General features: G+C 65.8%; 50 protein-coding genes (2 of these 50 cut by a window edge). 15 read left to right on the forward strand and 35 right to left on the reverse strand.

Translation table 11 applies throughout. The features are described 5' to 3' along the window. Positions 1-190 carry the 5' end (the start) of an EAL and HDOD domain-containing protein gene (locus tag DAES_RS01010; RefSeq protein WP_013513170.1) on the reverse strand. 1070 nt of this gene lie to the left of the window's left edge, so only the first 190 of its 1260 coding nucleotides appear in the window; it begins with the start codon at positions 188-190; the stop codon falls past the left edge of the window. Between the two features lie 312 nt (positions 191-502). Here DAES_RS01010 and DAES_RS01015 point away from each other — a divergent pair, with 312 nt between their 5' ends. Next, positions 503-1306 carry a 2-amino-3,7-dideoxy-D-threo-hept-6-ulosonate synthase gene (locus DAES_RS01015; protein ID WP_013513171.1) on the forward strand — a complete coding sequence of 268 codons (804 nt, stop codon included), beginning with the start codon at positions 503-505 and terminating at the stop codon, positions 1304-1306. Positions 1307-2034: 728 nt separating this feature from the next. Here the strand turns inward: DAES_RS01015 and DAES_RS01020 are convergent. Genes DAES_RS01020 through DAES_RS01030 form a run of 3 tightly spaced genes read right to left on the reverse strand, consistent with a single transcriptional unit; the run spans position 2035 to position 4181 of the window. Further along, positions 2035-2439, reverse strand: coding sequence for a hypothetical protein (locus DAES_RS01020; RefSeq protein WP_013513173.1), 405 nt, complete (start codon positions 2437-2439; stop codon positions 2035-2037). A gap of 13 nt (positions 2440-2452) precedes the next feature. After that, positions 2453-3415, reverse strand: coding sequence for a HEAT repeat domain-containing protein (locus DAES_RS01025; RefSeq protein WP_013513174.1), 963 nt, complete (start codon positions 3413-3415; stop codon positions 2453-2455). A 22-nt stretch (positions 3416-3437) separates the two neighbouring features. After that, complete coding sequence (locus tag DAES_RS01030; RefSeq protein ID WP_013513175.1) at positions 3438-4181, reverse strand: S24 family peptidase; 744 nt, start codon at positions 4179-4181, stop codon at positions 3438-3440. Positions 4182-4338: 157 nt separating this feature from the next. Between DAES_RS01030 and DAES_RS01035 the strand changes: the two genes are divergently transcribed. Together DAES_RS01035 and DAES_RS01040 are read left to right on the forward strand one after the other, a co-directional pair. Beyond that, a complete protein-coding gene (locus tag DAES_RS01035; protein ID WP_013513176.1) occupies positions 4339-4752 on the forward strand; it encodes a DUF5675 family protein in 414 nt (137 codons plus the stop codon). A 2-nt stretch (positions 4753-4754) separates the two neighbouring features. Beyond that, positions 4755-4985 (forward strand): hypothetical protein, encoded by a 231-nt coding sequence (locus DAES_RS01040; protein ID WP_013513177.1) that lies wholly within the window; start codon positions 4755-4757, stop codon positions 4983-4985. Between the two features lie 45 nt (positions 4986-5030). Here the strand turns inward: DAES_RS01040 and DAES_RS01045 are convergent, their stop codons facing one another. The 6 genes from DAES_RS01045 to DAES_RS01070 all read right to left on the reverse strand — a co-directional run bounded on the left by DAES_RS01045 (position 5031) and on the right by DAES_RS01070 (position 12602). Further along, positions 5031-5867, reverse strand: coding sequence for a hypothetical protein (locus DAES_RS01045; RefSeq protein ID WP_013513178.1), 837 nt, complete (start codon positions 5865-5867; stop codon positions 5031-5033). A 134-nt stretch (positions 5868-6001) separates the two neighbouring features. Then, the gene (locus DAES_RS01050) at positions 6002-7435 is read right to left on the reverse strand and encodes an SH3 domain-containing protein (RefSeq protein WP_013513179.1); all 1434 of its coding nucleotides are present in this window, start codon (positions 7433-7435) and stop codon (positions 6002-6004) included. Positions 7436-7502: 67 nt separating this feature from the next. Further along, a complete protein-coding gene (locus DAES_RS01055; protein ID WP_013513180.1) occupies positions 7503-8075 on the reverse strand; it encodes a flavin reductase family protein in 573 nt (190 codons plus the stop codon). 103 nt (positions 8076-8178) lie between these two features. Then, on the reverse strand, positions 8179-8883 hold the full coding sequence (locus tag DAES_RS01060) for a hypothetical protein (RefSeq protein ID WP_013513181.1): 705 nt from the start codon (positions 8881-8883) through the stop codon (positions 8179-8181). A gap of 108 nt (positions 8884-8991) precedes the next feature. After that, positions 8992-10989, reverse strand: coding sequence for a methyl-accepting chemotaxis protein (locus DAES_RS01065; protein WP_236608439.1), 1998 nt, complete (start codon positions 10987-10989; stop codon positions 8992-8994). Positions 10990-11363: 374 nt separating this feature from the next. Next, complete coding sequence (locus DAES_RS01070) at positions 11364-12602, reverse strand: HD-GYP domain-containing protein (protein ID WP_013513183.1); 1239 nt, start codon at positions 12600-12602, stop codon at positions 11364-11366. A gap of 362 nt (positions 12603-12964) precedes the next feature. Between DAES_RS01070 and DAES_RS01075 the strand changes: the two genes are divergently transcribed. Continuing rightward, a complete protein-coding gene (locus tag DAES_RS01075) occupies positions 12965-13549 on the forward strand; it encodes a hypothetical protein (protein ID WP_013513184.1) in 585 nt (194 codons plus the stop codon). A 20-nt stretch (positions 13550-13569) separates the two neighbouring features. Here the strand turns inward: DAES_RS01075 and DAES_RS01080 are convergent, their stop codons facing one another. Together DAES_RS01080 and DAES_RS01085 are read right to left on the reverse strand one after the other, a co-directional pair. Beyond that, on the reverse strand, positions 13570-14952 hold the full coding sequence (locus DAES_RS01080; protein WP_013513185.1) for a protein kinase domain-containing protein: 1383 nt from the start codon (positions 14950-14952) through the stop codon (positions 13570-13572). A gap of 56 nt (positions 14953-15008) precedes the next feature. Then, a complete protein-coding gene (locus tag DAES_RS01085; protein ID WP_041271300.1) occupies positions 15009-15770 on the reverse strand; it encodes a TrmH family RNA methyltransferase in 762 nt (253 codons plus the stop codon). A 204-nt stretch (positions 15771-15974) separates the two neighbouring features. On the opposite strand from DAES_RS01085, the gene DAES_RS01090 reads away from it, so the two are divergent. Next, positions 15975-17588, forward strand: a complete 1614-nt coding sequence (locus DAES_RS01090; RefSeq protein ID WP_013513187.1) for a lytic transglycosylase domain-containing protein — start codon at positions 15975-15977, stop codon at positions 17586-17588. Positions 17589-17676: 88 nt separating this feature from the next. Here DAES_RS01090 and DAES_RS01095 read toward each other — a convergent pair whose 3' ends face one another. Both DAES_RS01095 and DAES_RS01100 read right to left on the reverse strand, forming a co-directional pair. Beyond that, the gene (locus DAES_RS01095) at positions 17677-18495 is read right to left on the reverse strand and encodes a TatD family hydrolase (RefSeq protein WP_013513188.1); all 819 of its coding nucleotides are present in this window, start codon (positions 18493-18495) and stop codon (positions 17677-17679) included. Positions 18496-18524: 29 nt separating this feature from the next. Beyond that, a complete protein-coding gene (locus DAES_RS01100) occupies positions 18525-19508 on the reverse strand; it encodes a glycosyltransferase (RefSeq protein ID WP_041271301.1) in 984 nt (327 codons plus the stop codon). 270 nt (positions 19509-19778) lie between these two features. Here DAES_RS01100 and DAES_RS01105 point away from each other — a divergent pair, with 270 nt between their 5' ends. The 4 genes from DAES_RS01105 (at position 19779) to rlmN (ending at position 24437) form a co-directional block, all read left to right on the forward strand. Next, positions 19779-20687: a DMT family transporter gene (locus DAES_RS01105; RefSeq protein ID WP_013513190.1), complete on the forward strand. Its 909-nt coding sequence runs from the start codon at positions 19779-19781 to the stop codon at positions 20685-20687. Positions 20688-20819: 132 nt separating this feature from the next. Beyond that, positions 20820-22193 (forward strand): protoporphyrinogen/coproporphyrinogen oxidase, encoded by a 1374-nt coding sequence (locus DAES_RS01110; protein WP_013513191.1) that lies wholly within the window; start codon positions 20820-20822, stop codon positions 22191-22193. Between the two features lie 7 nt (positions 22194-22200). Then, on the forward strand, positions 22201-23271 hold the full coding sequence (locus DAES_RS01115; protein WP_013513192.1) for a M24 family metallopeptidase: 1071 nt from the start codon (positions 22201-22203) through the stop codon (positions 23269-23271). Between the two features lie 131 nt (positions 23272-23402). Next, positions 23403-24437, forward strand: coding sequence for a 23S rRNA (adenine(2503)-C(2))-methyltransferase RlmN (gene rlmN, locus DAES_RS01120; RefSeq protein WP_013513193.1), 1035 nt, complete (start codon positions 23403-23405; stop codon positions 24435-24437). A 36-nt stretch (positions 24438-24473) separates the two neighbouring features. On the opposite strand, the gene recQ is transcribed toward rlmN, so the two are convergent. The 7 genes from recQ to hisS form a co-directional block, all read right to left on the reverse strand. After that, a complete protein-coding gene (recQ, locus tag DAES_RS01125; RefSeq protein ID WP_013513194.1) occupies positions 24474-26678 on the reverse strand; it encodes a DNA helicase RecQ in 2205 nt (734 codons plus the stop codon). Between the two features lie 65 nt (positions 26679-26743). Continuing rightward, a complete protein-coding gene (locus tag DAES_RS01130) occupies positions 26744-27580 on the reverse strand; it encodes a DUF116 domain-containing protein (RefSeq protein ID WP_013513195.1) in 837 nt (278 codons plus the stop codon). Positions 27581-27663: 83 nt separating this feature from the next. Next, a complete protein-coding gene (locus DAES_RS01135) occupies positions 27664-28629 on the reverse strand; it encodes a glycosyltransferase family 9 protein (protein ID WP_013513196.1) in 966 nt (321 codons plus the stop codon). 10 nt (positions 28630-28639) lie between these two features. Continuing rightward, entirely contained in the window at positions 28640-29608 is a 969-nt protein-coding gene (fmt, locus tag DAES_RS01140; RefSeq protein ID WP_013513197.1) for a methionyl-tRNA formyltransferase, read from the reverse strand. Next, complete coding sequence (def, locus tag DAES_RS01145; protein ID WP_013513198.1) at positions 29596-30093, reverse strand: peptide deformylase; 498 nt, start codon at positions 30091-30093, stop codon at positions 29596-29598. The genes fmt and def overlap by 13 nt, the downstream gene beginning before the upstream one ends. Before the next feature lie 394 nt (positions 30094-30487). Then, the gene (gene aspS / locus DAES_RS01150; RefSeq protein ID WP_013513199.1) at positions 30488-32311 is read right to left on the reverse strand and encodes an aspartate--tRNA ligase; all 1824 of its coding nucleotides are present in this window, start codon (positions 32309-32311) and stop codon (positions 30488-30490) included. A 45-nt stretch (positions 32312-32356) separates the two neighbouring features. Then, positions 32357-33613, reverse strand: coding sequence for a histidine--tRNA ligase (gene hisS, locus DAES_RS01155; RefSeq protein ID WP_013513200.1), 1257 nt, complete (start codon positions 33611-33613; stop codon positions 32357-32359). 185 nt (positions 33614-33798) lie between these two features. On the opposite strand from hisS, the gene DAES_RS01160 reads away from it, so the two are divergent. Next, on the forward strand, positions 33799-35700 hold the full coding sequence (locus DAES_RS01160; RefSeq protein ID WP_013513201.1) for a molybdopterin-dependent oxidoreductase: 1902 nt from the start codon (positions 33799-33801) through the stop codon (positions 35698-35700). A gap of 562 nt (positions 35701-36262) precedes the next feature. On the opposite strand, the gene DAES_RS01165 is transcribed toward DAES_RS01160, so the two are convergent. From DAES_RS01165 to DAES_RS01190, 6 genes are all read right to left on the reverse strand, one after another. After that, positions 36263-37204 carry an ABC transporter permease gene (locus DAES_RS01165; protein ID WP_013513202.1) on the reverse strand — a complete coding sequence of 314 codons (942 nt, stop codon included), beginning with the start codon at positions 37202-37204 and terminating at the stop codon, positions 36263-36265. Between the two features lies 1 nt (position 37205). Beyond that, entirely contained in the window at positions 37206-38255 is a 1050-nt protein-coding gene (locus tag DAES_RS01170) for an ABC transporter permease (RefSeq protein ID WP_013513203.1), read from the reverse strand. Next, positions 38252-39805, reverse strand: a complete 1554-nt coding sequence (locus DAES_RS01175; RefSeq protein WP_013513204.1) for an ABC transporter ATP-binding protein — start codon at positions 39803-39805, stop codon at positions 38252-38254. The genes DAES_RS01170 and DAES_RS01175 overlap by 4 nt, the downstream gene beginning before the upstream one ends. Positions 39806-39867: 62 nt before the next feature. Continuing rightward, complete coding sequence (locus tag DAES_RS01180; protein WP_013513205.1) at positions 39868-40860, reverse strand: BMP family protein; 993 nt, start codon at positions 40858-40860, stop codon at positions 39868-39870. 297 nt (positions 40861-41157) lie between these two features. After that, on the reverse strand, positions 41158-43083 hold the full coding sequence (gene htpG / locus DAES_RS01185) for a molecular chaperone HtpG (RefSeq protein ID WP_013513206.1): 1926 nt from the start codon (positions 43081-43083) through the stop codon (positions 41158-41160). Between the two features lie 115 nt (positions 43084-43198). Then, the gene (locus DAES_RS01190) at positions 43199-43819 is read right to left on the reverse strand and encodes a MerR family transcriptional regulator (RefSeq protein ID WP_013513207.1); all 621 of its coding nucleotides are present in this window, start codon (positions 43817-43819) and stop codon (positions 43199-43201) included. 395 nt (positions 43820-44214) lie between these two features. Here DAES_RS01190 and DAES_RS01195 point away from each other — a divergent pair, with 395 nt between their 5' ends. Next, the gene (locus DAES_RS01195) at positions 44215-44700 is read left to right on the forward strand and encodes a DoxX family protein (RefSeq protein WP_013513208.1); all 486 of its coding nucleotides are present in this window, start codon (positions 44215-44217) and stop codon (positions 44698-44700) included. 145 nt (positions 44701-44845) lie between these two features. On the opposite strand, the gene DAES_RS01200 is transcribed toward DAES_RS01195, so the two are convergent. The 5 genes from DAES_RS01200 to waaF form a co-directional block, all read right to left on the reverse strand. Continuing rightward, positions 44846-46180: a histone deacetylase family protein gene (locus DAES_RS01200; RefSeq protein WP_013513209.1), complete on the reverse strand. Its 1335-nt coding sequence runs from the start codon at positions 46178-46180 to the stop codon at positions 44846-44848. Positions 46181-46182: 2 nt separating this feature from the next. Beyond that, a complete protein-coding gene (locus DAES_RS01205) occupies positions 46183-47889 on the reverse strand; it encodes a hydantoinase/oxoprolinase family protein (protein WP_013513210.1) in 1707 nt (568 codons plus the stop codon). Between the two features lie 133 nt (positions 47890-48022). Next, a complete protein-coding gene (locus tag DAES_RS01210; protein WP_013513211.1) occupies positions 48023-48274 on the reverse strand; it encodes a hypothetical protein in 252 nt (83 codons plus the stop codon). 121 nt (positions 48275-48395) lie between these two features. After that, a complete protein-coding gene (locus tag DAES_RS01215) occupies positions 48396-48818 on the reverse strand; it encodes a DUF4079 family protein (protein WP_013513212.1) in 423 nt (140 codons plus the stop codon). Positions 48819-48909: 91 nt separating this feature from the next. Continuing rightward, on the reverse strand, positions 48910-49962 hold the full coding sequence (waaF, locus tag DAES_RS01220; protein ID WP_013513213.1) for a lipopolysaccharide heptosyltransferase II: 1053 nt from the start codon (positions 49960-49962) through the stop codon (positions 48910-48912). 148 nt (positions 49963-50110) lie between these two features. On the opposite strand from waaF, the gene DAES_RS01225 reads away from it, so the two are divergent. Further along, positions 50111-50350, forward strand: a complete 240-nt coding sequence (locus DAES_RS01225) for a hypothetical protein (RefSeq protein WP_013513214.1) — start codon at positions 50111-50113, stop codon at positions 50348-50350. A gap of 29 nt (positions 50351-50379) precedes the next feature. Then, positions 50380-50721 carry a DsrE family protein gene (locus DAES_RS01230; RefSeq protein WP_013513215.1) on the forward strand — a complete coding sequence of 114 codons (342 nt, stop codon included), beginning with the start codon at positions 50380-50382 and terminating at the stop codon, positions 50719-50721. A gap of 97 nt (positions 50722-50818) precedes the next feature. Here the strand turns inward: DAES_RS01230 and DAES_RS01235 are convergent, their stop codons facing one another. The 3 genes from DAES_RS01235 to DAES_RS01245 all read right to left on the reverse strand — a co-directional run bounded on the left by DAES_RS01235 (position 50819) and on the right by DAES_RS01245 (position 56275). After that, the gene (locus tag DAES_RS01235) at positions 50819-51838 is read right to left on the reverse strand and encodes a DUF362 domain-containing protein (RefSeq protein WP_013513216.1); all 1020 of its coding nucleotides are present in this window, start codon (positions 51836-51838) and stop codon (positions 50819-50821) included. A 163-nt stretch (positions 51839-52001) separates the two neighbouring features. Next, on the reverse strand, positions 52002-54467 hold the full coding sequence (topA, locus tag DAES_RS01240; RefSeq protein ID WP_013513217.1) for a type I DNA topoisomerase: 2466 nt from the start codon (positions 54465-54467) through the stop codon (positions 52002-52004). A gap of 164 nt (positions 54468-54631) precedes the next feature. After that, the gene (locus DAES_RS01245; protein ID WP_013513218.1) at positions 54632-56275 is read right to left on the reverse strand and encodes a glycosyltransferase; all 1644 of its coding nucleotides are present in this window, start codon (positions 56273-56275) and stop codon (positions 54632-54634) included. Between the two features lie 332 nt (positions 56276-56607). Here DAES_RS01245 and DAES_RS01250 point away from each other — a divergent pair, with 332 nt between their 5' ends. After that, on the forward strand, positions 56608-57315 hold the full coding sequence (locus DAES_RS01250) for a YggS family pyridoxal phosphate-dependent enzyme (RefSeq protein ID WP_013513219.1): 708 nt from the start codon (positions 56608-56610) through the stop codon (positions 57313-57315). Between the two features lie 22 nt (positions 57316-57337). Next, on the forward strand, positions 57338-57671 hold the beginning of the coding sequence (locus DAES_RS01255) for a motility protein A (RefSeq protein WP_013513220.1). The gene runs 428 nt beyond the window's last position; 334 of the gene's 762 nt are visible here — the first part of the coding sequence; it begins with the start codon at positions 57338-57340; its stop codon lies off the right edge, out of view.

A 57671-nucleotide genomic window follows, 5' to 3' on the forward strand; every position in this document is an offset into this window, starting at 1 on the left:
CGCCCAACCCGCCATAGAGGGGGAGGTTGGCCACGAGATTCATGGTCGCCTCGGAGTTGTCCGAGATCACGGCCCGGTCAGCGTCCTGGCTGTCCCTGAAAAGCATCAGGTAGCCCCAGGTCTCGCTGTGCGTGTTGAAGACGGGCTGTCGGGCGATGAAGATGGTTTCGTAGGTGGTGGTCTCGTCCATTGTCCCTCTCTCTCGAGTGTCCCTCGCATCCTGGCCGTGATCGACACGTCCGGATAGTGGTCATTATTCTCGCCGCAGTCAATAAAATGAATGGCCTGGCCGGTCAAGTGGGAACCCCGTGAAAAAGGCTGGTGCCGCTGTTCCTCCGCGATGGCCCCCCCCGCGGCCCAGGGCGTGGACTGCTTCCCGGTGCATGCGATGCAGGAGCCGGGCCATGATAGTCCTTTCCTCTTCCTGACGAGTGTATTATGTCAACCACAATGTCGCAGAAATGCGCACGGCAACGCGAACCCATCATGCGAGAGGTGCAGGATGCACATAGGCAAGGCAATTCGACTGGAGAGGATATTCAACCGCGACACCCGTCGCACCATCATCGTGCCCATGGACCACGGGGTGACTGTCGGCCCCATCCCCGGTCTTGAGAAGATGCGCGACACCGTCACCAGCCTCGTGGCTGGCGGAGCCAATGCTGGGCTGGTCCACAAGGGCCAGGTCAAGCTCGGCCACCGCATGCAGGGGCGCGATTTCGGGCTCATCGTCCATCTGTCGGCAGGCACGGTCCTGTCGCCGTTTCCCAACGTCAAACGGCTGGTGACCACGGTTGAGGAGGCCATCCGCCTGGGCGCGGACGGCGTCAGCGTCCATGTCAACCTGGGCGACGAGACCGAGGGGCAGATGCTCGCCGATCTCGGCGCGGTGGCCGCCTCGGCTGCCGAGTGGGGCATGCCGCTCTTGGCCATGGTCTACGCGCGTGGTCCCAAGGTGCGCGACGAGTACGCCCCGCAGATGGTGGCCCACTGCGCCAGGGTCGGGGCCGAGCTGGGCGCGGACGTGGTCAAGGTCAACTACACCGGCGATGCCGAGAGCTTTGCCCGCGTGGTCGAGTGCGCCTGCGTGCCTGTGGTCATCGCGGGCGGTCCCAAGCTCGATTCGACCAGGGACTTCCTGAGCATGGTCCGGGTTTCCATCGACGCGGGCGGCTCCGGGCTGTCTGTGGGCCGCAACGTGTTCCAGCACCGCGACCCCACGCGGCTGGTCCAGGTGCTCAACCGGGTGGTTCACGAGGGAATGAGCGTGGACGAGGCGTTGGACGGCTTCGAGGACGTGCAGTAGCTTTTCCTGGGCCGGGCCGCCTCCCTTTCCTGGTCGGTGCAGGGCGTGTCCGGCCTTCTGCCCTTGTCCGGGCCAGACAGCTGGCCCGTGGTCCCTGGCCGGACGCCCATCGGGCCATCCGGCGTTTCTGTCCGCCGCCCGCCGCCCCTTTCCGGCCCTGGCAGCGCATCCGGCTGTGATCGCCTGCCCACGGCGTCCGAGACCGCGAATCCGGCCCGCCTGAAGTCCTCAGCCTTGGGTAGGGCCTTTTCCCCTTCCGGAAGAATCAAGACAGCAATCCGCATCACCCACCTCGCTGCATCCTGCCGCCCCGCGCCTGCCCGGCAATATAGGGTGGCATGATATTATAGACAACATGGGCGCACCCTAGGAGTTGTCTTGGCGAATGTCCAGCAAAAACTGACAAATTTCGTACATAATGGCCTATTTTACTTTGAAAAAAAGGTCAAATAACATTATAAGTTTTGGGCGTCGCAGTGCGCATTGATTCAACGTGACGCCTGTGGCGTGCAAACAAGAAGCAATGCTAGGGCAAGAATTGGTTGTTGCAATGATTATGTGTGACGCTGCAATGCACGATGCATCGAGTAAGACATTGGTTGTGTCTTTGGCGAATGTTTCACCTCCCCGGACACTCAAAGCAGGAAGGGCCGGTTTCGACAGCACCTGTCGAAACCGGCCCTTGTGCAGCGCATTTCAGGCATGGTCCGGGCTGGTCCGGCTTCGCGTCAGGCCTTGTCCGCAGCCTTGAAGACGAACAGGGGCAGTCTGGCCAGGGTTTTCCATCCATCCTCGGTCTTGATGGCGGCGGATATGGTGTGGCGGCCTTCGGCGGCCACCTTGAGGCCGGGCAGCTGGAAGTTCATCTTGTGCAGCATGGTCGCGCCCGGTGTGAGCTCCTGCACGCCGAGGATGGTGCCCTTGCCCTGGGGCGGGGTCAGGCGCAGGGAGACGGTGAAGGGGCGGTTCTCGTTGCCCTCCAGGTCCCACAGGCTGGCGAAAAACACGGGCGGGAGCACGGCGGGGAGCGAGGGGACCACGGCGTGTTCCACGGTGCGGATGAAGGAGGTGCTGCTGGAGTCGCGGTCGATGATCAGATCGGCGCAGACCAGGGCGTAGACGAGTTTTGGCATGGAGTCTCCCTTTCTATTGGTCATGTCTGGCCCCGGACAGGGACAGACGCAGGTCGTCGGGCAGGGTCAGGACCGAGTCCGGGTCTATGTCGGACAGGAGCAGGGCCGCGCCGGTGCGCTGGCTGGGCGTGCCTGTCTCCACGGCGCGGTACAGGGCCGGGGCCGCATCCGGCCCGATTGCCAGCAGGGCGCGGAAGGCGATCTGGGCCAGGGGCGTACCGGGGCGGTCCAGGAGCTGGACCAGCACGGGCGCGGCGCCAGAGCCCATCCGGGCCAGGGGAAAGCCGGTGGGCCGGGCGCCCAGGAGCATGAGGTGGTGCCAGACCAGGGCGGGCGGCGGCCCGATGAGGTCGATGGCCTCGGCCACCACATGGACCACGCGCGGGTCGTCAATGTCCAGGGCGCGGATCAGGGCCGGGACGGCGGGCTGGGCCGCATCCCCCATGTGGCCCAACATCCAGGCCGCCTTGGACCGGGCAAAGGGATCGGCGGCGGTCAGTCCGTCGGCCAGGGCCGGAACGGCCCGCGCGCCCATGAGGCTCAAAGCGTAGGCTGCGGCGTCGCGTGTCCGGGCATCGGGGTCGCTCAACAGGTCCACGAGCCTGGGAGCCAGGGGCGGCCCGGCCACGGCAGCGGAATGGGCACCCATGCTGCGCACGGCCATATCCGGGTCGGCCAGGGCAGCGAGGATGGCATCCCCGGCCAGTTCCGGCGCGGGCAGCAGCCCAAGGCCCAGGGCCGCGCCGCGCCGCTCGGCAGCGGAGCCGGTGCGCACCGTATCGGTCAGCCCGGCCATGGCGGCCAGTCCCATGGCCCTGATCCGGGCTGCGGCCTCGTTGCGCGCGGCAGGGTCCGTGCCGCCCAGGGCCACAGCCAGGGGTCGTATCGGGTCTGATGCCGGGGCCGCGAGGCCGGGCGCGGCCAGGATCAGCAGGCACAGGGCGCAGAGCGAAATATGTCGAATGGCAAACTGCATGATTGTCTCCGAAGCCTGACGGCTATTTCCTGGTCATGTCGCTCCACGCCCAGACCACGTTGCCGCCGATGGCGCGGGTGATGTCGTCGTCGTAGTCGCGCCCCAGCCGGTAGGTGACAGGGGGGAAGTCGCGGCTGTTGTCCGAGTAGAAGATCAGTTCGAGGTCGCCGTCGAGCCGCTTGGTGTTGACCCGCTTGACCATGGTGCCGCCCTCGGGGCCGGGTTCGCAGACGAGCATGATCTTGCCCGCCGGGCTTGGATCGCGGTCGTTGCGGTCCACCAGGACGATGTCGCCGGGGTGCAGGGTGGGGACCATGGACAGCTCGTTCTTGCCGATCTCGACAGCCACCAGGTTGGACCGGAAGCGGATGGACTCCTGGTGCCGCCAGACGAGCACCCAGCCCTCCACCTTGTCTTCGGGAATCAGGCCCGGCCCGGCGGCCACGGGCGAGCTGGCCAGGGGCACGGCCAGATAGTCGTCCGGCTGCGGATCGGGCGCGCCAATGGCCTGGGTCTTTTCCGGCAGGCGGAAGCAGACCTCCCTGGCCGCGTCCGCAGGCTCGTCGCCAAAGACCAGCGACACGCCGATGCGGTCCAGGATGTGGCCCAGCGAATCCGCGTTGAGCCCACGCTCCTGCTTGAGGAATCGGTTGAGCTGCGACGGGTCGATGCCCAGTTCGTCGGCCATGCGCTTGTTGTTCGGGTACCGCTTGCCCCGGCCTATCCGGCTGAGGAGCGCCTCCCGCACGTCTTCGGTGAATCCCATGAGCATCCCCTTTGAATGATGCGAAGTTACGCATACATATACACGAAATTTGATAAATGTCTAAAGCTGTCTGGCAAAAAATGTTGACTTGAATGTTGTCAGTTGTCTACATTGCTTCTGTTCATGCCTGAGGGGAAACCCGCAAACGGAGGACTATGTGACTGACAAATTTGAACTTATACGATTGGAAAGCAACGAGGCCGGAACCTTTGGCGCGCTCTGCCATGGCGGCCAGGTTTTCTGCCTGACCCTGGAACCGCCGGATCGGAACAATGCACCGGACATCTCCTGCATCCCGGCCGGGCGGTACAATTGCCGCCGGGTGCGTTCGCCGCGCTTTGGCCCCACCTTTGAGGTGACTGGCGTGCCAGGGCGCACGCACATCCTCTTTCACCAGGGCAACGTGGCCGCCGACACCAACGGCTGCGTGTTGCTTGGCTCGCGCTACGGCGCACTGGGCCGGGTGCGCGGCGTGCTCGATTCCGGGGCGGCCTTCGGGGCCTTCATGGCCCGGTGCGACGGCCTTGACGGATTCGAACTGACCATCAGCAGAACGCAGGGGGAGGGGTGAGCATGGACTTCATCTGTCTGAAAGGGGCCAAGGACATCTGTCTGGCCGTGGGCGAAAACCCAAAGAACATGCACCTCCTGGTCCGGGTCCATGGCCTGCCTGCCTGGAAGCGGGGTATCAAGGGCACCTGGCGCGCCCTGCCCGAGGATCTGCGGGCGTGGATGCGCGAGCAGCGGGACCGCCATCTGGAGCGGCCCCCCCTGGCCCCTGGGCCGGACTGCGTGGAACACTGAGACTCATGACCGCTGCCGGGCGGCGCGGCTCGGCTTGTGGCCGGATCAGGCCGCAGGCTGGATGGCGTCGCCCGCAGCCATGGGCAGCGGGCCGAACGTGCCGGGCAGGGGCTGCATGACCGGGTGGCGGATGGCCCACGCGCCGCTGACGCCCGCGCCTCGCTCCTGTCCGTCACGCCCGTTGGCGGCTGGCCCGGCTTCCCAGGCCGAGGCGGCGTAGCGCACGCCCTGGTCCGGTTCGCGCAGGGACATCTGCTCGGCCTGGGCCAGGGCGGATTCCATCCGGTCGAGCCGGGCGGCCAGGGGATCGGGCACATGGCCCGGCCTGACGGCGGCGACCATGGCAGGCGGCATGGCCGGGACAGAGCGAGTGGTTGCTTCTGGCCGGGCAGGTCTGTCCGCACGTCTGTCGGCAGGTCTGTCGGCAGGTCTGGCCAGGGGCATAACCATGGGATCGGGTGATGGAGCGTTCGCCGCCAGGACCACGGCTGCATCAGGCAAGGGCATGGCCGTTGTCCGCGACACAGGGGGTGTCAAGGCGGCCTGCACTGCCGGGGCGTCTGTGGAATCAGGCGGTCCGGCCTGTGCCAGCATGATTTCGGTGTCGGGCTGCCCCGGTTCAGCGGCGTCGTCGCCCATGAGCCAGGCGAACTTGTCGCCCAGCACCTCGTCCGGGGTCTTGTCGTTGACCGCGTACTGGTAGGTGTATTCGCCCACGGTATAGGCCGTGCCTGCGTACTGGATCGGGCCGGGCGCGACCAGTCCGAGCACGCCGAACATGGCGTTGACGGCCAGACAGCCGCTCAGGGCTCCGGGCAGGGCCGCGCACAGCAGGGCCAGGGGGGCTGCCCGCAGGACGAATCGGCAGAGTGCGTGTGTCATGCCCAGGCCATGCATTCCCCGTACCGTGGAGAAATTAACATGGAAAATTGACCGATTGCAGCCGCGTCAGGCCGGGGCGGCACACATTGCCCGGCACAAAGGCCGAAAAACGGGTGCCGGAAAACGGGCGCGGGTTATTTGCCGTCCGTGGAGGCCGGGGCGCACAGGGTGTTGATGGAGGTGACCGTCTCCAGAATGATGCCTTCTGGCCGGGCGAGGGTGGGCAATTCCAGCCCCGGCTCCAGGGTGGTGATGACCGCGCCGCCGATGATCTTGCGTCCGGGCTTGTCGCCGGTCATGGTCTTGAGCCCCCAGACCGCGTGAAAGACCACGGGCTCGCCGTCCAGCTGGCCGAGGTAGAGCATGATGTGGCCCGGCTTGCCCACCAGGGTCAGGAATGGCGTGGCCCGGTCCATGATGACCTGTTTTTTGGACTGCCGGTCGAGCCCGGCCAGAGTGACCACCTCGCCCACCTTGGCCTGCGGGCTCGAATTGCGCGGCAGCATGATGCCAAAGGCGGCCATCAGGTCCATGACCGCCTGGGAGCAGTCGCGCCCCTCGTAGAGGCCGCCCCAGCCGTAGGGCCTGCCGAGCATGGCGTTGATCAGCCGGGTAAAGTTGGCGGGCGTGGCCGGAACAGGCGCGTTTTGGGCCACGGATTCGGGCAGGAAGGCCACCTGGGCCACGGCCTCGCCGCGCTGGCCGCGCACCGGGATGACAAAGGCGATGCCGTTGTTGCCAAAGCCGCCTTCAAGCATGGGCAGGATGGCGCCGATGTGGGTGGTGAAGCGGTAGTTGCCGTCGCAGTCGAGCACGGGCACGTCGTCGCGGGTGATTGTCCCGTAGCTGCCGGTGCGGAAGAATTTCTCGAACCCGTCGTCCACCCAGGCGATGTCCGTGGCCCTGACCCAGCCGAAGGTGAACCGGCTCTCGACCAGCACCCAGGCCCGGTCCGCGCTGGTGTGGGTGGCCAGGAGCGGGGTTCCGGCCAGGAGCAGCGAATTCTGCATGATGTCAAAGGGGAAGCCCTCGCCCGCCCGCGACGGGTCGTGGAACGAGGGGGGGGACGTGGGCAGCACGCGCATGTTGGCGTTGGTCACGGCAATGGCCCGGCGGCTCATGGACGGGTACTGGTCCTGGCGGGCGTATTCGCGCATGTTTTCCAGCCATTCCGGGGCGCGGGGCAGGGTGTTCTCGCCGTATATCCGGGCGTTGCCGTAGGCGGCAAAACCCCAGTACGCCTCGTCCGCTGTGATCAACGCCTTGGTTCTGCCCCAGGGGGCGAAGTGGGCGTCGAGAAAGCTGGTGTAGCTCGCGGCCTGTGCTTCCTGCGAGACGAGGAGGGTATCCGGATCAAGCCCATGATAGGCCCCGGCATCCTGGTGCAGGGTGAGCAGATCGGCCACAGGGCCGTCCTTGAGGCGCGGCGAACAGGCACCCAGGGCCAGGAGCAGCGTCAGGAGTATTGTCAGTCCACAGGCCAGGGAGCGCGCCGGAAGGCAGGCGCCGCGCCAGACGGAGCGCACAGGGTGGAGGCAGGAGACACCGGAGAACGGGATTTTGATCATAATTGCAGTCGATCCGGTTTTGGGAGAAAAGTCAACAGCCTGCCTCATCCGCCCTGGCCCTGTGCCGTCATTTCATGAACTTCTTGCCCGCGCTGAATCCCTTGGCCAGGGCCGGGCCGACGCCGTGGTAGGTGCCTGCGCCCGGCGCATAGATCAGGGGCAGCACCTTGGTCAGGTCCGGATGCTTGTCCTCCAGGAGCTTGTCGTGGTCGCACTTCACGTCCTTGATCTCGCCCACCATCATGGTGTGCGCGCCCAGCTCATAGGTGTGGATCAGCGCGCACTCGATCACCAGCGGGAATTCGTCGATATAGGGCGCGTCCACCAGCTCGCTGCGCACCGGGGTCAACCCCGTGGCCGCGAACTTGTCGGTCTTGCGGCCCGAGACGATGCCCAGGTAGTCGGCCTCGGCCACCAGCCACTGCGGGCAGACGCTGACTGTGAACGCCTTGTGGTGCATGATGCCCGCAAAGGTGTGGCGGCCAGGGCGCACGGACACGGTCAGGCAGGGCGGCTGGGAGGAGCAGATGCCGCCCCAGGCCGCGATCATGGCGTTTGGCTTGCCGTCGGTGTCGTAGGAGCCCACGGCCCAGGTCGGGGTGGGTTGGGCCAGGGTGGCGGCTCCAAGGGATTTTTTCATGATGCGTCTCCTTTTTTGTCAAGGATACGCAAGTCGGCATCAAAAGAAAACACGGTCTTTGCCCAAACTCGCGCTGTGGGCGCGGGGCGTCGCGGGTGGCGGTTTATTGCTCGTCCCTGGCCCAGCGGGCCACTGGAATGATCCACTCGGGCAGGGGCTGGTAAAACAGCCCGTGCCCCTTGCTCGATCTGATGCGGGTTTCCTGGAAGACCAGTCCGCCGCCCGTGGCCTGCTCGACCGCACCCTGGCACGACCCGGCCTCCATGTCGTTGGCCGCGAAGACGGAGAGCATCCGCCCCTTGAGGCGCGCCCCCCGCTTCTTGGCCAGGAACTGCTCGAAGGCGAAGCCGTTGCGGCCTGTGCCGCACCCGGCCATGATCACGTAGCCCACCCTTGGGTCGCCCAGGCCTGACGAGACCAGCAGGGCCACAAAGCCGCCCTTGGAGTACCCGGCCACGGTGATGTTGCCTGGCGCGACGCCTGCGGCCATGAGGACGCGCATCCGCCTGATTACCTCGGCTGCGCTCCGGTTGGCGTTGTCCTGCATGGGGATGTCGTCGATGACGGTGAGCCCGCGGTCCTCGAAATGGGCCACGATGTCGCTGGTCTGGTATGCGCCGTACCGTGGGCTGACCGCGGGCGGCTCCCCGGCCTTGTGCGCGGGCTGGCCGTGCAGGTAGAAGAGATAGCGCGCCTGGGGATCGACCCCGGCCATGGCCTGGTCAAAGGTGATGGCCCGGACCGGATGGGGGGCGAGCAGCACGGCCAGGGACAGGACAAGGGCGAAGAACGGGACACGGCACGGCATGGCGGCTCCGGGGTTGCTAAGTGGAAGATCAGCCTAGCCGCCAGCCCGGCAAAAAGCAAAGGGGGCGTCGGATGACGCCCCCGTGCTTGTGGTGTCTGGTGGAGCGGCCTAGAAGCGCTCGTAGTCGTCCCTGTCCATGTCCAGGTCGACGCCGGCGGCCAGGGCGGGCGGTGCGCCCCGTCTGGCCTTGGCCGCCTTGGCAGCGTCCGAGCCGGATGAGGCGGGCAGGGCGGTCCGCTGCCCGCGGCTGGCAGTCACTGTGGCCTTGCGGGTCTGGGGTCCACTGCCGTCCACCTTGAAGAAGGTCATGGCGTGGGCCAGGGCCTGGGCCTGGGCGGACAATTCTTCAGAGGTGGAGGCCATTTCCTCCGAGGCCGAGGCATTGCCCTGGATGACCTTGTCGAGCTGGCCGATGGCAAGGCTGATCTCGTTGACGCCCTTGTCCTGCTCCATGCAACTGGCTGTGATCTCCTGGATCAGTTCGGCGGTCCGGCTGATCTGTGGGACGAGCTCCTGGAGCATGCGCCCGGCCTTGTCGGCCACGCCCATGGAGGTGTCCGAGAGCTCGCCGATCTCCTCGGCGGCGTGCCCGCTGCGCTCGGCCAGTTGGCGCACCTCGGCGGCGACCACGGCAAAGCCCTTGCCGTGCTCACCCGCCCTGGCCGCCTCGATGGCCGCGTTGAGGGCCAGCAGGTTGGTCTGACGGGCGATGTCCTGGATGATGGTGATGCGCTCGGCAATGCTCTTCAGGGCGCTCACGGCCTCGGTCACGGCCAGGCCGCTCTCGCTGGCTCCCTGGGCGGCCTTGTTGGCAATGGTCTCGGTCTGCCGGGCGTTGTCCGTGTTGGAGCGCACGCCTGCGCTCATTTCTTCCATGGAGGCGGATATCTCCTCGATGGAGGAGGCCTGCTCGGTGACGGACTGGGACAGGGACTGGGCTGCGGCGGAAAGCTCCTCGCTGCCTGCGGACACGCCTTCGGCCACGGAGTTGACATCGCCCACCACCCGGTTGAGGTGGTTGGCCATGTCCGTCAGGGAGGAGGCAAGCTGGCCCACCTCGTCGTCCTGGCTGATGTCCACGGTGGCGCGCAGGTCGCCGGTGGCCACGGTCTGGGCGAATTCCATGCCCTTGCGCAGCGGGCCGATGATGCCTCTGGCGATGATCCAGGCCAGGAACACGCCCAGGACCACGGCCACGGCGTTGAAGATGACCACGCCGGACTCTGTTTCCGAAGCGTGTTTCAGCATCACCTCGTCGGTCATGATGTCCCTGGAGATGACGGTCATGCTCTCGTTGAGCAGTCGCTGGACCTGGTTCAGCTCCGGGATGGTCACGGCGGCGAACACCTGTTTGGCCTCGTCATATCCCTTCTGGCGGCTGTCGAGCAGGCCGATCATGCCGTCGATGGCGGCCAGGGTCTCCTGGGCCAGGGGCGCGGTGGTGTCCATGAAATAACGCAGGGCGGCGGTCCTGTCCCCCTCTTCCAGCAGCTCGTTGATCTCGATGGCGGACTCGTGCAGGGCGGCATGGGGGTCAAAGATGGCCTGCACCCGCGTCCCGAACTCCGGGTCCGCGCGCATCTGCCTTTCGGTTTCGGGCGCGTAGAGCCACACGCCCAGGTTGCACTTGTGCGGATCGGTCTGCACCGTGGCAGCCTGCCCGGACTGGCTGAGGAAGGTGTCGCGGATGACGGCCATCCAGTTGAGGTGGTCGAGTTTCTTCTCGCGCAGATAGGAGCCGAGCTGCACGTCAGCCGGGGCATACTTGCTCCCGATCTCCACTGCAGAGGCGTGGAGCGCGTTGTGGTGGGCCTCGATCTCGGCCAGGAGCGGCTTGATGCCCGGCACCATCTGCTCGGCCTTGATTCTGGCGTCGCTGTAGTACCATTTGCCAAAGGCGCACTGGCGGGGGTCGGTCTGCACGTCCAGAGTGTGGACGTCGGTGTTGGTCAGCAGTTCATTGACCTTTTCAGCCCATTTGAGGTGATCGACCACCTTTTCGGTGAAATTGCCGCGTAGGGCGTTGCCGCCGATCACCTCCTCGGCATCGCCCACGATGCTGGTGATGCCGAAGAAGGCCCAGCCGCCAAGGGCGACAATCAGCAAAAGAAGTGTCCCGAAACCAATGCCGAATTTGACGCAAAGTTTGCAATCTCTCCAACGCATGGAACCCCCCTCAAGTGTGATCGACGTTTCCCTCGGCTTTTGCCGTATCAGCTTGGACAGCTTTTCCCCAGGTCAGGACAGTATGATCGGGTCTATGGCATCGATTCTGGCTGATAGATATTATATTGTTTTTATAATGCGGCGATGCCACGGCGGTTGTCGAAGTCGGGCATTGCCAAGGGGTGGTTCGGGCTGTCTGGAAAGGGGCTGGCAGGGGGCGCGGCTGCTGGGGGTATGCGGGGTATGGTGACGCTTATCGGTCGCTTTATTTTTCAGTGATTTCTGTCCGGAATAACATTTTTTTTAATAAAAAATCAAGCTGCCCGGAACTGTTCGAACCGGGCGAGGGCTGCCTCTTGAACTGCGTGGCGCACCTCGGCCATGGTCTTGAAGTTGTCGAGCAGCAGGGTGACGAGGTCCGCGTCCAGGGAGCCGGTTCGGGCCATGTCGCGCAGCACTGCCGTGGACTGGGCCGGGGTCATGCCCTGCCTATAGGGTCGGTCCTCGGTGATGGCCGTGAAGACATCGGCCACGCCCATCACGCGGCTGCCCAGGGAGAGCTGGTCGCGGCTCAGGCCGCGGGGATAGCCGGAGCCGTCTGTCCGCTCATGGTGCTGGCTGGCCCAGTCGGCAATGTCCTCAAGGCCCGGTACGGTGTGCAGAATGGTTTCGCAGACCGAGGCGTGGTGGCGCACGGTGGCAAATTCGTCTGGGGTCAGGGTGCTTGGCTTGTCCAGCAGCACGACCGGCACGGCCAGCTTGCCTATGTCGTGCAGGTTTGCCGCCAGCCGGATGCGTTCCTGGTCCTGGCCGGTCATGCCCGTCAGCCTGGCCAGAGTGGCAGCGGTTTCGGCCACGCCCTGGGAGTGGGTGGCCGTGTGGCGGCTCCTGAAGTCGATGATCAGGGAGAAGAACCTGGAAAACTGGATCAGTTGATCGTGGGGGATGACATCATCGGCCAGAGGGGTGTCGATGCCCTCGCGTACGTGGTCCCAGGGGGCGGACATGCGGTCCCAGAATGCGGCGCTGGCCGAGAGGTCGAGAAAGGCGGTCACGGCCTCGGGCGCGAAGATGGCGCCCGCGTTGGCCCTGATGGTTTCGCGGATGCGCTGTCTGTCGATTCGTCTCGGTCCCTTGTGGTTGAGCACATCCACCCGGTCCACCAGATTGACGATGTTGGCCAGCAGGGGAACCATGGGGTCGCGGTATGCGGGCAGGCGGCGCCAGGGGGTGTGGTGGAGCAGGACCAGCTCGGCCACGCGGTCCAGGATCGGGTGCAGCTTGAGCAGCCGGTATCCGGCGCGGGCGTGGTCCGTGTGGTCGGTGTCGAAATCAAGCCCGTCGAGCCGCAGATCGAGGGAGAACGCGCCGATGTCGTGGAGCAGCGAGGCGTTCAGCAGGTCCGTGGTGTCGCGCAGGCCAAGGCCCATGGCCCCGCCGACCGCTACGGCCCCGACGCCCACCCGCCGGTGGTGGCCCGTGACCGTGGAACTGACATAGTCCAGGGCACCCGAGGCCCCGTTGATCAGGTCGAGCAGGTGAATGTCTTTCATGAGATTTTGGTTCCGTGGCCGGATGCCCGACCATGAGTCAGGGTGTTCACGGTGCCTTCCCGGCCGGTGTGCGCCTGCGCCTCTCCGTGTGACGATGCCATGCGGCAGCGCCCGTGTCTGTCAAGAATCCGCAAGGTGCGCCGGACAGGGCAAGATACCCTGGCAGGTATCGGCGGATGACCAAGATTTAGTGCGTCCCCTGGAAGCTGTCAACCCCGCCATATGTGTCATTTTCACCTTGTTGTGCCCCTCCTGCACCCGTTTTCGGCTGATGGCCCAAGGGGGTGCTACGCTTGTCCGGTCCGGGAGAATCCCTCTTCTGGCCCGCGCGATGGTGCGCCAAACTGCGACAAGGAGGAGTTATGGCCAACAGTGTCATTGAAATCTGCAACAACGCCCTGCTGGACCTGGGGGAGGACGCGATCATGTCCCTTGGCGACGAGAGCAAGGCCGCCGGGCTGTGCAACCACCGCTGGCCCGCGGTGCGCGACGCCGTGCTGCGTGCCCACCCGTGGAACTGCGCCACGGCCCAGGCCGAGCTGGCCGCCGGGGCGGCCACACCCCTGTGGAAGTGGGAGTGCCGTTACATGCTGCCCGTGGACTTTCTGCGCATCGTCAGGATCGTGGGCGGCGGCGGCAGCCAGATCCAGGACTGGGAGATCCAGGGCGGCGTGGTCCTGTGCAACGAGGAGGCACCCATCTACATCGCCTATGTGCGCCGCGAGACTGATCCCAGGAGATACGACGCCCTGCTCGACGAGACCCTGGCCGCACGGCTGGCCGCCACCCTGGCCTATCCGCTGACCGGCTCCACTGCGCTGGCCCAGTCCTGCTGGAACCTCTACCAGGACAAGCTCAATGAGGCGCGCGGCGTGGACGCCCGCGAGGGGGTGCCGGAATCCATCACGCCCACCAACTGGCTCGGAGCCAAGATGGGCAGCCGCTGACCGGCTGGGGCTGTCTGCGGCTACTCCGGGCAGACAGCCCTGGCAAAGAAGCGGCAGGTGCGGTCCTGCCACCAGATGAAGCCGAGCTCGGCGTCCGCGTACCATGCGGCGGTGAACGCCTTGGTGTCGCCGCTCCACAGCCGCGCCTTGCGCGGGTCGAACACGGGCGACTGGCAGGAGTGGCCCGGCTGCCCGGCCTGGCTGAACAAGGTAGCCAGCTCGGCCACCGTGGGCAGCCGCCAGCCGGTGCGCCCGCCGTAGGCGCGCTCGTTGAGCCGGGCAGCGTGGGCATGGGCGCGCTCCCAGGTCAGGGGATAGCGCGAGCCGTGCTTTTCCCAGGCCAGTCCGGTCCTGCCGTCCGGCCCGGCCTCGCGCACTGTGCCGTCGCCGTTGTCGATGAACCGCCCGCCCCCGGCCTGTCTGGGCCGCCAGAGCTCGTCCAGGTCAAAGCAGGTCCGCGCGTCACGCTGGCCGCATTTGAGCGGCTGGCCGCGTACAGTTCCGCTGGTGCGGGGCGGCGGCTCGTCCAGCAGGTCTGCGCCGGAGCAGGCCGCGTCGCGGGCGGCGCGCCAGGTGTGCTCCATTTCGTCCAGCCCGTGGAGCATGGCCTGGGCGTCGGCAAAGCGGTCGAGGGGGTTTTTGGCCAGGGCGCGGGCAAAGAAGCCGTCCCAGTCCGGGCCGAGGAGGTCGGGGTCGGTCAGGTGCGGGTCGGTCCCGCCCTGGCCGGGTTCGGGCAGTTGCCCGGTGAGCATCCGGTGCAGGGTCACGCCCACGGAGAAAAGGTCGGCAGGCACGCCCGCGCTGTCCGGGTCCGCCTCCTGCTCGGGCGCGGCGTACCAGGGGGAGCCCACCACCATGCCCGGATGGCGTGGAGGACGCTCGCCGCGCAACCGGCTTAAGCCGAAGTCGATGAGCTTGACCGTGCCCGGCCCGCCCTCGTCCTGGGCCAGCATGACGTTGAACGGCTTGATGTCGCGGTGGATGATGCCCTCGTAGTGGAGCCGGTCCAGCCCCTCAAGCATCTGCCGGGCCAGGTGCAGGGCCGGGGCCGCGCCCAGCCTGCGCGAGGCGCGTTCGGTCTCGTAGGTCTCGCCCATGAGCGCGCCGAGGTTGCCGCAGTAGTATTCCATGGTGAAATGGGGCGGGAGGGCATCGGTCCCGCCGCCCTCGTGCACGTCGAGGATTGAGGCCACATTGGTGTGGCTGATGCTGGCCATGGTGGCGGCCTCGGCCAGGAACATGGCGCTCAGGGTCTCGCGGCCCATGAGGTCGAGCAGGATGTCGGCGGGCCTCAATGCCTTGAGGGCGACCATGCGCCCGGTCACGGGCATGGCCGCCTTGTAGACCGCGCCCATGCCGCCCCGGCCCAGCAGGCCGCGAATGTCGTACCGCCCTATGCGCATGGATTGACGTTACCCCAAAGCCGGGCCGGAGAAAAGCCGGGGTTTTGCAGCCGCGATCAACCCATTCTTCTGGAGAACTCCGAGACGAGCACGGCCCCGGCCTGGGCCACGTTGAGGGAGTCGAACTCGCGCCTGAAGGGGATGGACAGGCTGTGGTGGCAGAGCTTGGCCACGCCTGGGCGCACGCCCTTTTCCTCGTTGCCGAGCACCAGCACCGCCGGGGTCTTCAGCTCGGCCTCGTAGGCGTTGAGGGAACCCTCGCCCGTCTGGGCGTAGTAGAGGGTGTAGTCGTAGTTGGCGCAGTCCTTGAGGGCGGCGGCGAGGTTGCCCGCCTTGGCCACGGGCAGCTTGTTGAGCGCGCCCGCGCTGGAGCGGACCGCTCCGGCCCCGAGATATGCGCCTTGGTGCTGGCAGACGATGAGCCCGGCTCCGCCCAGGGCGTATAGGGTGCGGGCCAGCACGCCCACGTTGCCCGTGTCCTGGACCTGATCCAGGGCGATGATCAGGGGCAGGGGCGCGTCCGGCGCGGTTTCGAGCATGGTCAGGAGCGGGACATAGGACAGGGCGGCGCACCGGGCGGCCACGCCCTGGTGATTGCCCCGGTACATGAAGTCCAGATCCTTGGCCGAGACCGACCGGTAGGGCACCTTGGCCACGCGGCACAATTCGAGAATCTCCTCGACCCCCTTGTCGTGGCGGCCCACGCGAAAAGCCACGAAATCGACCCGGGCCGGGTCGTCCAGGAGCAGCTCCCTGACCGGCTTGTTGCCGACCACGTAAATCTTTCCGTCCTTCTTGTCCTGATCGCTGTTCTGCATCATGCTCCCTGTGGGCTGTGGTGTGACAAAGAATTGCACATGCTTGCGCTCCTCATGGCGACTATGTAGGGCTTTTGGCGTACTATTGCAATCCGGGCCTGGGTGGGGTAGCACAATCCCATCTGTTTCGCGCACGTATGACTTTTTCTAGACTTCCCAACCGCCCGTTTTCATGGTAAAGGGCGCAGGAAGCCGGAGGAAAACTTGGAAGCATTCAAATCTCTGCGCCAGCTTCTGGCGGCGCTGCTCGTTGGCGGGTCCTTGGTCGGGCTCATGGGCGGTTGTGCCGTCAAAAGCCCCGCAGAAGGCCAGCTGGCCGACAAACCCGTGAGCGCAGTGCCGGAAGATGCCGAGGCGCTCGACCCGGAGATCGTTGCCGCGCCGGTCACGGAGGGCGACCTGACCCAGGCGGAGCAGGCGGTTTTCAATGCCCGCTTCGGGCTGCTCTTCGACCTTGAGGATCATGACAACACGGACGTGGAGCGCTACTTCAACTACTTCAACCACAAGGCGCGCAAGACCATGGAGCGGTGGCTGGAACGTTCCCAGCCCCATCTGCCCTATGTGCGCCGCATCTTCACCAAATACGGCCTGCCCCAGGACCTCGTGCTGCTGCCTTTCACCGAGTCCGGCTACAATGTCCGTGCCTATTCCTGGGCCGGGGCGGGTGGCATGTGGCAGTTCATGAAGGGCACGGGCCGACTCTACGGCCTCAGGTCCGACTGGTGGATCGATGAACGCCGCGATCCCTACAAGTCCACCGACGCCGCCGCGCGCCACCTGCGCGACCTCTACAACACCTTTGGCGACTGGTATCTGGCCCTGGCGGCCTACAATGCGGGCGAGGGCAAGATATCCCGCGCCCTCAAGCTGACCGATTGCGACGACTTTTTCGAGCTGACCGCCAAGAACAACAGGCTCTCGGGCCGGGCCAAGCTGAAGCCTGAGACCAAGCACTACGTTCCCAAGTTCATCGCCATCTCCAAGATATTCCAGAACCTTGACACCCTGGGCTACCAGCCGGTCTCCTGGGACATGGAACCGGAAGTGGTGCCGGTGCAGGTGCCCGGCGGCACCGACCTGCTGGCCCTGGCCAAGGCGGGCGGGATGACCTGGAATGAGTTCCACGAGCTCAATCCGGCCTATCGCCGTCAGGTCAGTCCGCCGCACATGGAGACCACCGCCTACCTGCCAGCGGCCAAGTCCGACAGGATGATCGCCCATCTGGCCAAGCCCGCCTCGCGTCCCTACACCGGATACGCCCAGCACACGGTGCGCAGCGGCGACTCCTGGTGGCGCATCTCCAACCGCTTCCACGTGCCCGTGGCCGTGCTCAAGAAGGTCAACAACACCAGCTCGGACACGTTGCGCCCAGGCCAGATGATCATGGTGCCGGCTGGCAGTTCCGGCCACGGCGTGGCCGCGGCCAGCGCGGCTGACGCCCCTTCGTCCACCAAGGCCATCGCCTCGCGGCGGGGCAACTACGTGGTCCGCAGCGGCGACACCCTGTGGTCCATCTCGCGCAAGTTCGGGACCACGGTGTCCACCCTCCAGAAATCCAACGGACTGCGCTCCAAGTCGCTCAAGGTAGGGCAGAAGCTCTACATCCCCGACAATTCTGGAAAAGCCACCCGTCAGGCGGCCAAGGAAGCGGAAACGACCAAGACCCAGCTGGTCCGTTACAAGGTCCGCAACGGCGACAACCTGACCGCCATCGCCCGCAAGTTCGGAGTGACTGTGACCGAGCTGCGCAAGTGGAATTCCCTCAGTTCAAACAACATCTTCGCCGGACAGCAGCTCAAGGTCTACGTCCAGTAGGCTCCATCCACGAAATAGAAAACCCCCGTCGGCCCAGGCCGGCGGGGGTTTTGTCTTGGCTGACGAACTGGCGTGAGGGAAATGGCGGCTAGAGATTGAAGAACCGGCGCGCGTTGTCGCCGGTGATCTGCCAGATGTCTTCAAGGGAGCGGCCCCGGATCTCGGCCACGCGCTTGGCGGTGAAGGCCATGAGCGCCGGGTGGTTGCGCTTGCCGCGCCACGGCTCGGGCGCGAGAAAGGGGCAGTCGGTCTCAAGGAGCATCCGTTCAAGCGGGATGCGGGCCACGGCGGCCTGGAGGTCGTCGGTCTTCTTGTAGGTGACCGGGCCGGGGATGGAGACGTGCCAGCCGTTGTCGATGACGGACCGGGCCAGTTCAAGCCCCTGGCCGAAGCAGTGCCACAGCACGGGATAGTCGCAAAAGCCGTTGGCCGTGAGCAGGTCCAGGGTGTCGGCGTCGGCGTCGCGCGAGTGGATGACCACGGGCAGGGCCAGCTCCCGGGCCAGCGCAAGCTGCCGGACAAAGGCGGTCTTCTGGGTGGCGTGGTCCACCCGCTCCCAGTAGTAGTCGAGCCCGATCTCGCCCACGCCCTTGAGTCTCGGGTCGGCCTTGAAAAAGGTGCGCATGCGCGCAAGGGATTCGCCGGTGAGCTGGTCTGCGCTGTTGGGATGCACGCCGAGCAGGAACGAGACCTCGGGATGGGCGGTAAAGAGCGGGTGCCCGCGTTCATAGGCGTCCGGCCCGAGAAAGACGTTGATCAGGTGGGAGATGCCGGTCTTGCGGGCGCGTTCAAGGATCGCCTCGCGGTCCCCGTCGAAATCCTCAAGGTCGAGATGGGCGTGGGATTCCACGCCAACGGGCGGCAGCTCCAGTTCCTCGGGCTCCGGGCGGGTTTTCTTCTTTGCCATGGCTGGTTCTTTGTCGTGGGGATGAAGGCTCACAAGGCGTCCCAGGCGGCCAGGACCGATTTCCTCTGCTCGTCCGTGGAGTACGCGTCGGCTGTTTCCTGCCCTGCGGCGAGGACGGCGTCAAGTTCCGGGCCGCCCTGGCGGATGAGGCCCACGGCTTGCTCCAGACACAGGGCCGCATCGAGCACGTCGCCGTCGGCGCACCACAGGCCGTTGCCGGACCACCCCACCTCGCGCAGGGGCCACCAGGGGGTGAACCGGGGGCAGGGCTGGGCCTGGCGCATGTAGTCCCACCCGCCAAGGCCGGTGAAGCCCACGGGCAGGCAGCCGCAGGCCATGGCCTCCAGCGGCGGCAGGGGACACCCTTCTGGGAATCCGGTCATCAGGAAGAGGTGCGAGGAGCGCAGGGCCTGGGCCACGCCGAACGCGTCCAGCCCTTCCAGAGGACGCCAGCGCACCGCATCCGGCCCGTTGCGATGCTCGAACACGGCCCTGATCTGGGCGGCCAGCCCCTTGTTCTTGCGCGGCATGAAGGCCACTGTCACGGTTCCGGATTTGCTCTTGCCCGGGTGGAAGATGGCGCGGTCGATGCCGGGGCGCAGGATCGGGGCGTTCTGGCCCGTGGACTCCTTGATGAAGTGGGCCACGGGATCGGACACGGCCATGAGCGAGACCGGCAGCTGGTGCCAGCTCACGCCCGGCGGCAGGGCCGAGAAGAGATAGGCCCAGTTCTGGACATAGCTGACGCACCGGGCGCGCGCCTCCAGGCCGGGGGCCAGGGCGTTGGGCCACCCCTCGGGCACCAGCCAGAGATCGTCCGGTGTCAGACGCATGGCGTCCCAGCCGATGACCGGGGCCGCGTCGGCCAGGCCGCCGGGCCGCCAGCCCGCGCTCTCGCGCTCCACCAGATACGTTTCGCGTCCGGCCTGATGCAGGATGTCCGCCATCTGGCGCAGGACCGTGATGCCGCCTGTGGGCTTGCTGGCCGGGGGCAGGAAGATGAACGTTTTCATAAGACCCATGTGAAACCACACTCGACGGGATTTGGCAAGAGAGCGTGGGCATGGCCGGGTGGCCGCACCTGCGGCCCCGGGGCGCGGGGTGGGATCGAATCGGGGGAATCCCACCCCGCTGACAGAGGGAAGGAGTGCGGTGTTCCGTAAGCCTCTTTTCAATAGTCCTGCCGCGGGGAACGCGCTTCTCGATGGCGTGCCGATCTGGTGACAAGTGGGCGTCGCGATTTCCCCTTGTCAGGGATTCGGGCCGCGCCTAGTGTGCGGCCCATGCGCACCATCCTGACCCTCGGCATGCGGCATATGCTCATGGGCACCTTCCTCTTCTCCATCGGCTCATTGCTGATCAAGCTCGCGGGAGAGCGCATACCGACTCTGGAGATGCTCTTTGTCCGAGGTCTGGTGGGCATTGGCTTTGTCTGGTGGCTGCTGCGCAGGACCGGGGTGGGCATGCTCGGCACGCGCCGGGTGTTGCTGACCATCCGCGGGGTGGTGGGGTTTGCGGCCCTGTTTGCCGAGTTCTACGCCATCATCCATCTGCCCCTGGCCGATGCCACGGTCATCCTCTTCACCCATCCGGCGGTGGTGGCCCTGCTGGCCTGGGCGGTGCTGGGCGAGCGCCTCGGCCTGCGCGGGCTCCTGGCCGTGGGCATCAGCCTGACCGGAGTGGCCGTGGTCTGCCGCCCGGCCTTTCTTTTTGGCGGCGGGCCGTCGCTGCTCGACCCGCTGGCCGTGACTGTGGCCCTGTGCGGGGTGGGAGTCACCTCCCTGGCCATCCTCTCGGTGCGCGCCCTGGCCAAGACCGAGCATCCGGCGGTGGTCATGCTCTACCCGCCGCTGATCATGACCATTGTCTCGCCGCTACTGGCCCAGGGCTGGCTCTGGCCCACCCCCCTCGAATGGGGCTACATGCTCGGCATCGCCGCGTTCATGAACGCGGGCCAGTACTACATGACGCGCGGCTACGCCATCGAGTCTGCGGCGCGCATCAGCGCCGTGACCTGCCTTGAGATCGTATTCGCCGCCTTCTGGGGTGCGTCCATCCTGGGCGAGATCCCGGACGGCTGGACCGTGGCCGGCGGCCTGCTCATCGTGGCCGGGACCATTGCCCTGGGCCGTGGCGAGGAATCCGGCCACACGGATGGGCAGCCCACGCCCGGCACGCCCACGGGCGTGTGACCGTCCTGTTTTCGTCCCTTTGCGCTGTTTTTTTGCTCCAGGGCCGCCCGGCCCGACCGGGTTGGCACCAAACTTGATTATCATCGCGGAATTGGAAATAAATTCCCCATGGCAACAACACAGGGAGCACCCGTGAAGAAGCGATACCTGATCATCGGCGCAGGCCCCACCGGGCTCGGCGCGGCCCACCGGCTCCGGGAGCTGGGCATGGACGACTTCATCGTGCTGGAGCGGCACGGCCACGCAGGCGGGCTGGCCGCCAGCTTCAAGGACGACAACGGCTTTACCTGGGACATCGGCGGGCATGTGGTCTTCTCCCACTACGCCTATTTCGACGCCCTGCTCGATTCGCTGCTGGGCGACGAGCGGCTGGAGCACGAGCGCGAGTCGTGGGTGCGCTCCTGCGCCACCTGGGTGCCCTATCCCTTTCAGAACAACATCCGCCACCTGCCGCACGAGCCCCGTTGGGAGTGCGTGGAGGGGCTTCTGCCCGGCAACCGGTTTGATGGCGAGCCTGCCAACTTCGGCCAGTGGATCGAGCGCGTGTTCGGGGCGGGCATCGCCAAGCATTTCATGAATCCCTACAATTTCAAGGTCTGGGCCACCCCGCCCGAGCTGATGCAGTACGGCTGGATCGGCGAGCGGGTCAGCGTGGTGGACCTGAAGCGCGTGCTCAAGAACATCATCCTTGAGCGAGACGACATCTCCTGGGGGCCGAACAACACCTTCAAGTTCCCCCTGCACGGCGGCACGGGCGAGATCTTCCGGCGGCTGGCCGCGCGGCTCGACGGGTTCATCGAGTACAATCAGGAAGTGGCCGCCATCGACGCGGACAGCAAGACCGTCACCACCAGCGCCGGGCTGACCGTGCAGTACGAGGCCATCCTGAACACCGCGCCCGTGGACATCCTGGTCTCGCGCTGGCTGCGGGGCGGGGACAGGGGTGGGGACGCGACCATGATCGAGGCCGCAGGCCGTCTGACCCACAACTCGGTCCATGTGGCCGGTGTCGGGCTCGACATCAGGGCCGAGGACGAACGCAACCCGCGCTGCTGGATGTATTTTCCCGAATCAGACTCCCCCTTCTACCGGGTGACCAACTTCCACAACTATTCGCCCAACAACGTGGCCCGGCCCGGCCAGCAGCTCGCCTTCATGTGCGAGACCTCCTACTCGGCCCACAAGCGGGAAAGGCTCGACGAACTGATGGACCGCACCATTGAGGGTCTGGTAAACACCTCCATGCTGGACGCGGCCAGGGTGGCCGATGTCCACACCAGATGGGAGACGACCGTGGACTACGGCTATCCCGTGCCCTGCCTGGAGCGCGACGATGCGCTCAAGGTCATCCAGCCCAGGCTCGAAGCGAAAGACATCTATTCGCGGGGCCGGTTCGGCGGCTGGAAGTACGAGGTGGGCAACATGGACCACTCGGTCATGCAGGGCGTGGAATGGGCGGACCGGATGCTCTCCGGCGCTCCCGAAACCACCTATCGCTGGGAATAGAACACGCATGAACACAGACATTTTCGCCACTCGGCGCGAACGGCTCCGCAGCGCACTGCGCGAGCAGGGGCTGGACGCGCTGCTCGTCTCGCACGCGGCCAACCGCTATTATCTGAGCGGCTTCGAGCTGCACGACGCCCAGTGCAACGAATCCTCGGGCTGGCTGGTGGTCTCGGCTGACGGCGACGACCATCTCTTCACCGATCCCCGCTATGTGGATGCGGCCCGGCGGGTCTGGGACGATGCCCGCATCCACGTCTACGCCCGCGACAAGTTCGATCTGGTCTGCGGCACGCTCCAGGGCCGGGGGATCAAGACCCTTGGCTTCGAGCCCAAGGCGCTGCACCTCTTCGACTACGACAGGCTGGCCTCCAGGATCACCCTGACCCAGGCGGACAATCTGGTGGAGGAACTGCGCATCATCAAGGACGAGGACGAGCTGCGCCGGATGGACGCCTCCATTGAGTTGAACCACCGCCTCTTCGAGTACATTGAGACCCGGCTCGAACCGGGCCGCACCGAAGAGGAGATATCCTGGGACGTGGAAAAATTCTTTCGCGAGAACGGGGCCGAGAAGCTGGCCTTCTCCACCATCGTCGGGGTCGGCCCCAATGCGGCCCTGCCCCACGCCAATCCCGGCAAGACCGTGATCCGCGACAACGAGCTGGTGCTCATCGACACCGGCTGCCGGCTCATGGGCTACAACTCGGACCAGACCCGGACCTTCTGGGTGGGCGCCGCGCCGTCGGACCGCTTCAAGCGGACCATGGACCTGGTGCGTGGAGCGCAGCAGGCGGCCATCGACATCATCCGGCCCGGCCTGACCTGCGTCGAGGCCTACGAGGCCGCCTACGCCGTGTTCGACAAGGCCGGGGTGGCCCACCAGTTCACCCACGGCCTGGGCCATGGCGTGGGCCTTGAGACCCACGAGCCGCCGAGCCTGAGCAGGGCGGCGGGCGGCATCCTGCGGCCCGGCATGGTCGTCACCGTGGAGCCGGGCCTCTATGACCCGGCCTGGGGCGGCATCCGCTGGGAATATCAGGTGGTCGTCACCCAGGACGGCTGCCGGGTCATGTGATCCGGCCTGTTGTCCGTGCCGAAAAAAGACATTGGGCCGCTCTCCGACGGGGAGTGGCCCGGTTTTCTTTTCTCCGGGTGGAGCCGCACCGTGCTTGACACGGCGCAAGGTTGCATTAGTGTCTGGCTCGCATGCACAACCTCATCGAATTGACCAAGAGTGATCTCGAAGCCTTTGTGGCCGACGAGCTGAAGGAGCCGCGTTTTCGCGCGGAGCAGATCTGGCAGTGGCTGTGGCAGAAGCGCGTGCGCGGCGTGGAGGGGATGACCAACCTGTCCAAGCCGTTGCGCGAGAAGCTGGCGGCCATGGCCGTCATCACCTGGCCCGAGGTGGCCAGGGTGCAGCAGAGCGAGGATGGCACCATCAAGTTCCTGCTGCGCCTGGGCGACGGCAAGCTGGTGGAGACCGTGCTTATCCCCATGCAGGACCGCTACTCCCAGTGTCTGTCCACCCAGGTGGGCTGCGCCATGGGCTGCACCTTTTGCAGCACCGGCCAGCTCGGCTTTGAGCGCAACATGACCTATGGCGAGATCCTGGGCCAGGTGCTGGTGGGTCGGCAATACCTGGAGGACCGGGGCATGAACCCGCTCAAGAACCTCGTGTTCATGGGCATGGGCGAGCCGCTGCTCAACCTCGACACCCTGCTCAAGGTCTTGAACGACCTGCCGTGCGAGCGCGGGCTTTCCCTGTCATGGCGGCGGTCCATGGTCTCCACCGTGGGCTTTCCCGAACAACTGCGGATTCTCGGCGAGATGGAGGTGGCCCTGCCCGCCATCTCGCTGCATGCCCCCACCCAGGAGCTGCGCGCCCGGATCATGCCCAAGGCGGCCCGCGTCCACCTGGACGACCTCATGGCCGCGCTCCGGGCCTATCCCATGCGCCCGCGCGAGCGCATCACCTTCGAATACCTGCTGCTCAAGGGCGTCAACGACTCCCTGGAGCACGCGGACCAGCTGGCCCGGCTCATTGACCGCAAAAAGGGCAAGATCAACCTCATCGCCTACAACGCCACCGAGGGGCTGCCCTACGAAGCCCCGGACCGCGCCCAGGTGGAAGCCTTTGAAAAGCGGCTCTGGGACCACGGCCTGACCGCCTTCATCCGCCGCTCCATGGGCGCGGACATCAAGGCCGCCTGCGGCCAGCTCAAGGCCGCCCAGACGGCCTGATCCGGCGACCGCGCAGTCTGTATTTTTTCTCTGTAATCAGTCGCGTCGGGCGTTGGCCCGGACCATGCGCAGTAGGTCGTAGGGGTAGCGCTTGTCCAGCGCCTCGTACACAGGCGAGAGGGCGGTCACGCCCTTGAGGCGGAAGGCGTCGAAGGTCTCGAGGATGCGGTCAAGCTCGTCGTCGGGCAATCCCGCCACCCGGCGATAGTCGAGGCGGCCCAGGGCCACGGCCTGACCGAGATGGTTCCAGATGGAGCCGGGCTTGAGCCCGCGCCGCGCGGCCACCGCGTCCACGTCCCCCAACTCCTCGAACAAATCCAGCGACTCCAGGGCCGTGGCGTTCAGCTCGGTCGCCTGTGGTCTTTCCTGTCGGGCCTGCCGTTTGGCGGCCCGCTCAAGCGGAATCTCCGGGGTGTTGTCTGGCCGCCCGTATTTGTCGGCATGGGTGCGCAAACAGTCGAGGAAGGTCTGGCCGAAGCGCGCGAGCTTGACCTCGCCCACGCCGGTCATGCAGCCCATGGCGTCGAGGTCCACGGGCCGGTAGCGGACCATGTCGAGCAGGGTCTTGTCCGGAAAGATGGCATAGGGCGGCACGCCCTGCTCTCCGGCCACGGCCAGGCGCAGCTCGCGCAGGGAGTCGAACAGGGCCTGGGTCTCCCAGTTGGAGAGCACGTCGTCCGCTGTGACCGGCCCGCGCGCCCGGACGGAGCGGGGCGCGATGACCGGGTCGGTGCGCAGCCGCACCTCGCGCTCGCTGCGCAGCACGGTCCAGGACCGCTCGTTCAGGGTCAGGGCGCTGTGCTGCTCCATGTCCACGGTCAGCAGGCCAAAGGCGGCCAGTTGGCGATAGACCGACTTCCATTGCTCCAGGGTCAGCTCGGTGCCGATCCCCCAGGTGGACAGCTCGGTGTGCTGGAAACGGCGGGCGCGCTCGCTCGTCTTGCCCACCAGCACCTCGGCCAGATACGCGGCCCCGAACCTTGAGCCCGTGCGAAAGATGTTGGAGAGCGCCTTTTGCGCGGCCACGGTGCCGTCCCAGGTCTCGACCGGATTTAAGCAGGTATCGCAGTTGCCGCACGGCGCGGTGTGCTCGCCGAAATAGCCGAGCAGGGCCTGACGGCGGCACCCGGCTGTTTCGAGAAAGGCGAAGAGCGAGCCGAGCTTGGCGTGCTCCACCCGCTTGCGCGCTTCGTCCGCCTCGCCGGACTCGATCATGGAGCGGAGGATGGCGATGTCCTGCAACCCGAAGCAGAGCCAGGCCGAGGCGGGCAGCCCGTCGCGCCCGGCGCGGCCTGTTTCCTGGTGGTACGCCTCCAGACTCTTGGGCGGCTCCAGGTGGCAGACAAAGCGGACGTTGGGCTTGTCCACGCCCATGCCAAAGGCCACGGTGGCGACCATGACCATGCCCTCGCCGCGCATGAATTGCTCCTGGTTGCGGTAGCGCTCCTGCTTGGAGAGCCCGGCGTGGTAGGGCAGGGCAATGATGCCGTTCTTTTCCAGAAAGGCGGCGGTCTGCTCCACCTTCTTGCGGCTCAGGCGGTAGACGATGCCCGAGTCGCCGGGGTGGCTCTCGCGGATGAAGCGCAGCAGTTGCTGCTGCGGGTGGTCCTTGGGCTGCACGGCGTAGCGGATGTTGGGCCGGTCAAACCCGGTGGCATAGACCGTGGCCCGCTCAAGGCCGAGGTTGCGCACGATGTCGCGCTGGGTCGGCTCGTCCGCCGTGGCTGTCAGGGCCAGCCGGGGCACGCCGGGAAACCGCTCGCTGATGACCGAGAGCTGCATGTATTCTGGCCGGAAATCGTGCCCCCACTGGGACACGCAGTGCGCCTCGTCAATGGCGAAAAGACAGGGATTGCAGCGCGCCAGCAGGTCGAGGAAGCCGGGCCGGCACAGCCGCTCCGGGGCCACGTAGACAAGGTCGAGCTGGCCGCTGACGAGTTGCTGTTCCACTTCCCAGGCGTCCTGGGGATCAAGGGACGAGTTGAGGCAGGCGGCGCGCACGCCCATCTGGGTCAGCCCCTGCACCTGGTCCTGCATCAGGGCGATGAGCGGCGAGACGCACACCCCCACCCCGGGCCGGAGCATGGACGGGATCTGGTAGCACAGCGACTTGCCTCCGCCCGTGGGCATGAGCACCAGGCAGTCGCCTCCGGCCATGACATTGTTGATGATCGGCTGTTGCAGGCCGATGAACTGGTCGAATCCGAAGACCGAACGCAGGATTTCGATGGGTGAGGACATGGACGGCCACCCTAGGCCATCACTCCCCCAAGCGCAAGGCTGGCGGGCGCGCCGGAGCGCCCGGACTACAGGCTGGCGCCCTGGGCGGTGGAGATGGTCCGGCCCGTTCCCGGGGCCTTGCCTTCCAGGAATTCTGGCAGCAGGAAACGGTGCAGGGCGGTTACCAGTTGGGTGTGGTCCACCAGGGTGTCGAGGCAGGGGCCGTGGGGCCGCTCGTTGAGCACGCCGAACACGGGCAGAGGGTAGGCGTCCTGGATGCCGCTGGCCAGATCGCGGTAGCAGGCCACGGCGATGATCAGGCGTGGGCGCATCTGGACCACGATGCGCCGGGCGATGGTGCCGCCCGTGGCGATGGCCAGGTTGACGCCGTAGGCGTCGTGCAGGTCGAGCAGCCCGGCGATGGGACACAGGCCGCACCGCTTGCAGTTGTTGATGTCATAGGTCAGTCGCCGGTCGCACTTGGAGCTTTGCAGGCAGTGGGGCATGAGTAGGAGTACGTCCTCTGGCCGGTAGCGGTCCGCCTCGGCCTGGACCAGCTCGTTGTTGACGCTGATGAAGGAGAGCATGATGGCCTCCTTGTCCACGCCCAACAGCCGCCCCAGCAGCACCATCACCGGCAGGAAGAGCTTGACTGTCAGCCCCCGGAACCGGTTTGCGCCGGGCAGGTGGCGCTTGGTGACGATGTTCAGGAACAATCCCCAGTAGGCCACGGACACGAACCCGATCAGCCCGACCACCAGCGCGCCGAGCAACCACGACGCCGCCGGGTGGATGTTCGCAAGCCCCAGATAGGGCACGAACCAGAGGGCGGCCAGCAGCAGGCAGACCACAAAGCAGGTGCCGCTGATGAGACCGATGAAGAGCCGTTTTCTGGCCTTGCGTATGCTGCGGGTATGCGTCATCTCGTTCCTGCGGTGTTGTCGTCCTGCCGGGACATGCTACCATGTCGTCCCTGTCGGGACAATGCGCTGTCAGCGTTGCGGCTTTATTCCACCCTGGCCGTGTTGCGCAGGGATTGTATCCCGGCCACCACGGTCTCCACCGTGAACGCGGGCTGAAAAACAACCAGGCACCCCTCGTCGCTGGCCGGTCGCCACTTGGCGAAGTTGGCCGCGTCGTCCAGGTAGACCACCAGCCTGAGCGTGCCCCAGGCGCAGGCCAGATGCGCCGGGCCGGAATCATTGCCCGCGAACACCCCGGCCCTTCTGACCAGCTCTGCCGTGGCCGCGACGGACCCGGTGTAGTAGCGGACACGCTCCCCTTCGGGAATGGCCTGCTCCACTGCGGCCCGTTCGTGGGGCATGCAGACGATGAAGACCGGCACGGACGGCGACAGCCGCGCCACCACCCCGGCCCAGACCGGCAGGCTCCAGCCGATGCCGCCCTGGGAATCGCCCGTGGGATGGACCACCAGATACGTGCCCGCAACCATGCCTGTTCCGGCCAGCAGCCCGCGCACCTCGGCCTCGGCCTCTGGCGAGGGATGGAGCCTGGGGCGGTCCAGGGTCACGGGCCTGCCCAGCGCGGCCTCGACAAGCTGCGCCCGGCTGGCCAGCCGGTGGACGCTCATGTCCTCGTCCACTGTCACGTGCAAATGCTGCCACGACCCGCGCAGGGCATACCCGGCCCGCAGCCCCACCCCGGCCAGTCGCGCCAGCACTTCGTTGCGCACGCCCCGGCGCAGGTGCAGGGACACGTCGTATTGCTCGCGACGCAGGGCGCACACCAGCCGGAACTGGCGGGCCAGCGAATCCCGCTTCTTGTTGAAGGTGTGAAAAACGTCCACGTTCGGGTCCGCGCCCACCAGATCAAGGCCCGCGCGGTCCACCACCATGCCCACGAAACAGCCAGGAAACGCGCCCTTGAGCCAGGCGGCCACAGGCATGTTGAACAGCGTGTTGCCGATCATGCCGTTGTTGAAGAGGAGAAACCGGTTCGGCTGGCCCGTCACGCCTTTGCCCCTACTTGCATGTCTTCATGTAGCCGCAGGCAAAGGCCGTGGCGGCCATGGCCTTGCGGCCTTCTGGCTTGACCTCGGGCGTCAGGTAGACCTTGTCCGCTGTGGCGATGGCGAGCTTGCCGTCCACCTCGCCCAGCACTGTGCCGGGCGCGGCCTGGGCCGTCTGCTCCGACACCTCGCCGGGCGTCACGTTCAGGCGCAGGGTTTTGCCGTCCGGGCCGGTCCAGTCGAAATACGCGCCCGGCCACGGATACATGGCCCGGATCTGGTTGTGGATAGCCTGGGCGGGCCGGTTCCAGTCGATGGCACCCTCGCCTTTTTCCAGCTTTTTGGCATAGGTGGCCAGGGCGTGGTCCTGGGGCGCGAAGGAGTAGGCACCGGTCTGCAACCGGGCCAGACCCTCGCAGATGCAGATGCCGCCGAGCTTGGCCAGCTCGTCGTGGATGGTGCCCGCATGGTCGTTGTGGCCGATGCGCAGCGCCCGCTGGACCATGACCGGGCCGGTGTCCAATCCGGCCTCCATCTTCATGATGGAAATGCCGGTGACTACCTCGCCCGCCTCCACGGCCCGCTGGATGGGCGCGGCCCCACGATGCCTGGGCAGGAGCGAGGCATGGACGTTGAGCGGGTGCAAGGTCGGCACATCAAGCACGCTCTGGGGCAGGATCAGCCCGTAGGCCGCCACCACCAACACGTCCGGCTTGAGGGCCCGCAACGCCTCGATATCTGTTTCATCCTTGAAATTTTTGGGCTGGAAGACCGGCAGCCCGCGCTCCACGGCCACATCCTTGACCGGCGAGGGCTTGCACTGCCTGCCGCGCCCGCACGGGCGGTCGGGCTGGGTGTACACGCCCACCACCTCGGCTCCTTCAAATTCGAGCAGGATGCGCAGGATCTCCGCCGCAAACTCCGGCGTGCCCATGAACACCGTGCGCAACGGCCTGAGCGGTGCGCTGTCTACGCTTTCCATTTGGCCGCCCTTTTTCTGTACATCGCCTTTTTCAGCCTGCCCGCGCGGTCCGCAATGGTGATGCCGTTCAAGTGGTCGATCTCGTGCTGGAGCACGATGGCCAGAAAGCCGTCGGTGTCGATGCAGACCGGCCCGCCGTCCGGGTCCATGCCCGTGACCTTGACCCGCTCCTTGCGCATCACCGTGCCCGAAAACTCAGGGCAGCTCAGGCACCCTTCCTCGGATTCCACCTCGCCGTCGCATTCCACGATCTCCGGGTTGATCAGCACGCGCAGGTCGGCGCGCAGCTTGGGCCCGGTCTGGTCCACGCAGATGAGCCGGATGGACTCGCCCACCTGGGGCGCGGCCAGTCCCACGCCATCTCCCTCGTACATGGTCTCGACCATGTCGTTGATGAGCTTTTTCATCTCCGGCGTGATCTCGGCCACCGGCTCGGCCCTGGCAGCCAGCACGTCGTCAGGCCATGTGCATATTTCGAGTTTCATTTTTTATGCCTCCGGCGGCCAGGGAACCTTTTGAAAAAGGTTCCCTGGACCCTCCAAAACTTTTTGGCGCTCCGCCGCCCGGAAGGGCGGACGGAAACGGAAATCAAAGACGGCGGCGGAGATGGCGTAGCAGAACCAAAGCCACGCCGCTGCCGTCAAAACCAGTATAGAAATAATCCCGAAAGAGCAAAAGGGGAGGGTCCACAAAAAAACATCCGGTTTTTGCGACAGCTCTCATCGCAAGCCCGGCTCCCTCGCCTCCGCGTGACCCCCTACGCCGCCATCAAACTCTTTCTTGCCCGTATGCGCTTCCAGGCGGCGTAGCCCCAAAAAGTTTTGAAAGGGGAGCGCGAGGGTAAAACTTTTCCAAAAGTTTTCCCCTCGCATCTTCTCCCTAATTTTCCTTCTTCTCCCGCAGGCGGATGCCGAGTTCGCGCAGTTGTTTGCTCGGCACTTCGGACGGCGCTTCGGTCATGAGGCAGGTGGCCTTCTGGGTTTTGGGGAAGGCGATGACATCGCGGATGGATTTGGACCCGGTGATGATCATGATCAGCCGGTCAAGCCCAAAGGCGATGCCGCCGTGCGGGGGCGCGCCGAATTTGAGGGCGTCCATGAGGAAGCCGAATTTTTCGCGCGCCTCGTCGCCGTCGATGCCCAGGGCGGCGAACATGATGCGCTGCTGTTCGGCGGTATGGATGCGGATGGAGCCGCCGCCCACCTCGTAGCCGTTGATGACCATGTCATAGGCGCGGGCCAGGGCGTTGCCGGGGTCCGAGGCCAGGGTGGCCATCTGGTCGGGCTGGGCCGAGGTGAAGGGGTGGTGCCGGGCCACGTACCGTTTCTCGTCCGGGTTGTATTCGAGCAGCGGGAAGTCGGTGATCCAGACGGGCTTGAACACCTTGGGATCGATGAGGCCGAAGCGTTCGCCAAGCTCGCAGCGCAGGTTGCCCAGGGCGGCGTTGGCGATGTCGGCGGACCCGGCCTGAAAGAAGAGGATGTCGCCGGGCTTGCAGTCGGTGCGCTCGCGCAGGGTGGCGATCTCGTCTTCGGAGAAGAACTTGACGATGGGCGACTGCCACTCGCCGTCCTCCTTGACCTTGATCCAGGCCAGCCCCTTGGAGCCGTATATCTCCACGAACTTGGTGTAGTCGTCGATCTCCTTGCGCGACAGTTCGCCGCCGCCGGGCACGACCATGACCTTGACCAGCTCGGACGAGGCAAAGACCTTGAACCCGGAGTTCCTGAAGGCATCGGTGATGTCGATGTGCTTGAGGCCGAAGCGCAGGTCGGGCTTGTCCACGCCGTAGTCGCGCATGGCGTCGTTGTAGGTCATGCGCGGGAAGACATCGGGCAGGGCTGCGCCGATGGTCTCGGCAAAGATCTTTGTGACCAGCCCTTCGGCCATGTCCTGGATCTGGGCCTCGTCGGTGAAGCTCATCTCGATGTCGATCTGGGTGAATTCGGGCTGGCGGTCGGCGCGCAGGTCTTCGTCGCGGAAGCATTTGACGATCTGGAAGTAGCGGTCCATGCCCGAGACCATGAGCATCTGCTTGAAGAGCTGGGGCGACTGGGGCAGGGCGTAGAACTCGCCCTGGTTGACCCGGCTGGGGACCAGGAAATCGCGCGCGCCCTCAGGGGTGGACTTGGTCAGCACCGGGGTCTCGATTTCAAGGAAGCCGAGCGCGTCGAGGTAGCGGCGCACGGCCTGGGCGGCCTTGTTGCGGATGATGAAGTTGCGCGCCAGGCTCGGGCGGCGCAGGTCGAGAAAGCGGTACTTGAGGCGCAGGTTCTCGCCCACCTCGACACGGTCCTCGATGGGAAAGGGCGGGGTCTCGGAGGTGTTGAGGAGCTTGTATTCCTCCACCTCGATCTCCACCTCGCCGGTGACGAGGTTCTTGTTGGCCATGCCCTCGGGCCGCATGCGCACCCTGCCCTTGATCGCCACCACGTATTCGGCGCGGATGGCGTGGGCGCGCTCGTGCACGTCCTGGTTGCCCTCGGGGTTGAAGACCACCTGGGTCAGCCCCTCGCGGTCGCGCAGGTCGAGGAAGATGAGCCCGCCGTGGTCGCGCCGGAACTGGACCCAGCCCATGAGACAGACCGTCTTGCCCAGGTCGGCGGCGGTCAGCTCGTTGTTGTGGTGGGTGCGCCGCCAGCCCGCCAGATCCTCGATGACGCGAAATTCGTTGTAATCTCTTTCTTCCTGTTGCTCGGCCATGTCTGCTCTCTCCAGATGTATTACGTGGTGCCGCGGGCGGCTTTCCTATTGTTCTTCAGTCGTGGTGCGTGCCAGATACTCGGCCCGCGACACGGTGGTCTGTTCGCCGTCGCCGGTCATGGGCTTGACGGTCACGGTCCCGTTGTCCAGCTCGTCGCCGCCCATGATCAGGCAGACCTTGGCCCCGGATTTGTTGGCCGCGCGCATGCGGCTCTTCATGGAGCCGCCGCAGTAGCCAACCTCGCCGCTTTGCCCGGCGTCGCGCAGCTGCTGGGCAAAGAGCATGGCCGCATTGGCCGCGGCATTGTCCACCACGGCCAGATAGAAATCCGGGGCCGGGGCTTCGAGGCGTTCCAGGAGCAGAGCGAGCCGCTCCATGCCGCAGGCGAATCCCGTGGCCGGGCAGTCCGGGCCGTCGAGGCTCCTGATCAGCCCGTCGTAGCGGCCACCCCCGGCCACGGCGGTCTGCGCGCCGATGTCGTGGCTCGATACCTCAAAGCAGGTGCGCACGTAGTAGTCGAGCCCGCGCACCAGCCGGGGGTTGAGCTCGTAGGTCACGTTCGCGCCGTCGAGGATGGTGCGCACATCGGCAAAATGGGCCTCGCATTCGGGGCAGAGGTGGTCGGTAATGGCCGGGGCGTCCTGGACCAGCGCCTTGCAGCCGGGCACCTTGCAGTCGAGCACGCGCAGGGGGTTGGTGTCCATGCGGCGGCGGCAGTCCTCGCAGAAATTGGCGCGGTCCTTGGACGTGTAGTAGTCGATGAGGGCCTGCCGGTAGGCCGGGCGGCACGCATGGCAGCCCAGGGAGTTGAGCTCCACAGTCAGTTTGGTCAGGCCAAGCGCGTTCAGAAAGGTCCGCAGCATGAGGATCAGCTCACCGTCGGCCTGGGCCTCGGGCGCGCCGAATATCTCCGCGTTGATCTGGTGGAACTGGCGCTGGCGGCCTTTCTGTGGCCGCTCGTAGCGGAACATGGGGCCAAAGGTGAAGAATTTTGACACCTTGCCCGGCTGGTGGGTGCCGGACTCGATAAAGGCGCGGACCACGCCCGCCGTGGCCTCGGGCCGCATGGTCAGGGAGCGGTCCTTGCGGTCCGGGAAGGTGAACATCTCCTTGCCCACCACGTCGGTGTCCTCGCCGATGGATTTCTGGAAAAGCTCGGTTTTTTCGAGCACAGGGGTGCGCAGTTCGCCAAAGGCGTAGCGCGAGAAGATGTCGCGCGCCAGGGTTTCCATGCGCGTGAATTTGGCCGCCTCTTCGGGGAAAAGGTCCACAAATCCTTTTATTTTCTGAATCTTCGCCATGTCGGGTCCAATATCCTTATAAAAGTCAGATGGCAGGAAACGAATTTGGTTAGTCTATCCGGGCCGGATTGTCAAAAAGAAGGCGGCCCGGCACCCGGCTGGTTTCAAGGCCGCGATGGGCGGGTTCACCATTTTCGATTTGACCTTGCCGGTAAAGTCCACCACTCTTCGGGTCGGAGGAATTCATGCCCATCATCACCGCCTGCACCATGGACTGCGGCGACGCCTGCTCGCTGCTCGTGGACCCGGAAGCCCGGACCGTTCGCGGCAACCCCAAGCATCCATTTACCAAGGGGTTCTGCTGCAAGAAGGGGGGCCGCTACTTTGACCGGCTCGACGCGGCCGAGCGTATCACCACCCCGCTGATCAAGCGCGACGGCCAGTTTGTCGAGGCGGGCTGGGACGAGGCGCTTGGGCTGGCCGTGGCGCGGCTCGACGCGGCCCGGCGCAACCCGGCCACCATTCTGCACATTGGCGGCCACGGCTACCGGGGCGTGCTGGGCAAGGCCAGCTCCATCCTGTTTCAGGCCCTGGGCTCGTCCACCACGCGCGGCGCGCTGTGCGACAACACCGGCATCACGGCCTCCATCAGGGATTTCGGCGCGCTCAATCACAACGAGCCCGAGGATATCCTGCACGCCAGCCGCATCGTCAACTGGGGACGCGACGTGGCCCGCAGTTCGGTCCACCAGCAGGCGCTCATGGCCAGGGCGCGCAAGCAGGGCACCGAGGTGCTGACCATCTCGCCGGGCGGCGACGGCGCAGCGGAGTATTCCGACCTGACCATCCGGGTGCGGCCCGGCACGGACCGGTTCCTGGCCGGGGCCGTGCTCAAGCTCTTTCTGGAATCGGGCGACCTCAACCCCTGGGTGCTGACCCGCACGGCCAACTGGCCCGCCCTGCGCGGGCTCATCGACAGCCTCGATTTTCGCGACCTGTGCCGGGCCTGCGACGTGTCCGCCGCCGACGCCGAGATGGTCTACGACTGGTACGCTGACTCCGGCAACGTGGCCACGCTCATTGGCTGGGGGCTGCAACGCCACGTATTCGGCGGCGAGAACGTCCGCTTCATCAATGCGGTGGCCATGCTTTCCGGCAATGTCGGGGTCAGCGGCGGGGGGGCGTACTACAACATTTCGTCTGGCCGCAACCTCGGCACCTGGGCGCATCTGGTCAGGGGAGGGCTGCCTGCCGCGCCGCGTCGCGAACTGCTCATCAACGACCTGGGGCCGGAGCTGCGGAGGGCCGACCCGCCCGTGGAGTTTGTCTGGATCGACGGCCACAACGTGGTCAACCAGGTGCCCGACTGTCTGGCCGTGGCCGACGCGCTGCGCAAGCCCTTTGTGGTGGTGGTGGACGGGTTCATGCACGACACGGCCATGCTGGCCGATATCATCCTGCCCCCGGCCTTCATGTTCGAGCGCGAGGACGCGCTTGGCTCCTTCATCCACAACTGCGTCAACCATTGCGCCGCTGCCGTGCCGCCGCCAGGCCTCTGCCGCCCGGACTTCGAGATCATGGCCGAGCTGGGCGCGCGGCTGGCCGATCCGGTCGTCTTGCCGGACGGTGACACCTGTCTGGCCGAAGGACTGAAAAAGGCGGACATCTCCCTGGCCGAACTGCGCGAGCACGGGTTCGTCAAGGTGAGCCATCCGCCGGTGGCCTTCAAGGGCATGGTCTTTGCCCATCCCGATGGGCTGTACCGCTTCCCCGAAGCCCTCTCGCCCGAGCCGGAGCGCGACGCGGAGTATCCTCTGCAACTGCTGACCCTGGTGCGCGGCGAGTCGGTGCACTCGCAGATCCCGGAGGCGGATCAGGCCGGGTTCCCCACGGTCTGGATCGCCAAGGACAACCCCGCCTTCGCGGCTCTGAATCCGGCCATGGACGCCTATCTGGTGACCCCGGCGGGGGCCATGCGCGTGACTGTCGAGACTGTGGCCGGGCTGCACCCGCGCAGCGTGATCATGCGCCGGGGCGGGTGGATGAAGTTCGGGCATAATGCCAATGTCATCATTGAGTCGCGCATGACTGACATGGGGGAGGGGTGTGCCTATTACAGTCAAGGGTGCAGGTTGGAGAATCGGTGATTTTTTTCGGTATGGGCGAAGGGAAGGAAAAGGGGAGAGAGAGGAAAGGGAGAGGAAGGGGAGAGATAAGGAAGCCGCCTTCGGCGGAATGGGGAGTTGGGTGAGGATTTCGCTCCTCCGTCGCGACTTACTTTTGGGCCAAAGCGGCCAAAAGTAAGCAAAAACCGCTTTTGAAGACGTGTGATCGGGTCTCCCGCGTCGGACACCAGTATCATCGACCTGCTGGCGAAACAGTTGGGAGCGGTCGAAGACTCCGCTCCCGCCGGGTTTCGCCCTGCCGCAGGCCGATGCAACTGGTGCCACGACGCTCCCGCCCATTGCGGGGCTGACGAGAGGGAGAGCGGGGATGGCGTGGCTGGGCAGGACATAAAGAAAAGATCGGGGGTCTTCTTGTGAATTAACCCCTGCCGCGTGAAACAGCGATGGCCTGTCCATCCCGAAAGGGTGGGCAGGCCATCGCTGTTCCACGCGGCTCTTACCGCCGGAGGCTCGCTTGGGGTCACAGGCCGTAGGCCCTTGGCGGGTCCAGGGCAGCGCCCTGGCCGCCGGAGGCATTAAGTTGTTATCGCTCGCCTTTTCTGAAGGGGATGAGCAGGGCCTTGGGGTAGGCGGCGCGGCGCGACATGATGATCAGGGCGATGATGGAGAAGGCGTAGGGCATCATCAGGTAGAACTGGTAGGGGATGGTCATGCCGGACTGTTGTTGCACGCGCATCTGGATGGCGTCAAAGGCGGCGAAGAGGATGCAGCCGAGCAGGGCCTTCCCGGGTTTCCAGGAGGAGAAGACCACGAGCGCGATGCAGATCCAGCCGCGGCCATTGACCATGCCGATGTAGTAGGCGTCAAAGGCGGACATGGTCAGGAACGCGCCGCCCACGGCCATGAGGGCGCTGCCTGCGACCACGGCCCAGGTGCGGATGGCAAAGACCGAGAGGCCCTGCGCCTCGACGGCCATGGGATTTTCTCCGGCCATGCGCACGGCCAGGCCGACCGGGGTGCGGTAGAGGACGTAGGCCACCGCGCCCACGGCCAGGAAGGCGGCCATGGTCAGGGCGGACTGATGAAAAAGGACCTGGCCGACAAAGGGGATGTCGGTGAGCAGGGGCGGGTCCAGGGGCTGGAACGGGACGATCTTGGGCGGCGTGGTGGCGCGCGGCAGGAGCATGCGGAAGACAAAGGAGGAGAGGCTGGCCGCGAGCATGGTGATGCCCAGGCCGGTGACGTGCTGGGACAGGCCGAGATGCACGGTGAAGAGCGCGTGCAGCAGGCCGAACAGGCCGCCGATGAAGGCGGCGAAGAGCACGCCTGTCCAGAGATCGCCGCCCATGTAGACCCAGGTCCATCCGGCCATGCAGCCAGCGGCCATGATCCCTTCGATGCCGAGGTTGAGCACGCCCGCGCGCTCGCAGAGCAGCTCGCCCAGGGTGCCGAAGATGAGCGGCGTGGCCATGCGGATGGTCGCCATCCAGAAGCCGGTTTCCAGGAGGAAATTCAGGATTTCCATGTCATCTCCACCTGATCCGGTATTTAGTCAGGAACATGGCCACCAGCACGGCCAGCAGGCAGACTGCGGTGGTCACGTCCGCGATGTAGCTAGAGACATTGATGGCCCGGCTCATGGAATCGGCCCCGATGTAGACGACGGCCACGAACAGGGCCGAGGCCACCACGCCGAGCGGATGCAGGGCGGCGAGCATGGCCACGACAATGCCGGAGTAGCCGAAGCCGGGCGACAGGTCGAGGGTCAGGTAGCCCTTGACCCCGCAGAGTTCGGCCACGCCGGCCATGGCTGCCAGCCCGCCCGAGAGCAGGGCAGTGCGCACGGTGGCCGCACCCACGGGCATGCCTGCAAAGGCGCTGGCCCTGGGGCTCGCGCCCACGGCGCGGATCTCGAACCCCCAGGTGGTGGCGCGCATGAACCACCACACGCCAACGGCACAGGCCAGGGCGATGAAAAAGCCGAAATGCAGCCGGGTCTTGGCCAGGATGAGCGGGAGCATGGCCTCGTCCACCATGGGCGCGGCCTGGGGCCAGCCCATGGCCATGGGGTCTTTCCACGGCCCGAAGACAAGCCAGTTGACAAAAAGGATGACGATGAAATTGAGCAGCAGGGTGGTCACCACCTCGTCCACCTGGAGCCGGGTCTTGAGCAGGGTGGGGACGAGCAGGAGCAGCCCGCCGCCCATGGCCCCGGCCAGGAAGAGAGAGGGGATCATCAGATACGCGGGCATGGCGAACGGCCCGGTGCCGAGCCAGGTGGCGACGATGGCGCCCATGTAGAACTGCCCCTCGCCGCCGATGTTCCAGAGCTTGGCGCGGAAGGCCACGGCAGCGGCCAGTCCGGTGAGAATGAGCGGGGTGGCGCGGGTCAGGGTCTCGCTGATGGCGAACTTGGAGCCGAGCGCGCCCTGGAGCAGGAGCGCCCAGCCCTGCACGGGCGAGGCCCCGCCCCAGACCAGGAGCGCGGAACAGACGAGCATGGCTGCGCCCACGGCGATGACCGGGGCGAGCGCCCGCATGGCCAGGGAAACGGATTCGCGCGCTTCGAGCCTCATGGCCTGACCTCTGCCGCGCCGGGCATGGCGCGGTTGTCGGGCATGACGTGGTCGCCGGACATGAGCAGCCCCAGCTCGGCGCGGTCCACCTGGGCGGTGGGCACGGGCGCGGACAGGGAGCCCTGGTACATGACCTGGATGCGGTCCGCCACCTGGAAGAGCTCGTCAAGGTCTTCGGAGATGAGGACCACGCCCGCGCCGCGCGCGGCAGCGTCGAGGAGCTGCTGGTGGACATAGGCCGTGGCCCCGACATCGAGCCCCCAGGTGGGCTGGTTGACCAGGATGACCGAGGGCGCGCCCGAGAGGACGCGGGCCAGGATGAGCTTTTGCATATTGCCGCCCGAGAGGGTGCGCACCGGCGCGTCGATGCCAGGACAGCGGACATCGAAGGCCTCGACGAGCTGCCGGGCGCGCGAGGCCAGGGCCTTGAAATTCATGATGCCGCGCCGGGCGAATCCGGGCAGCCGGTAGACCTCTGTGGCCAGGTTTTCGAGCACGGTCATGTCGGCCACCAGGCCCGTGCCGGTGCGGTCGTCCGGCACCCGGCCCACGCCAAGGGCGATCATGCCAGCCGGGCTGGGCGCGTGGACGCGCTGGCCGTGGATGACCATCTGGCCGTGGTGGGGGACGATCAGCCCGGAGAGCAGGTCGGCCAGCTGGGTTTGCCCGTTGCCCGAGACCCCGGCGATGCCGAGGATTTCGTGGCTGTTCAGGTTGAGGTTGAGCCCGTCGAGGAGCGGCTTGTTCGTGTGGCCGCGCACGGTGATGGCGTCGAGGGAGAGAATCTCCCCGCCCTGCCGGGGCTCGGGGCGGCGCGTCCTGGGGATGTCACTGCCGACCATGGCCCGGGCCAGCTCGCCCGCCGTGGTCCCGGCTGTGGCCGACTCGAACACCACCCGGCCATGGCGCAGGACCACGCAGCGGTCCGAGGCGGCCATGACCTCGCGCAGCTTGTGGGTGATGAAGATGACCGAAAGCCCCTGGTCCACCAACTGGCGCAGGGTGGCGAAGAGATGCTCGGCCTCCTGGGGTGTGAGCACGGCGGTGGGCTCGTCAAGGATGAGGATGCGCGCATCGCGGAAAAGGGCCTTGAGGATTTCCACGCGCTGGCGCTCGCCCACGCAGAGCCGCCCGACCAGGGCCGAGGGGTGCACGCGCAGGCCGAAGCGGTCCATGAGCCCGGTCAGCCGGGCCAGGGCGGCGCGGGTGTCGCGGGCGGGCGAGAGCAGCGACTCGGTGCCGAGCATGATGTTGTCGAGCACGGTCATGTTGGCGGCCAGGGTGAAATGCTGGTGGACCATGCCCACCCCGGCGGCCAGGGCGGCGCGCGGCGTGCCCTGGGGCAGGGGGCGGCCAAAGACCTCGACCGTGCCGCTGTCGGCCACATAGTGGCCGAAGAGGATGGACATGAGCGTGGTCTTGCCCGCGCCGTTCTCGCCGAGCAGGGCGAGCATTTCGCCCTGGCGCAGGTGGAGCGTCACGTCCTGGTTGGCCGTCACGGACCCGAAGGTCTTGGTGATGCCGCAGAGCTTGAGCACGGGTTCGGTCATGGGGCCCCTGGGCGCGGGATGGGCCGCCCCGCAAGGTGCGAGGCGGCCCGGTCATGCTGCGTCTAGAAGGTGGACTTGGGCTCGGAATCGTTGATCTCGACCACAAGGCTGCCGGACAGGATGGCCGCCCTGGTCTCCTCGACCTTGGCCTTGATGTCCGCCGGGATGGTTGCGTCGAACTCGTAGTAGGGGGCGAGGGACGCGCCGCCTTTGCCCATCATGGTCCATTCGCGGTAGTCCTCGGCCTTGAACTCGCCCTTTTTGACCAGCTCTATGGCGTGGTTGAGGGCGGGTTCCATATGCCACAGGGCGGAGGTAACGACCACGTTCCTGCCGTTCTCCTCCTTGTTCATGTCGTTGACGTTGCCAAAGGCGATGATGCCTTTTTCCCGGGCCGCGTCCACCACGCCGCCGCGCTCGGCGTAGAGCACGTCCACGCCGGACTCCACCTGGGCAAAGGCGAACTCCTTGGCCTTGGGCGGATCATACCAGGAGCCGATGAAGGAGACCTTGAACTCCACCGCCGGGTTGACGGATTTGGCCCCGGCCATGAAGGCGTGGAAGAGGCGGTTGACCTCGCCGATGGGGTAGCCGCCGACCATGCCGATCTTGTTGGTCTTGGTCATGGAGCCCGCGATCATGCCCATGAGGTAGCACGGCTCGTGGATGTAGTTGTCGAACACCGCGAGGTTGGTGCCGCGCGGGCCAAAGGAGTCACCCATCAGATAGGCCACCTGCGGGTAGTCGGCAGCGGCCTTGGTCACATCGCGGGAGATGCCGAAGGCCTCGCCCACCACGAGGTTGACGCCGTTTTCCGAATACTCGCGCATGACGCGGACATAGTCGGTGTTGGAGACCTTCTCGGAAAAGACGTACTCGATCTCGCCCGCGTCCGCGGCCTTTTGCAGGGCCTTGTGCAGGCAGGCGTCCCATTTCTGCTGGATGGGCTGGGTGTAGATGCCCGCCACTTTGATCTTGCCGGACGCCTGGGCCGCCCCGGCCAGGGTCGTGACCGCCAGACAGAGCACGGCGGCGATGGTCAGAAAGCGTTTCATTGGGAATCCTCTCCTCGGTTGGGGTATGCGCATGGACCGCAGCGGTGTCGCCCAGGTGCGGCGTCACAGGAATGCAACGCTAATGCCAGAAATGCGGCACAGAGTAAATGGTACGGAAAACCGGGAGAATGAGGGATCAGGCGGGCGACTTCGCGTCAGTGCAGCGGGCAGTGCGGCGGTCAAGGTATGACAATAATGGAAGATTCCGGCCACGAAAATGGACGGTTTTGACAAGGGCGTACACAACCCGGAGGCAGGGGAACGGCGGTCCGGGGCTGGCCCGGACCGCCGCAGGGATTACTTTTTCGAATCCACGTACCAGCCGCTCGATTTGGTCAGCAGGTCCTGGACCCGGCCCACCAGGGCGTGGGGGTCGGTCAGGTAGCCTTCGAGCAGCAGGGCGGACTCGAAGAGCTGGTTGGCGGCCTGATCGATGAACGGATCAAGCGCGTCCTTCTCGAAGATGGTCAGCATGTTGCGCACCAGGGCGTGGTCCGGGTTGACCTCCAGCACCTTTTTGGGGATGGAGGTGTCCTTGCTGATGACGCGCATGATCTTGTCCATGGAACTGGTGACGTTGCCGTCCGGGTTGGCCAGGCACACGGGCGAACCGGACAGCCGCCGGGACACCTTGACCTCGGTCACGGCCTCGCCCAGCACGTCCTTGATGCGGCTGAGGAGCTTGTCCAGGGTGGACTTCTGCTCGTCGTTCAGGGGCGCGGCCTGCTCGTCCTGCTCCAGGGTCTCGAACCCGTCGAGGGTGGCCATGTCGGCGTGTTCCGCCGCCACCAGGGCGTGGCCGTCAAAGTCGCGCAGGGCGTCCATGACAAACTCGTCGATGGGCTCGAAGAGGTAGAGCACCTCAAGGCCCTTCTTGCGGAAGACCTCAAGGTGCGGGGAGAGGCCGAGCGCCTCGCGGCTGGGGCCGTAGGCGTAGTAGATTTCCTTCTGCCCCTCCCTGGCCCGCGACAGGTAGTCGGCGAACGAGGCCAGCCCCGTGGCCCCCGACGACGCCGAGGGGCTGGCCGAGGAGTTGAAGCGCACCAGCCGACCGAACTTGTCCTTGTTCAGGAAGTCCATGTACCCGGCCTTGAAGAGCGTGCCGTGGGCGTGCCAGAATTCGGCGTAGCGGTCCGCGTCGTCCTTGGCTATCTTCTCCAGGTTGTCGAGCACCTGCTTGACCAGGGTGGAGCTGATCTTGCGGATGAGCAGGTTGTCCTGAAGCGTTTCGCGCGAGATGTTCAGGGGCAGGTCCTCGGTGTCGACCACGCCCTTGATGAAGCCAAGATACTCGGGCAGCAGGTCCTTGTTCTGCTTCTCGATGAGCACGCGGCGCACGTAGAGATCAAGCCCCCGGTTCTCGCGGTTCATGCCAAAGGGATCGCCGCCGGTTTTGGGCGTGAACATCAGGGCGTTGAACTGCACGGGCGCGTCCACCGAGGTGTGCAGGGTGTCGAGCGGGTCCTCGGAGTCGTAGGTCAGGAACTTGTAGAACTCGGCGTACTGATCGCCTGTGATCTGGAACTTGGGCTCGCGCCACAGGGCGGTGACCGTGTTGACGCGCTCGCCGTCCACCAGGATGGGAAAATTGATGAAGTTGGAGTGCTTCTTGATGACGGACTTGAGGTGCGCCGTGTTGGTGAACTGGGAGGCCAGATCCTCCTTGAGGCGGACCACGATGCGCGTGCCGCGCGCCATGGACTCGCCGCCGTTCTCGCCCGTGGCGTCGTCGATGTCCTGGAGCTTGTAGTCGTTCTTCCCGTCCGAGGTCCAGGCCACGGGCGCGGCGTCCGGCTCTATGGAGCGGGTGGTCACCTCCACCTCGTCGGCCACCATGTAGACCGAGTAGAAGCCCACGCCGAAACGGCCAATGAGGGCGTCGAGGGGGGCCTTGCCCTCCTGGGCCATGCGGGTCAGCTCGGCGGTGCCGGAGTGGGCGATGGTGCCGATGTTCTTCATCAGCTCGTCGCGGGTCATGCCCACGCCCGTGTCCGTGATGGTGATGGTCCTGGCGTCCTTGTCCGCCTCGATGCGGATTTCGAGCGGGGTGTCGTCCTGGCCGCCTTCGGCGGTGGTCATGAACCGGACCTTTTCCAGGGCGTCCGAGGCGTTGGACACCAGTTCGCGCAGGAATATCTCCTTGTTGGTGTAGAGCGAGTGGACCAGGATGTCGAGGAGTTGGCTGACCTCGGCCTTGAACTTGTGGGTGGTTTTTTTGCCCATTCAGGTATCCTCCAAAGGGTAATGTGCGCGGCCAACCGGCGGGCGCTCGGCCCGCGCGGCGGTGCGAAAATGGTATGGGGGTGGACCGGGAGGGGAAATCCCGGGTCACGCGGGGTTAGGTAGTCACGGAACGGATCTTGTCAAGGAGGTACTTCTCCATCTCGCGGCGGTCCTTGCGCAGCCGGACCATCTCGGCCTCCATGATCCTGAGCTTTTCCTTGAGCAGCTCGTTCTCGCTCTTGAGCAGATGGGTCTCCTCCACCTGGGCGGTGATGCGCCGGGCCGCGTCCTCCAGCCCCTGGCGGACATCGGCCACGTCAGCCCCGCTGGCGCCGGACTCGCCTGCGGCCAGCACGCTGCGGATGCCCTCGCCCACACTCCGGGCGATCTCAAGCCCGATGGCCGAGGCCATCTTCATGGCCGGTTCCATGGCCGACTCCATGGCAACGCCGACCATGGCCGGCGGCAGGGACGCGCCCACGGGCATGGCGTCGGCCTGGAGCGGAAAGGAGCGGGAGAGCTGGTCCATGACATCGCGGGCCGTATGGCCCTCCTTGAGCAGCCGCGAGATGGAGGCGAAGACCTCGATGGCCTCTGGCCGGAACCGCTTCTGCCGCCCGCGCCCCACGCTGGGCAGGTGCTGGGCGAACCGGTTCTTCCAGTAGTGGACCGTGGATTCGGGCAACTCCAACTCGCGGGCGATCTCCGCAACAGACAACACCTTCTTGCCGCTCATGGCTCACTCCCCCTTGCGTCACGTTGTTGTTCTTCATTGGAGTACAGAAAAATTCGCGTCATCTCAAGAAAAATATCGACTTATCCGTTTAATTTCACAGCGCTTTTATTCACACCGTGTTGTTGTGTCCGGAATTCTTGTATTTTTCTAGAGAATGTTGCGAGATTTTGGGGCAGGCATCGGTCGCCTTGTCGGGCCGCCTTTGCGGTTGTCGGTTGCAGTTCCGGCCATGGATTGCGGTTGCCGGTGTTGGGCAGGGTCTGGGCCGTTGTGCGCGGCCCTGCCCCAGGCGTCTGGCCCGGCTGACGACCGGGCGGGCAGGTTCCCATTTGCGCCAGCAGGCGATTCCCGGTATAACCACGCCGCTGCCGCACTGAGCGGCGCAAGGGAGAAAGATGAAGAAAATCCCGGCCTCCAAGGTGGTGTCCCTTGTCCTCCGGCTCGCGCTGGGCGGCGTGTTCGTCTACGCGGGCGCGCTCAAGCTGCTCGATCCTGCCGCCTTTGCCCAGGCCATCGACGCCTACGGGCTGGTCAACTGGGGCACGGCCAAGTTCCTGGCCCGCGCCCTGCCCGTGATCGAGATTGCCTCGGGCGCGGGGCTCATCCTCGGCATCCGGGGCGCCTTGGGGTTGGTTGTCGCACAGTTGTTGGTGTTCCTGGCCGTGACCGCCTATGCCCTGCACCTGGGGCTCGACGTGGATTGCGGCTGCTTCGGGCCTGCCGCCGACTCCCCTGTCGGCTCTGCTGTGGACGAAATGGCCACCGGCTCCGGTTCGCTCGTCCAGACCCTTGTCCGCGACGTTCTCATGCTCATCGCCTGCCTGATCATCCACCGGCAGCAACGCGCTGCCCCCGGCGGCCAGGGCTTGGCAGGCTGCTGAAAAATCCGAGAGCTGCCAGGGCGAATCAACCCCTCGCGTACAGGAAGCGCCTTGGGCCTGCGAAAAAAGTTCCAAGGGGCAGTTGAATCCATCAGTCCCGGCGGAGCGGCTTTTCGCCATCCTTCCCACGCGCCGCACCAATCGGTCAGAATCCGATACGCACATACTCCCGGTCGAGCCGGTTGATCAGCTGGATGTAGCGGGAGTTGCCCTTGAGCTGGGCGTCCTCCACGATCTGGTAGCCGTGGCTTTTGCAGTCGCGGCAGGCGTTGATGGGGATTTCCACGCCAAGGCACAGGGGGCCGGAGTCCGCCCTGGTCTCGATCTTGAGCAGCCCCCGGCAGTGGTCGCACAGGAACAGGGTCTCCTGCTGCACCTCGTTGATACCGTCGGTGTCGTAGTAGACCTGCCGCTGCCTGACGAGTTTGTTGCCCGACAGTATCCCCTGGCTGACATCCCCCTTGGGATTGTAGGCTGGGGGGTTGAAGTAGAGGCTGGGCAACTGCTTGCACAGCTCCTCGATGTAGGCGGTGGTGCGGGCGTCCTGGCGGATGCGTTCGGCGTTGTAGTTGGGCTCGCGGACGTGGGAGTAGTCCACCCCGGCCATGGCCAGGCACAGGCCCAGGTTGATGTAGGGCAGGGCGCCCTGGATGGAGTAGCCGCCTTCGAGCACGGCGATGTCCGGCTTGAGCATCTCGCTGAGGGCCGCGTAGCCCTGGGCCGAGAAGTTCATGTCCGTGATCGGGTCGGTGAAGTGGTTGTCCTGCCCGGCGGAGTTGATGATCAGGTCGGGCTTGAAGTCTTCGAGGATGGGCATGACCACGCGCTCCATGGTCATGAGGAATCCCTCGTCCGAGGTGTTTGGCGGCAGCGGGATGTTCAGGGTGCGGCCCATGGCCCTTGGCCCGCCCAGCTCCTGGGGGAAGCCGGAGCCGGGGTAGAGGGTGCGCCCGTCCTGGTGCAGGGAGATGAACAGGGTGTCCGGGTCGTGCCAGTAGACATCCTGGGTGCCGTCGCCGTGGTGGCAGTCGGTATCCACGATGGCCACGCGCTTGTGGCCGTATTGTTCGCGGATGTGCTCGATCATGACGGCTTCGATGTTGATGTTGCAGAAGCCGCGCGCGCCGTGGACCACCTTCATGGCGTGGTGGCCGGGCGGCCTGACCATGGCAAAGGCGCGGTCGCACTCGCCCTGCATGACGAGATCGGCGGCCTTCATGGCCCCGCCCGCCGAGATGAGGTGCGAGCGGGTGGTCACCGCGCTGACCTCGGGAAAACAGAAGTGGACGCGCTCCACGTCCTCGACGGCGGCCACGTCGGGCTTGTGCTCGGTGACGCCCTCGATGTCGAAGAGCCCTTCCTCGCGCAGCTGGTCCTGGGTGTAGAGCAGCCGCTCCTGGCGTTCGGGATGGGTGGGCGATATGGCCCAGTCAAAGGCCGGGAAAAAGACGATCCCCAGGGATTTATCCGCCTTGAGCATGATCAGCGTCCCTCCAGTGTGGCGACCACGCCGGGCCGAACCTGACATTTGACGCGGATGTTGCGTCCCACCTGGGCCATGTCCTCGACCATGTTGAAACTCGACGAATGGGTGATCTGGGCGTCCTCGGGCTGGAGGAACACGCCCATGGAGTCGAGCTGCATGGAGAGTTGGTTCACGGCGTCCTTTTCCCCGTCGCGCTGGGTGTAGCTGGTGTGGATGTTCTCGCGGTAGGACAGGGACGGGATGAACAGGACGTGGCGCTGGGTGTCGGCGAAAAGTTCCAGCTCCCAGGTGGTCCTGGTCAGGGCAGCGCCAATGGCGTTGGCCACGTCGTAGTTGTCCGGCACCTCGGTGGCGAGCTGGAACCGCTTGAACAGCTCCATCCTCATGGCCTTGGCCGGGCCGCCCATGAGGTAGACCTTCTTGGGCACCACCCGTTTCTCGTCGAGCAGTTCGTGGATGGTGTACACGGGTTTGGAGTTGATCTCGTCCACCAGGTCGCGGGTGGCGTTGTGGATGGTCTGGGAGGCGTAGTCCACGGCCTCCCTGGCCAGGGTGTCGGCGGTCAGGCCGTGGGCCACGGCCAGCGCCTCCAGGGCCGCGAGGGAGGCCTGGGTGTCGCCCACGTCGCACGCGCCGATCCGGTTGAGGGCATCGGTCAGGGTGGGGTGCTGGCCGCCCAGGCACACGGACGGGCCGAGCCGGTTGGGGCCGACGCGCACTGTGGACGACGACCTGGACACCGAGATGGCCGAATCGCCGCCAATGCCGATGGAGAGCACCTTGAGGGCCGGGACCAGGGTGGGGTGCGAGCCGATGGCGATGCCCTCGCGCTCGATGAGCGGCGCGCCGTCGGCAAAGATGGCGATGTCCGTGGTGGTGCCGCCGATGTCAAGGATGACCGAGTCGTGAAAGATGTCCGTCAGGGCGATGATGCCCATGACCGAGGCCGCCGGGCCGGAGAAGATGGACTGCACGGGCATGCGCCGCGAGCGGGGCAGGGGCATGGTCCCGCCGTCCGCCTTGAGCATGTTGACCTTGACGTGCCCAAGGCCCATGTCCGCCAGGGCGCGCTCCACGGCGGTGGCGAATTGATTGTAGAGCCGCCACACGGCGCAGTTGAAATAGGCGGTGGCCACCCGGCGCGGGAAGTTGAGCGCCCCGCCCAGCTGGTGGCCGGAGGTGACGAAATCCGCGTATTCGCAGTCTTCCTCTTCGCGGCATTGCAGCACGGCGCGGCGGATGGCGTTCTCGTGGCGCGGGTTGCGGGTGGAGAATTTGGAGACCGCGGCGTAGACGCGCACCCCGTTGGCCCGGCAGGCGTCCACCGCGTCCGAGAGCTGGCGCGGGGCCAGGGCGCGCACCTCGTTGCCCCGGTGGTCGATGGAGCCGTCGATGACGTGAAAATCGCGGCACGGCATGAAGTTGTGCGGGTCGATGCCCGGCCCGGCGCTGACGATGACGCCCACGTCCTCGGTCCTGCCCTGGACAATGGCGTTGGTGGACAGGGTGGTGGACAGGTTGAGCCGGGTCACCGCGCCCGCGTCCACCTGGGCCAGGATGGTCTCAAGGGCCTCGGTCACGGATGTCAGCAGATCGTCGTGACGCGTTCGCACCTTGCAGGCGGCAAGGATACGGGTTCCCTTTTCCAGGCTGATGGCGACGGCGTCCGTATGGGTGCCGCCCACGTCGATTCCTAGCAGCATGCTCTCTCCTCGGCTTTTTTCAAGCCAAGAACGGATTTAGCACTGCTCGCGGCAGGGACGCAACCCGGAATTCGGCGAGTGGCGGGTTTGGGGCGGGGAGTGGTCGAGCCTGGCGTCAGGCCGGGCCGGGGAGTCAGTCGTTGTCGCGGTTGCGCACGTCGTCGCGCCATCCGTTGAGGGGGGCGCAGCAGCCCTGGCCCTCGTGCTGGCCCGTGCGCACCTCGTCGGCGGTCTTTGGGTCGAGCATCAGGCCGCACAGGTAGCGGCCCTGGGCCGCGTCCCAGCGCAGGTCAGGGCAGCGGCGCTGGTAGCCGTAGCGTCGGTGCGAGTCCATGCAGGGGTCGGTCAGGCAGCACCAGCCGCAGCCGACACAGGGTTTGTACATAGGCGATACCGGGGATTGCGTGTTGGGTGCCGGAGCCGACGCGATACGACGCCCGGCCCGGAAAGGCAAGGGTGCGTCCGAACCGCCCTTTTGCCCGCCTCCTGGTCTCCGGGCAAAAGACTCAGAGGATGAAATCCTGAATCACCTGCCAGCCCGTGCGGATCTGGTAGAAGGCCAGGGCCAGGAGCAGCAGATTGCCCACGCCGTGCAGCAGGGGGAGCAGGGTGCGCTGTCCCTTGAAACGGTCCATATACAGCCCGGAGCCGAGGCCGAAAAGCAGCAGCGGCAGCATGAGCAGCGCGACCTGAGAATGCTCTCCGGTGATGAAATTCGCCTCCCACTTGATGCGGGCCATGGCAATGCCGCCGAACAGGCCGAGCAGCCAGAGGGTAAGGGCGGCGGCCCCCATGGAAACGTGCCGCTTCCACTGGAACTTCAGGCTCATGCCAAAATGGCGGGACAGGAGCCGCTGCAGGCCGAGCCATGCGGCATACACGGCGATGAGGGTGGCGAGACATTGCAGGATCGGGTGAAACCAGAGCATCAGAACCTCCTGATCGTGTCGGTTGGCGTCACTGGGACAACACCCCCAGCCTACACCAAGTCCGGCCTGTGTCAAAGGGACATGGAACGGATCACAGGCCGAGCTTGGGCGCGAGGGCGGCCCAGACCATGTCCGGGGTCAGGGCGCGCATGCAGTGGTGATGGCCCAGCGGGCACTTTCGCGGACCATGCAGGCTGCAGGGGCGGCAGGCAAGGGGGGTCTCCATGACCGTGGACCTCTCGCCGCGCGGGAAAAAGCCGAGCTGGCGCACCGTGGGTCCGAACAGGGCCACCAGGGGCGTGTCCTGGACCCAGGCCAGATGCATGGGGCCGGAGTCATTGGTCAGGTAGGCGTCGAGCCGGTCGATCCAGGCGGCCAGCTCGGGCAGGGAGAGCTGCCCGGCCAGATTGATGACCGCGTCCGGGCCTGCCCCGGTCACTCCAGCGGTCAGTCCGGCCACCACCTGTGCCGCCACCGCCTCCTCGCCCGGCCCGGCGAGGACGAGCACCTGCGCGCCCGCGTCCGCGGCCATGGCCGCGACGCGGCTGAAATAGTCCACGGGCCAGCACTTGGTGGGCCAGGTGGAGCCGGGATGGATGCCCAGCACCGGGGCATTGCCGCAGCGTTCGCGCCAGAAAGCGCTGGCCGCGTCCCTGGCCTCCTGCGGCAGGACCAGCCGCGCCTTGGGGGGCGGGCCGTCCATGCCCAACGGGGTGAGCAGCCCCATCAGCCGCTCCACCTCCTCCAGATCAGGAAACCGTCGGTCCACGGTGTCGGTGTAGGCCAGCCGGTTGAACCACGGGCGGTCGTAGCCGATGCGCCGAGGGATGCCCGTGGCCGTGGCGATCATGGCCGAGCGCAGGCTGGCATGGGCCGAAATCCACAGATCAAACCCCTGCCGCCCGATGTCGCGCCCCAGCCGGAGCGCAGACAGCAGCGACTTCTGCGCCCCGCGCTTGGCGAATCCGTGCACCCCGGCCAGCTCGGGCTGGGCCTGGAACAGCGGCTCCAGCCCGCCCCGCACAAAGAGGTGAATCTCTGCGCCTGGATACCGGTTTGCCAGGGCGTGGAGCATGGGCAGGGTGAGCACGGCATCGCCCAAAAAGGCTGTCTGCCAGACCCCTATCTTTCGAAATTCATGCATCGGCCCCTCATATCCTGCGCCCGCCGTTCAGGCAATGGTTGATATAACGGCCATTACCCCATAGTGTGCCGAGGACGAAGATCGCGAATCAGTGACCACCGCGCGACGGTCTCATCACGCCTTATCGCCATGCGGCAGGAGCGAAGCCATGAAGTATATCATGTTCGAGGATTTTTCCGGCGCGCCCACGCCCATCATCTTTTCCAACCGCATCGACCACGCCGACATGCGTGAGCAGATGCCCTACACCAGGGCGCTCTCGGCAGGCTATGTCTCCCTGCGGCCAGACGGCTTCTACTGCTACGGCAACTCCAAAAGCCTCGACCTCAAGGCCGAACCCACGGACGCCGCCATCATCGCCGCCAAGTTTGACGACCCGGAGAGTTGAACCGCACACCCCAACCGACGGAGTGACACATGTATTGTCTGTATGCTTTCAACGGTGAAATGACGTGCTTCATCCACGTCCTGCTCAACGGCCTGGACATGGCCGAGCGGGGCAACAAGGTTGCCATCGTTTTCGAGGGCGCGGCGGTCACCCTCGTCCCCCAGCTCGAACAGCCGGACAACCCGCTGCGCGCCCTGTACCAGCAGGCGCGCCAGCAGGGCCTCATCGACGGCGCCTGCCGCGCCTGCTCCGCCAAACTCGGCGTGCTCGACGCCGTCAAGGCCGCAGGACTCCCCCTGCTCGGCGACATGTCCGGCCATCCCTCCATGGCCGAATACATCGATCAGGGCTATACCATCATCACGTTCTGACAGGCCGCGCAGTCGCACCCAAGGCGTGTCTTGGGCGGCCTGGCCCGCGTCATGTCATGAGGCAGAGGGGTTGAAGATTCTTCAGCTCCTTGTGCGATCACGCCCCAAGCTTCTCCCTGACACCCTGGGCAAACTCCGCCGACCCTGCTCCGAAGTGGACCAGCTCGATATCTTCCGCTGAGCGCGCGCCAAGGCCAAGCTCTGCCGCGCGCCGGATCTGCTCCTGCCCGAAGACCGGCCCTTCAAGAACCTTGGCCGTGGTCGGATACATGCGCAAAATGGCCACACCCACCGCATCCACGGCCACTGGGTCAATCCCGGCCACGATGACTCCCGGCTCCACCTCCTTGCCCGCGTGCGGCCCGCCCGTGATGAACGCCTTCATGGCGTCCATGACGATCAGGTCGTTGCGGAACACCTGGCTGATCTCGGCGATGAGCGAGCGCTGGTCGGGCGAGCGGTGCAGTTCGCCCATGTAGTTGTACCCGTCGCCGGGATCGTGCTTGGCCACCGCGCCCACGGCGTTTTTCAGGGCCATGGAGAAATGGCCGCCGTACTGGTGGGTCTTGAGGCAGCAGGTCTGCACCACCCGGTCTGCGGTGACAAAGGGTCGGGCCAGCAGAAAGCCGCGCTTCCAGTGGCTCCCTTCGGGCTGAACCAGGACGGAGTCTTCCCCGTCCAGGTCGTCCATGACCACCACCTTGAAGCCCAGTTCCTCGGCCAGGACGTTCACGCCCATGGTTTCGAGCACCTCGGGCGTGTTGCCCATGCCGCTGCGCTCGACCAGGGTCATGGGGCCTGCGTCGACCTCCTTGAGCGTGGCGATCATGGTGCGCAGGGTGTCGATGTGGGTGGAGGCCGGGAAGGGGTCGGCGCTGTTGTAGTTGGCCTTGATGGCCACGCTCGCGCCGCTGAAGCGGTTCAGGTCGAACTGGGCCATGGCCGTGCTCACGCCCTTGACGCGGTTGCCTGTCCTGACCACGACCACCTTGGACTTGGGCCGGGCCGCCAGGGCGGGCGTGAAGCCGGTCCAGGCGAGGGCTCCTGCCCCCAGGGCCAGGAGGGTTTGCAGGCAGTGACGGCGTCCGACGATCCTGGTGAAGCAAGTGTCTGGCATGGTGATCCTCCAGTGTGCAACCTTACGGTCAAGGGTCTGCCGTGTAAAGAAAAGCCGTTTGCCGTGGTCTGATAATAACGCGGCGCGCCCGCGCCCGGCGCATGAGAAAACCGGGGCCGAAATTTCGGCCCCGGTTGTCGGGTGGTGTCGTTGTTGGTCGGACCTATGCGTTGTCGTCGGGCATGTCTGGCAGGTCGGGTGTGTCTGGAGTGTCGGCAGGCTCGTCCGGTTCGCGGGTGTAGCCGCACCCTTTCTGGGGGCAGGCCAGGTGTTCGCCCTTGTCCTTGGTGGTCTTGCGGGTCAGGATCGGGTGTCCGCACTTGGGGCACGGCTCGTTGACCGGCCAGTTCCAGACCGCGTAGTCGCACTTGGGGTAGGCGGAGCAGGAGAAGAATATCTTGCCCCGGCGCGAGGATTTTTCCACCAGTTCGCCAGCGCACCCCTCCACTGGGCAGGGCACGCCCGTGGAAAAGGGCGCGGCATAGGTGCAGTCCGGGTAGTTGGAGCAGGCGATGAAGCGCGAGCCGGTGCGCGCCTTCTTGAGCAGCAGCTCGCCGCCGCAGTCCGGGCAGGAGCCCACCACCTGCAGCTTCTCCGACTCGATGACCGAGATGGCGCCGTTTTCGTCGCGCTGGAAATTGACGATGTTCTTGCAGTCCGGGTAGCCGGTGCAGCCCAGGAATTCACCCCGGCGGCTCTGCTTGATGGCCATGGGCTTGCCGCACTTTTCGCATTCCACGCCGGTCTCCTCCGGCGTTTCGCGCTCCACGATCCGGATGGCCCCGTTCTCGTCGCGGGTGAAGTTCTTGATGGTCCGGCAGGTGGGAAACCCGGTGCAGCCCAGAAATTCGCCGGTCTTGCCGAACTTGATGGACATGGGCTTGCCGCAGTTCTCGCAGACGATGTCCGTCTCCTGCTGGGAGCGGGCCATTTCCGTGCGCGCCTTTTCCAGGGTGGGGTAGAAGTCGTGGCCGAAGTCCTTGAGCAGCTTGGCCCAGTCCTGCTTGCCCGCGGCCACGTCGTCCAGCAGGCTCTCCATCTGGGCGGTGAAGCCGACATCCATCAGGGCGTGGAAGTGTTCGGAGAGCTGGTCGGACACGGTGAAGCCGAGTTCGGTGGGCACGAACCGCTTCTCCTCCTGACGGGCGTACTCGCGGTCGAGCAGGGTGGAGATGATGGCCGCATAGGTGGACGGCCTGCCGATGCCCAGCTCTTCCAGGGTCTTGACCAGCGAGGCTTCAGAGTAGCGCGGCGGCGGCTGGGTGAACTTCTGTTCCTTTTTCAGCTCGTTCAGGCGCAGGGTCTCGCCCTCGACCAGCTTGGGCAGCTCGGTCTCGGCCTCGGTGCCGGATTTGTCCATGGCCGCGAGAAAACCGGGGAAGAGCAGGCGCTCGCCCTTGGCCCGCCACTCGGTCGCTGGGGCCGAGACCAGCACAGTGGTGTCCCAGAAGCTGGCCGCGGCCATCTGCGAGGCCACGAACCGCTGCCAGATGAGGCGGTAGAGCTTGTGCTGCTCCGAGGGCAGCGAGCTTTTGACATCGTCGGGCGTGATGGTCACGTCCACAGGCCGGATGGCTTCGTGCGCGTCCTGCGCGCCGCCCTTGGTCTTGAAATTCCTGGGTTTCGACGGATAGTAGTCGGCCCCGAAGCGGTCGATGATCAGTTCCCTGGCCGCTTCCTGCGCTTCCTTGGCGATGCGCACGGAGTCGGTACGCATGTAGGTGATCAGGGCGGTGGTGCCGTGCCTGCCGAGCTCGACACCCTCGTAGAGCCGCTGGGCCACGGACATGGTCCGCTTGGCCGAGTAGCCCATGCGCCGGTTGGCGTCCTGTTGCAGGGTGGAGGTGATGTAGGGCGGCAGGGGGTCGCGCTTGCGCTGTTTTTCCTGCACCGAGTCCACGGTGAACTGGCCCGCCTCCAGGGTCTGCTGGAGCGCCTCGGCCTCGGCCTGGGTGGAGATGTGGTTGACGCCCGGCTTGACCGCCTTGCCCGAGAGCTTGTGCAGTTCGAGCCAGAAGGGCGGGGGGTTGCCGCCTTCGAGCAGCACCTTGAAGGGCCAGTATTCGTCGGTCTTGAAGGCGCGGCGTTCCTTTTCGCGCTCCACCAGCAGCTTCAGCGCCACGGACTGGACGCGTCCGGCAGAGATGCCGCGCTTGACGTTCTTCCACAGGATAGGGGAAATCTTGTAGCCCACCAGCCGGTCCAGGATGCGCCGGGCCTGCTGGGAGTCGAACAGGTTCTGGTTGAGATCCTGCGCGTTTTCCAGCGCCTCCTTGACGGCGCGGGCGGTGATCTCGTTGAACTGGATGCGGCGGATGTTGCTGTTGACCGGCCTGAGCAGCTCGGCCACATGCCAGGCGATGGCCTCTCCCTCGCGGTCCGGGTCGGGCGCGAGGTAGACGGTGCCGGCCTTTTTGGCTGCGGCCTTGAGCCGTTTGACCACCTCTTCCTTGCCCTGGATGATCTCGTAGCGCGGGGTGAACCCGTTCTCCTCGTCCACGCCCAGGTCGCGGGTGGGCAGGTCGCGCACATGGCCGACCGAGGCGTCCACCATATAGTCCTTGCCCAGGAACTTGCTGATGGTCTTCACTTTGGCCGGGGACTCAACGATGATCAGATCTTTTGGCATATTGGGACTCTTGGCCGTCCGTGCGGGGCGGATGCACCCCCGCGCGGCCTGATTGATGGGTTTGAGGGGGTGCTATGCCCGTTAACCGGGTGTGCCGTCAAGTCTCTGTATATTGATTATGGGTGAAAGGTGGAACGGGCCAGGGGCGAGCCGGGGCCTGCCGCCTAGATCTCCGGCAGGGGCACGCCGAGGTCGAGGCCGAGGTTGTCCAGGGCCTTGAGCCGGTCCAGGTGGCCGGCGTGCTTGTAGTAGAATTTGATGTCGTTGCCCATGATGGCCCCCAGGTCCGGCATTTTCATGGTGGCCCTGGTCTCGTTCTTGCCGCTCGACTGGTGGTGGACGCAGGTCACCGGGCCGCAGTACATGACCTTGTGCCCGGCCAGGCACAGGACGAGGTCGTGGTCGATGTCGTCCACCTGGGACGGGCTGAACCGGATGTCGAACCCGGCAGGGGCGTCGGCCAGGGCGCTGGTGCGCAGCAGATGCTGGCAGCCCATGACGCTCCGGGTCTCGCGGACCACGTCGTAGACATGGGTGTCGTACTGGTGCTCGGGCGCGTTGATGCTTACCTTGAGCAGGCCGTGGTCGGCTATGGCCACATAGCGGTAGAGATACTGGAGCAAGGCCGGGCTGCCGGGGTGGACGATCTTGCAGCCCACCACCGCGACTTTTGTGTCGGCCTCGGCCACGGTCAGGAACGAGGCCAGCCAGTCGCGCTGCACCGTGACATCGTCGTCGAGAAAGGCGATGTAGTCGCTGGCGCGCACCTCGGGCAGTCCGGCGAGCCAGTTGCGCGCGGCTGGCGCGCCGATGTTCACGTGCAGGTCGTGGACCGTGAACTCGTTGTCCGGGAACAGGGCGCGCGCCCGCTCAACCACCTCGCGGCTGTGGTCTGTGCAGCCGTTGAGCAGCACGTCGATGCGGGCCGGGCCAATATCCGAGCGGCTCAGGCTCTCCAGGGTCTGGCCGAGCATGTCCGCCTTGTTCCAGGAGTAGAGGCAGATGCTCACCCTCCGGCGCGTCAGCAGCGAGGCGTCGGGCGCGAACCGGGATTGCAGCTCGCGCAGGCGCAGGTGCACCGGGGTCTGGCGCGGGTCCTGGCGCAGGGATTTCTCATAGAGGGCCACGGCCTGGGCCGTGTTGCCCGCTGCCGCGAACAGTTCTGCCGCCAGATTCAGGCTCGTCTCGCGAAGCATGGCCTTGTTCAGGTCCGGCCACAGGGCCATGGCCTGGTCCAGGGCGCCCACCGACGCCTGATGGTTGAACAGGGCGATCTCCCAGTCGCGGCGCAGCGGATCGGGGCAGGCGAAACCAGCCAGCCAGGGACCGGCCGGGACTCCCTGCTGCCGGTCCACGGCCAGGGCGAACTGGGCCGCGGCCACGTGGTCCGGGTGGGCCTTGAGCAGCCGGGCGATGAACTCGGCGGCGTCCCCGGCATCGACCTTGAGGTTGAGGCCGGAGATGAGGCCGTAGGTCTCGGCGTCCCGGTTGTACTGGCGCACGATGTCGAGCCGCTGCCGGACCTGGGTGTTGCCTGTCAGGCGTCCCACGGCGTCGAGCAGGCCGGGCCGCAGGGGGCGCAGCTGCAACCCCTTGTCCAGCAGGTAGAGCAGGGTCTTCTGCGCCTGCCCGTGTCTGGCCGTCTCCGGGTCGTTGGCCAGGCGGTCGATGAAGCACATGCAGATGGATTCGTCGAGCAGGAAGTTGTGGAGGTGGTTGAGGACGTAGAGGACCACCTCGTCGAGGGACAATTCCTTGAGCTGGGCGGCCATTCCGAGCTGGAGGGTCTGGAAATATCGTTCGTTCATGCGGGTACCCGGTGCCTGCTGGAGGGTGTGGGGGCTCAACTGCCCAAATCTATGCCACGACTGTCGCGATCATGACAAGGGTCCAGTGCCCCGGCGTCGAGCGATCACTGTGCCATGGCCGGGAATTGAATGATTCGGCATCATTATGGACAATTCCATGTCTTGGGCGGTGTCGCGCTTCAGGCAAAATTTCGGGTGGTTACATGGTTGCCTGTCGTGATATGGTCCCTGGAGACGGCGCAGGAGCGCGCATTCTTCATTAATTCATTAAACTAAACGAAAAATGGGCCGATAAGGCGTGTGAAGCCTAAAGGCCGGATTCATTGAGAGTTATGAGCGAGAGAAGGACGGAGCTGGCCGAGCGCGCGGCAGAGGTGCGGGAGACGCTGGCCGAGGCGGCCCGCCGGGCCGGACGCGCGCCCGGCGACATCACCCTGGTGGCGGTCTCAAAATTCCATGCCGCCTCGGACGTGCGCGCCCTGGCCGGGGCCGGGCAGGCGGATTTCGGCGAAAACTACGTGCAGGAGGCCCTGGCCAAGCGCGAGGCACTGGCCGACCTCGGGCTCAACTGGCACTTCATCGGCGGGTTGCAGTCCAACAAGGCGCGGTTCGTGGTCGGGAACTTTTGTCTGGTGCACAGCGTTGATTCTCATAAGCTGGCCCAGGCATTGCATAAAAAGGCTTCGGAGCTGGGCGTGGTCCAGGACATCCTCATCCAGGTGAATGGTGCCGGGGAGGCTCAGAAGTCCGGAATCACGGAAGAAAATTTGATTCCTCTGGCCGAGGCGGTCCTGGGGATGGGCGGCGTCCGCCTTGTCGGGCTGATGACGCTGCCGCCGTTTTTTGACGATCCGGCGCGGGCGAGACCTGTTTTTGCCCGGTTGCGGGAGCTGCGGGACGCGCTGGAGGCCAGGCTTGGCCATCGGCTGCCCCACCTCTCCATGGGCATGACCGGCGATTTTGTTCCGGCAGTGGAGGAGGGGGCGACCCTGGTGCGGATAGGCACGAGGATTTTCGGGGCGCGGCCCCGGAGAACATAAGAGGAAAGGCAGAGGGCAGGGTATGGATTTCGGAACCGTCATCGGCATTGTTCTCTCATTCGGTCTGGTGGTCGCGGCCATCCTGTCGGGGTCGAGCCTGATCATCTTCATTTCGGTGCCGTCCTTTTTCATCGTCATCGGCGGGACACTTGGCGCGGCCATGGTCAACTATCCGCTGAGCTATGTCATCGGTCTGGTCGGGGTCATCAAGAACACCTTCTTCTCCAGCCTCGAATCGCCCCGCGAGATCATCGACCGGTTCAAGGACTACGCCAACCGCGCCCGGCGCGAGGGCATCCTCTCCCTGGAGCCGCTGATCAAGGAGATCGACGACGACTACATGCGCAAGGGGCTGC

The sequence above is a fragment of the Pseudodesulfovibrio aespoeensis Aspo-2 genome, assembly GCF_000176915.2.
GTDB lineage: Bacteria > Desulfobacterota > Desulfovibrionia > Desulfovibrionales > Desulfovibrionaceae > Pseudodesulfovibrio > Pseudodesulfovibrio aespoeensis.

Coding starts and splice junctions, on each gene's coding strand:
- DAES_RS01015 (WP_013513171.1), top strand. CDS start 503: ATGCACATAGGCAAGGCAATTCGACTGGAGAGGATATTCAACCGCGAC.
- DAES_RS01020 (WP_013513173.1), bottom strand. CDS start 2,439: ATGCCAAAACTCGTCTACGCCCTGGTCTGCGCCGATCTGATCATCGAC.
- DAES_RS01025 (WP_013513174.1), bottom strand. CDS start 3,415: ATGCAGTTTGCCATTCGACATATTTCGCTCTGCGCCCTGTGCCTGCTG.
- DAES_RS01030 (WP_013513175.1), bottom strand. CDS start 4,181: ATGGGATTCACCGAAGACGTGCGGGAGGCGCTCCTCAGCCGGATAGGC.
- DAES_RS01040 (WP_013513177.1), top strand. CDS start 4,755: ATGGACTTCATCTGTCTGAAAGGGGCCAAGGACATCTGTCTGGCCGTG.
- DAES_RS01045 (WP_013513178.1), bottom strand. CDS start 5,867: ATGACACACGCACTCTGCCGATTCGTCCTGCGGGCAGCCCCCCTGGCC.
- DAES_RS01050 (WP_013513179.1), bottom strand. CDS start 7,435: ATGATCAAAATCCCGTTCTCCGGTGTCTCCTGCCTCCACCCTGTGCGC.
- DAES_RS01055 (WP_013513180.1), bottom strand. CDS start 8,075: ATGAAAAAATCCCTTGGAGCCGCCACCCTGGCCCAACCCACCCCGACC.
- DAES_RS01060 (WP_013513181.1), bottom strand. CDS start 8,883: ATGCCGTGCCGTGTCCCGTTCTTCGCCCTTGTCCTGTCCCTGGCCGTG.
- DAES_RS01070 (WP_013513183.1), bottom strand. CDS start 12,602: ATGAAAGACATTCACCTGCTCGACCTGATCAACGGGGCCTCGGGTGCC.
- DAES_RS01075 (WP_013513184.1), top strand. CDS start 12,965: ATGGCCAACAGTGTCATTGAAATCTGCAACAACGCCCTGCTGGACCTG.
- DAES_RS01080 (WP_013513185.1), bottom strand. CDS start 14,952: ATGCGCATAGGGCGGTACGACATTCGCGGCCTGCTGGGCCGGGGCGGC.
- DAES_RS01085 (WP_041271300.1), bottom strand. CDS start 15,770: ATGCAGAACAGCGATCAGGACAAGAAGGACGGAAAGATTTACGTGGTC.
- DAES_RS01095 (WP_013513188.1), bottom strand. CDS start 18,495: ATGGCAAAGAAGAAAACCCGCCCGGAGCCCGAGGAACTGGAGCTGCCG.
- DAES_RS01100 (WP_041271301.1), bottom strand. CDS start 19,508: ATGAAAACGTTCATCTTCCTGCCCCCGGCCAGCAAGCCCACAGGCGGC.
- DAES_RS01105 (WP_013513190.1), top strand. CDS start 19,779: ATGCGCACCATCCTGACCCTCGGCATGCGGCATATGCTCATGGGCACC.
- DAES_RS01115 (WP_013513192.1), top strand. CDS start 22,201: ATGAACACAGACATTTTCGCCACTCGGCGCGAACGGCTCCGCAGCGCA.
- rlmN (WP_013513193.1), top strand. CDS start 23,403: ATGCACAACCTCATCGAATTGACCAAGAGTGATCTCGAAGCCTTTGTG.
- recQ (WP_013513194.1), bottom strand. CDS start 26,678: ATGTCCTCACCCATCGAAATCCTGCGTTCGGTCTTCGGATTCGACCAG.
- DAES_RS01130 (WP_013513195.1), bottom strand. CDS start 27,580: ATGACGCATACCCGCAGCATACGCAAGGCCAGAAAACGGCTCTTCATC.
- fmt (WP_013513197.1), bottom strand. CDS start 29,608: ATGGAAAGCGTAGACAGCGCACCGCTCAGGCCGTTGCGCACGGTGTTC.
- def (WP_013513198.1), bottom strand. CDS start 30,093: ATGAAACTCGAAATATGCACATGGCCTGACGACGTGCTGGCTGCCAGG.
- aspS (WP_013513199.1), bottom strand. CDS start 32,311: ATGGCCGAGCAACAGGAAGAAAGAGATTACAACGAATTTCGCGTCATC.
- hisS (WP_013513200.1), bottom strand. CDS start 33,613: ATGGCGAAGATTCAGAAAATAAAAGGATTTGTGGACCTTTTCCCCGAA.
- DAES_RS01160 (WP_013513201.1), top strand. CDS start 33,799: ATGCCCATCATCACCGCCTGCACCATGGACTGCGGCGACGCCTGCTCG.
- DAES_RS01165 (WP_013513202.1), bottom strand. CDS start 37,204: ATGGAAATCCTGAATTTCCTCCTGGAAACCGGCTTCTGGATGGCGACC.
- DAES_RS01170 (WP_013513203.1), bottom strand. CDS start 38,255: ATGAGGCTCGAAGCGCGCGAATCCGTTTCCCTGGCCATGCGGGCGCTC.
- DAES_RS01175 (WP_013513204.1), bottom strand. CDS start 39,805: ATGACCGAACCCGTGCTCAAGCTCTGCGGCATCACCAAGACCTTCGGG.
- DAES_RS01180 (WP_013513205.1), bottom strand. CDS start 40,860: ATGAAACGCTTTCTGACCATCGCCGCCGTGCTCTGTCTGGCGGTCACG.
- htpG (WP_013513206.1), bottom strand. CDS start 43,083: ATGGGCAAAAAAACCACCCACAAGTTCAAGGCCGAGGTCAGCCAACTC.
- DAES_RS01190 (WP_013513207.1), bottom strand. CDS start 43,819: ATGAGCGGCAAGAAGGTGTTGTCTGTTGCGGAGATCGCCCGCGAGTTG.
- DAES_RS01195 (WP_013513208.1), top strand. CDS start 44,215: ATGAAGAAAATCCCGGCCTCCAAGGTGGTGTCCCTTGTCCTCCGGCTC.
- DAES_RS01200 (WP_013513209.1), bottom strand. CDS start 46,180: ATGCTCAAGGCGGATAAATCCCTGGGGATCGTCTTTTTCCCGGCCTTT.
- DAES_RS01205 (WP_013513210.1), bottom strand. CDS start 47,889: ATGCTGCTAGGAATCGACGTGGGCGGCACCCATACGGACGCCGTCGCC.
- DAES_RS01210 (WP_013513211.1), bottom strand. CDS start 48,274: ATGTACAAACCCTGTGTCGGCTGCGGCTGGTGCTGCCTGACCGACCCC.
- DAES_RS01215 (WP_013513212.1), bottom strand. CDS start 48,818: ATGCTCTGGTTTCACCCGATCCTGCAATGTCTCGCCACCCTCATCGCC.
- waaF (WP_013513213.1), bottom strand. CDS start 49,962: ATGCATGAATTTCGAAAGATAGGGGTCTGGCAGACAGCCTTTTTGGGC.
- DAES_RS01225 (WP_013513214.1), top strand. CDS start 50,111: ATGAAGTATATCATGTTCGAGGATTTTTCCGGCGCGCCCACGCCCATC.
- DAES_RS01230 (WP_013513215.1), top strand. CDS start 50,380: ATGTATTGTCTGTATGCTTTCAACGGTGAAATGACGTGCTTCATCCAC.
- DAES_RS01235 (WP_013513216.1), bottom strand. CDS start 51,838: ATGCCAGACACTTGCTTCACCAGGATCGTCGGACGCCGTCACTGCCTG.
- topA (WP_013513217.1), bottom strand. CDS start 54,467: ATGCCAAAAGATCTGATCATCGTTGAGTCCCCGGCCAAAGTGAAGACC.
- DAES_RS01245 (WP_013513218.1), bottom strand. CDS start 56,275: ATGAACGAACGATATTTCCAGACCCTCCAGCTCGGAATGGCCGCCCAG.
- DAES_RS01250 (WP_013513219.1), top strand. CDS start 56,608: ATGAGCGAGAGAAGGACGGAGCTGGCCGAGCGCGCGGCAGAGGTGCGG.